Raw genomic sequence first — 57,671 nt, forward strand, 5'->3', positions numbered from 1 at the left:
ATAAGGAGGTTTCTATGACAGTTACCATTAAGGATGTGGCCAAGAAAGCGGGAGTATCTCCCTCCACGGTATCCCGGGTATTGTCCAATCACCCCAGAATCAGCCTGGAAACTTCCCGCAAGGTCAAAGCTATTATGGAAGATATGGGCTATACACCTAACATGATGGCTAAGAGTCTAGTGTCGAAAACTACAAATAGCATATGCTTCAGTCTTCCTAAACCAGCTGAAGAGCTGTTCTCAAATCTATTTTTTATGGAATTAATCCGAGGGATCGTTACACAAGCTAGCCGTTCCGGCTACGACGTGTTAATTAGCTCCGGAGCAAACGAGAAGGAAGAATTGGAAGCCGTTTCAAGACTTCTAAAGGGTCGTCGAGTAGATGGTGTTATTCTGCTTTACTCTCGAACAGATGATGCTGTTATTGATTTTCTAGAGAGTAACGATTATCCATTCGTACTGGTAGGCCGAAGTGATCGATATGAGAATATTTTATCTGTCGATAACGATAATGTGATGGCAGCATATGATGCTACAAACCACCTTATTTCAATGGGTCATGAACGTATTGGTTTCGTAAGTGGGCCGCCTAATCTAATTGTTTCTCGCGATCGTCTCGCAGGATACCGTAAGGCATTGCTGAATAGCGGTCTTGAAATGCGTGATGAATGGATTGTAGAAGGTGAATTTCTACAGGATAGCGGATATAGAGCGATGTCTTTTTTCATGAATTTGCCTAACCGGCCTACTGCTCTAGTTGCAGTGGATGATATGGTATCGTTCGGAATTTTACGCGGATTGAATGAACTGAAATACAAAGTGCCTGACGATCTCGCTATTGTAAGCTTTAACAATATTCCATTATCTGAATTATCCAGCCCTCCGATCAGTAGTATTGATATTGGAATTTATCATCTTGGCTACACTGCATCTCAGGTACTTATCCAGAATATCAAGAGACCGAACCACGATGCTGGTTATACAAATCGATTTGTTATTCCACATCGCCTGATCGTGAGAGAGTCTTCTATGTACTCTCATGCTAAGAACAAAACCGAATGAATAAGTGAAGCGATCAACGCTTCATTTATTTTTTGAAAATCTGTACAAACGTTTGCGCTAAATTACTAAAACTTCTTGATCCTGTTCTTTTCAGGGTGAATATTCGAATCTGAGGTTAAGATAAACTTAACATCTTTAGCAAAGCTTATACGAATTGAGAGCAAATTCAGATACGATCACCCAATGGATCAAGATACTGTCACAAATTTTAGGAGGTACTACAATGACGGAAATTAAAGCCTGCTTGTTCGATTTGGATGGTGTTATCGTTGATACTGCCAAATACCATTATATCGCATGGAAAGAGCTTGCAGATGGATTAGGGTTTCTCTTCACAGAACAGGATAATGAACGCCTTAAAGGAGTCAGCAGAACTGCCTCGCTAAATATTTTGCTGGAAATCGGCGGACTAACTATCGATGAAGAAGAGAAAGCTAAGCTTGCGGAACAGAAGAATAATCGATATGTCGAATATATTGCAAAAATGGACAGCTCAGAGATTTTGCCAGGTGCGCTTGATTTTCTGAAAGAGTGCCGTGAGAATGGCATCAAAGTTGCCCTCGGTTCTGCTAGTAAGAACGCAATGACGATATTAAATAATACCGGATTGACCCCTTACTTTGATGCAATCATCGATGGCACACACACAAGTGCTGCTAAACCTGATCCGGAAGTTTTTCTTTTAGGAGCTAAAGCACTTGGCGCTGATCCTAAACACTGTGTTGTCTTCGAAGATGCAGAAGCAGGAATCGAAGCTGCGTCGCGTGCTGGAATGTTCAGCGTTGGTATCGGTTCACCGGAAACGCTCAATGCGGCGAACATCGTCGTTCCATCGCTCGCTCATATGAGTGTGTCACAACTCAAAAAATCTTTTGCTTAAAGTCTAACGAACATTAATCAACTGAAAGTGTTAATGGGATTCGCCCTGCTGCATCTAACCTACAATTAAATGAACTAAGTATTAATCATTAGATTTCTGGTGATGAGGTGACGGAGAGGAATTTTGGAACTGTAGAAGCGTAGCGTTCGCCTTTATAATCAGATTTCATCCGCAAAACGCGGCTAAAATATAGAAATCTGATTATAACAGCGATCGAAAGTCCAAAGATTCCTCGCAGTCGCACTTATACCACCGGAATTTTAATGGAAGAATGATTTGTTCATTATATATCCCCACAACATATTTAAAGGAGCCGGTTATCGTGAAACAATATTTAACAATTGATGAATGGTCCATTATTGAAGAATCCTTTGATCCACAGACACAAGAAATCTCTGAAAGTGTATTTAGCCTTGGCAACGGATTTATGGGTGGTCGAGCTAATTTTGAAGAGCAATATAGTGGAAGTAGCCTACAAGGCAGCTACATGGCTGGCGTGTACTATCCCGACAAAACACGGGTCGGCTGGTGGAAGAACGGCTATCCTGAATATTTTGCTAAAGTACTGAACAGCACGAACTGGATCGGTATTAACATCGACATTGAAGGAACTCCTTTAGACCTGGCAAAATGTACGGTTTCCGATTTCCGTCGTGTTCTTAACATGAAGGAAGGTACGCTTTCCCGTTGTTTCACTGCCACACTCGAAGATGGTAAGGAAGTTAAGGTTGAGAGTATCCGATTCGTCAGCATGACTCGTCAAGAAATCGGTGCTATTCGTTACTCCATCATTCCTGTGAATTTCTCAGGCAAGATTACGATCACTCCTTATCTCGATGGTGACGTGAAGAACAAGGATTCCAACTACGACGAGAAATTCTGGAATGAAGTTGAGAAGCAAGCTGGCACTGAAGGTGGACACCTCACCCTTAAGACTAAAAAGCTCGATTTCCACGTAACCTCTGCTATGGCTTTTGATATCCTTGTCAACGGTGAGAAAGTCAACGCTGATGCTGAAGCCATTGAACAAGAGAAATATGTAGCCAGCAAAATGAATGTATCCGTACAATCTGGCGATCAAGTCGTCATTTATAAATATGTTGCTAACGTAACCTCGCGTAATCACGGTCTTGGACAATTGGTCGATGCCGCTCAAACTGCTTTGCAAGCTGCTAAGGAAGCTGGTTTTGTAACCCTTCTGACAGAACAAATAGAAGCTTGGAGAGAGAAATGGAAAGAAAGCGACATCATTATTGAAGGTGACGTTTCGGCACAACAAGCGATTCGCTTCAATATTTTCCAGCTAAACCAAACCTACAATGGTGAAGATGACCGTCTGAACATTGGACCTAAAGGCTTTACAGGTGAAAAATACGGCGGCAGCACTTACTGGGATACAGAGGCGTATTGCGTTCCCTTCTATCTCAGTACAGCAGACTCCTCTATTGCTCGCAACCTGTTGATTTACCGTTACAAGCATTTGGAGAAGGCTAAGGAAAATGCTCGTAAGCTTGGTTTCGCAAAAGGCGCATTGTACCCAATGGTTACAATGAATGGCGAAGAGTGCCACAATGAGTGGGAAATTACATTTGAAGAAATTCACCGTAACGGTGCTATTGCTTATGCGATTTACAACTATGTGAACTACACAGGAGACAAAGCTTATCTTGGTCAATATGGCCTTGAAGTTCTGGTGGAAATCTCCCGCTTCTGGGAAGAACGTGTTCACTATGCAAATCGTAAAGACAAATACGTGATGCTTGGCGTAACGGGACCTAATGAATATGAAAATAACGTAAATAATAACTGGTACACTAACCGGATGGCTTCCTGGACGATGGAATATACCTTAGAAGCTCTGGATTATCTGAAAAAGAACGAATCCACACGCTATGCAGAACTAGTTGACAAACTAGGACTCCAAGAGAGCGAAACCGCAAAATGGAATGATATCATTGCCAAAATGTATTATCCTGCGGATGAAGAACTGGGTATCTTCTTGCAACAAGATGGCTTCCTTGATAAAGAGATTATTCAAGTCAAGGATCTGGCAGCTGAGAACCTGCCACTAAACCAAAAATGGTCTTGGGATCGTATCCTTCGCTCTTGCTTCATTAAACAAGCGGACGTTCTGCAGGGATTATATTTCCTAGGGGACCGTTACGATCTGGATACCAAAAAACGGAATTTCGACTTTTACGAGCCGATCACTGTTCATGAGTCCTCCCTATCCCCTTGTATCCACTCTATTCTAGCCAGCGAACTAGGATATAAGGATAAGGCTTATGAAATGTACTTGCGTACTTCAAGACTGGATCTTGATAACTATAACAATGATACCGAAGACGGCTTACACAGCACTAGTATGGCCGGTACTTGGATGTCAATCGTACATGGCTTTGGCGGATTACGTGTACATGATGGCAGACTGACCCTGAGCCCATCGAACCCAGGTCACTGGACAGCATACTCTTTCAAAATCATGTTCCGCGGCTCCCGTCTAAAAGTAAGCGTTTCGGACGCACAGGTTACGGTTACGAATGAAACAGACATCCCAGCTTCTATTACTATCTATGACAAAGAATATACCGTGAACGGACTAAGCAGCATCACTGCTGACAGCAATTCCGTCACAGTATAAACCGACACCACAAGAGACCCTTGAAGCTAATAGCTTTTTAGGGTCTCTTTATTTTTATCCTAAATGGATATCCTATATAAGGAGTGATTATTAATGAAAAGAACCTTTTGGAAGGAAGCTGTCGTCTATCAAATCTATCCACGCAGCTTTCAAGATAGTAATGGTGACGGTATTGGAGATCTGCAAGGCATCATTTCACGTTTGGATTATTTGCAGAAGCTCGGTGTCGATGTAGTGTGGTTGTCACCAGTATATAAATCGCCAAATGATGATAATGGTTATGACATCAGCGATTATGAAGATATTATGGATGAGTTTGGCACGCTAAAAGACTGGGAAGAACTACTGACTGGACTGCATGATCGTGGCATTAAGCTAATGATGGACCTTGTCATCAACCACTCTTCAGATGAACATCAATGGTTCGTAGAGTCCCGTTCGTCAAAGGATAATCCGTACCGTGATTACTACATTTGGCGTCCAGGTGGACCGAATGGCGAACGCCCAAACAATTGGAGCTCCATATTCAGCGGTCCGGCTTGGGAACTAGATGAAACAACCGGTGAATATTATCTGCATCTATTCTCACGCAAGCAACCGGATCTCAACTGGGACAATCCAAAGCTGCGCGAGGAATTATACAAGATGATTACCTTCTGGCTCGACAAGGGTGTGGATGGATTACGGATGGACGTCATTAATTTGATTTCTAAAGCGGAAGGACTACCTTCCTTTCAAATCGAGGGCGAGGCGCCAGAGGAACTTGCTTGGGGTGGCGATTACTTTATGAATGGCCCCCGGGTCCATGAGTTTTTACATGAAATGAACCAAAAGGTTCTTTCGGGCTATGACATAATGACCGTTGGGGAAACACCAGGGGCTTCGGTAGAGGATGCCGTTCTTTACACAGACGAAGATCGTGAAGAGCTTCAAATGGTATTCCAATTCGAGCATATGGACGTAGATTCCGGCCCAGGAGGGAAATGGGATGTAGCCGCATGGACACTAACTAAGCTGCGCGACATACTTCATAAATGGCAGGTCGGTCTGGCTGACAAGGGTTGGAATAGTCTGTACTTAAACAATCATGACCAGCCACGTATGGTGTCACGATTTGGTGATGATGGGAAGTATCGCGTAATATCTGCCAAAATGCTTGCTACCTTACTACATACACTTAAAGGTACCCCTTATATTTACCAAGGTGAAGAAATTGGGATGACGAATGTAAAGTTCACAACGCTGGAAGATTATAAAGACATCGAAATTCTGAATATGTACCGTGAAAAAGTAACTGAGGGTGGCGCAGATCATGATACGATTCTGAACGCTATTCATGTCAAAGGCCGAGACAACGCCCGTACCCCAATGCAATGGGATGCATCTGCTAATGCTGGATTTTCTGAGGGAGAACCATGGCTCAAAGTAAATCCGATTTACAAGGAAATTAATGTGGAGCAAGCATTGGCGGATTCTGATTCAATCTTCTACTACTACCAGAAACTAATTGCTTTACGCAAAGAGAATCCGATTATGGTATATGGAGAATATAAGCTACTGTTGCCTGACCATGAGAACATTTATGCTTATACCAGAACTTTAGAGGATGAACAATGGCTGATTCTGCTGAACTTCAACGAGGCTTCTCAAACCGTAGATCTCTCCGCTGAGCTGAGCAACGTTACTGATTTAATCATTGGAAATTACCCGGATGAATCACCAACACAAGAAATTCTGCGTCCTTACGAAGCAAGAGTGTACAGATTACAAAGCTAACTCTCTCCACCTTCCTGAGTTATACTATATAGGATGATTTTGTTAAGATCATTCTTCCATCAACAACCTGTCATTAGAGAGCAAGGAATAACAGGATTTGCAAATGGTGGCATGATAGTATGAACTCAAAGGGAGATGGCAGGCTTGGAATGGCTTATCCGCATGAAAGAAGCTTTAGATTATATGGAGAGTAAAATGGAGGAACCCTTTAATATAGAAGATATAGCAAAGGTTGCTTATTCCTCCCCTTTTCACTTCCAGCGTATGTTCTACATGCTTACCGGAGTATCAGTCAAAGACTATATCCGTAAACGGAGACTAACTCTGGCGGCACAGGAACTCGCTATTTCTAAAGTTAAGGTGCTAGATGTCTCATTAAAATACGGATATGACTCTCCCGAGTCGTTTGCCAAAGCATTCCGCAAAGCACATGGAATTACTCCTTCTGCTGCGCGGGAGTCAGGGGTACAGCTCAAAGCCTTCCCTAGACTCTCCTTCCATCTATCACTGAAGGGAGATAAAGAAATGGACTACAGAATTGAGAAAAAAGACGCTTTTAATGTTATCGGACTAGTAGAGGAAATGACAACGAAAGATGGGGAGAATTTACGCCGTATTCCCCAGCTGTGGATTGAAGCTAACGAAAATGGTACGTCGGATAAGCTGATAGAGATCGGTGTTGATAAGGACATCCTTGGTATTTGTAAAGATTTCAATCATGAAAAAGAAATCTTCTCCTATTGGATTGCTGTCGAAGCCTCTCCAGAGACGGATGCTCAGGGCTTTGCTTCTACGACGATTCCAGCAGCGAGTTGGGCTGTGTTTACCTCGGTAGGACCGATGCCGGATGCTATTCAACAAACATGGTCACGGATCTTTCAAGAATGGTTCCCTGCAACAGGCTACGAGCATACAGGAGGACCCGAGTTTGAGTTATACCTTCCGGGAAGACCTGATGCAGAGGATTATCGCTGCGAGATCTGGATACCGGTTATGAAAAAAAATTAATGCTTACTAAGACTATTCGGAATTCCGGATAGTCTTTTTTTCTTTCAAAATTTCTACTATTTCATTTTGAGAATCGGCTCAATCTTGGTATAATAAATAGATTATGTGATTCAATAATGACTATTGTCGTCCGATTATCGGTGAAGGAGAAATTCATGTCTACTGTAAAAATATTTTCAGACAGCACTTCCGATTTGCCTCAAGGCTGGAAGGATACTTTTAATATCGGCATCGTTCCCCTTTACGTAGTATTTGAAGAAGGAACCTACAAAGATGGTGAAGATATCACACCAGAAGAAGTGTATCGCCGTGTCGCAGCAAGCGGAGTATTGCCAAAGACGGCCGCGCCTTCGCCAGCTGACTTTATCGCCGCTTTTCATCCGGTAATTAGCCGTGGAGATGATATTGTATATATCAGTCTCTCCTCATCACTATCCTCTACATATCAGAATGCGCTTTTGGCCGCTGGGGAATTTCCTGAGGGGCGTGTACAGGTTATTGATTCACAGACTTTATGTGGAGGCATTGCTCTTCTCGTTATGAAAGCTGTCAGAGCCGCTGAAAAAGGTCACAGTGCCATTGAGATTGCAGCTATGCTGAAGCAGAGTCGTAATCTTGTAGAAACAGAATTCGTGGTAGATACGCTAGATTACTTATATATGGGTGGACGCTGTTCAGGCATGCAGAATTTCATCGGTAGTCTGCTAAAAATTCGTCCTGTCCTTAGACTTGTAGACGGCAGCATCGTACCTACTAGTAAAATTCGTGGCAAAAAAGAAAAAGCCGTGGAACAAATGCTCCAGAATGCCTTGGTTAACGTCGATCGGATGGATAAAGAGCTGCTCATCGTTGTTCATACCTTAGCGGAAGAAGATGCCCGCTATCTAGAGACAGCGATACGAGAGAAGACTCAAGTGAATGAGATCGCTATCCTCAACGCAGGTTGTGTTATTGGTAGCCATTGTGGCCCACATACTGTAGGTCTCATGTATATGCTTCAAAATTAATAATCTAACGCAAATCTCCGGCATTGCTTCGTAAGTCAATGGACCGGGGATTTGTGCGTTTACCCCTCTTGATTTGAAGTTGAATTTAACTCAACCTCTTTTTTTATGAAGGGTAACATAAACCGGAACGTTGAACCTTTATTCTCTTCACTTTCTACAAAGATTGTCCCACCCATCAGCTCAACCAGCTGCTTACAAATCGCGAGTCCCAAACCTGTACCGCCATATTTACGATTGATGGTCGGGTGCAGCTGTGAGAAGGATTGAAATAATAAATTGAGTTTATTATCGGCAATCCCAACACCTGTATCGCGGACAGAGAATTCCAATAAATATTCTTTTGAATCCGAAAGTGGAATGTTCTTAACCGATAGTGTAACGCTCCCATGTTCTGTGAATTTCAGAGCATTGCCTACCAGATTGACAATAATTTGTCGCAAACGGATCGGATCAGCCAGTAACGTTGTTGGAACACTCGTATCCGCCCACCACCGCAAGGCCAGCTTCTTCTCTTCGGCTTTAGGCGTAAATAAATCAATGATGTCCGATATCATCTCTCGAAGTTCAAACGATTCGGATTGTAGTGGCATTTTGCCCGCTTCCATCTTGCTGAAATCAAGAATGTCATTCAAGATCTGTAAAAGCGTGTAACTACTGCTTCGTAAAATCTCGACATACCCCCGCTGTTCTTCTCCAAGATCAGTTTCAAGTAAAAGATCTGACATCCCTATCATTCCATTCATCGGTGTCCGAATTTCATGACTCATCATCGCTAAGAAATCAGATTTGGCTTGCGCCGCCTGTTCTGCAGATTCTTTAGCGCGAATGATTTCTTTCGCATTCGTAATATCACTAAAAGCAATAACTGCTCCTGAGATCATCCCCCCATCCATAAGAGGCGAGACCCGATAATTGACAAAAAAGCTGGTTCCATCCTTACGCCAGAAGATCTCATCGTCTTTCCTGCGGATAATTCCATCTGCAATTGTAAGACTGATCTGACAAACAGGGGTTGAATAACGTGAGCCATCACCTTGGATTTGATGAATATATTCCATCAGCTTCAGGCCAACCAATTCTGTAGGCTGGTAACCTAACATATCTGCTCCCTCACGGTTAATAAAGAGCGTTCGCCCTATATTATCTAGTACGAATATTCCAGCTGAGACGGAGTTCAGAATAAGGTTCGCTCGTTTATCTTCAACTTCAGCAGCAAAAGTAGATTTGAAGTTTGACTCTAGTTCTACCTTATCCGATAATTTAGCATGAAAATAATCTGCTAATGCGTTTAGCCAGTCATGTAACCCTTCCAAATAATGATGATAGTTGCTGTTATCCACTTGTATGATCGCGAATACCCCGACAATTCCCTCGTCTATCGTTATAGGAACAAAGTTTCCCTTCACAACGTCCGCTTTGGGATTGTTCAGATCTTGCAATTCAAAGCTAGAGGGATTCCCTTGCAGGGCAGCCTCAAAACTAGCTCCATCAACAAGGTATATTCTTTTAAGTGCTGTCAGACCTATATCTTGGAACGATGCTTCTGCAATGGATTCTAGATAGAACGTACGATTCGTTCCTACGCAGCGACCTTGCCGATCCAACACAAATATCAAATTAGGATGATGGTCATATAACGATTTATAAGCGCTCTCTTCCGAAAGCAATCGTGTTAGAATGGACGTCCAGTCTTTATCCACAATTCATTTCACCTCAGGCTCTCTCATCCATTATCATTACCCTAAAATGAGCAGAAATCATCTCAAATTTTAAATTATTCTATTTTGATCATTATAGCAAATATACTTTAATCGGTCGCAGATAAACACTAAATCCCCCTTTAGAACCCAACCACGATGACTTACACATCGTACTGAGATTCTTAAGAGGGATTTCTATAAATATTTTAGGCTATATCTTTATGGTCAATATTGCGAATCGCCATATAGGCAATACCTGCTCCTATCAAGCCAAGCGAGATCGACACCGCCGCTAAATTACCTAAGCGTGCTTGATCAAATCCACCAGAAATTAGGGAGGTAACTAACACCGCCGAGACGATGGTGGCAGGGACTGATTTTTTCTTCATTCCAAAGTACAAAGGAATCAAAGCAATACCCGCTGCGTAAAATGCGTTTGCGCCTAACTTGATCAGCTCTGAAGTGATCATGGGAAGGTTTAACTCACCCGGAATAAGCCCTACAAAAGAATTGAATCCTATTAGGATAGCGCCAACCACAATGTCTGACACGATGATGGCAACAAATGTGAAGGCGAACACTATCAATATTTTCGCAGTCATTAGCTTTTTACGTGAGATAGGGTACATGAAGAGAAGAGTAATGGTGTTGTTCTTATACTCATCAATCACCAGCTTGCTAATAATAACGGAAGCGAAAATAATATAAGCAGCCTTAACAAAAACGAACACACCCTCAAACATATCTGCGTAAGAAGCGAACGACGGTTCATTCTCATTTCGATCAACGAATAAAACCATAATCATAAACCCAAGAATAGCGAGATTGACGATTGCTGCCCCTGTAAGAAGAGTTTTTAGCTTATTCTTCTGAATTTCCAAAGATATTAATTTAAGCAACGCCCTCACCCCCAATCAATTGTAAAAAATAATCTTCCAGCGTATGTTGTTTCTTGCTGATGCTTTCAATTTCCACATCTGCTAGTACTAACGCCTTATTCAGATCACGTTGTGAGATTCCACCGTCATAGATTCTTACTGTAATATGATCTAGTACTTTGAAGTTATTGAGGCCAAGCTTGTGCTCCAACACGTACACTGCTTTGTTAATCTCATTCGTAACCACTTCGATATATTCTGTATTTTGACCGCGAATGGAATCCATCGCCACCTCTTCTACCAGAGCACCCTGCCGGATCACACCGATAGTATCAGCAATCTGCTCGATTTCCCCCAGAATATGACTAGATACAAGTAACGTCATTCCGTATTCACGGCTAAGCATCCGGAACACTTCACGCATCTCTTTGATTCCCACAGGGTCTAGTCCATTAATCGGCTCATCCAGAATGAGTAGCTCCGGTTTCGTCATAAAGGCTCTGGCAATACCAAGGCGTTGCTTCATCCCAAGCGAAAATTGCTTCACCGGCTTTTTATCGATACCCGTAAGCTTTACCAGCTCCAGCGCTTCACCAATCGCTTGCGGATCATAATAGCCCATATATTCTCCATGCAGGATCAGGTTTTCCTTGGCTGTGAGTTTATCATAGAACACTGGATATTCAATGATGCAGCCCATCCGTTTGAGCATTTCATACGAATGATTTGTCATTTTTTCATTAAAAAACTCAATCTCACCACTCGTCGGTTTAACGAGGTTCGTGATCATTTTCATGACCGTTGTTTTGCCGGCACCGTTCGGTCCAAGAAAGCCATAAATTTCACCTTGTTTAATATTCATATTCACATTGCTAACGGCTTCTTTGCCTTGGTAGGTTTTCGTTAAATTTCTTGTTCGAAGTATCGTAGTCATTTCCGTGCTCCCCTTTGTTTTCGTCTCGTCTTCCTTAGTTCTTATTGTACACAGCAGAATTTTCTTTTTTATTACTCGATTCTTACAAAAATCTTAAGCTGTACACAATTTCATTCTTTAGAAGCTTAATCTACGAAAAGAAAGGGTAAATACTGTTCTCACAAACGGTTGACTAACCAGTGTAATGGTACCATTCATCTGCTCCGTTAATCTTTTGGTGATCGTCAGACCCAGACCACTCCCTTGATATGATCGATTTCTCGAATCCTCCAGTGTATAGAGCCGTTCGAATACTTTATCCTGGTGAACTTCACTAATGCCTTTTCCCCTGTCCCAAACATCTATGTATACTTTGTTCTTATCACTATAGAGCTTCAAACCTAATACGCCTCCGGCATCCCCGTAAGCAATCGCATTCGATAACAAATTGGTCAATATCCGGTCAAGCGCCTCTTCGTTTCCCATGAAATAAAGCGAGTCATCAGGGATTTCTATCTCCACCTCACTGCCCTTGGCGCTAAGGATATCATAGAAAGAGAGAATATTACGTCTGCACACCTCGCCTGCCTCAACACGTGTAAGATTGATTTCCCGATCCCCCGATTCCAGCTTGGCCAAATCAAAGAACTTGTTCATCAGATGGATCACTTCATTCGCTTTTTGGTGAATTGTGTTCATCATACGTTCCCGTTCCTCGGCTGGCATATGTTCATCCTGCAGAATCGTCTCAATATAACCGAGTACTACCGTTAGCGGAGTCTTAAGATCGTGGGAAATGTTCGACAGCATATTACGCATCGACTTCTCCAGCTTCACGCGCTCAATGCTTCCTTTATGATTAATGTCGAGCAGCCGATTTAGATCAATCAGCACACTTTGCAGCTCCACATTACTACTGAATAACAGCAGTCTTTCGTGTGAACCTTCAGCCATGATGCTACTTAGCTTGTCATGAATATATTTCAGGTCTCTGGAAGCTTTACGCGAATGCTGATATTGCCATCCAATGACGACGAGCAGGAGTACAATGACCACACTAAGCGCCATGCTCATTATAGCTGCTCTCCCAGCTTATATCCGATCCCCCACAGCGTCTTGATGAACTCTGGATGGGAGGGATCATCTTCTATTTTTTCGCGTAATCTTCTCATATGTACATTAATAACGTTCTCATCCCCGAAATAATCATCTGCCCACACGCTAGCATAAATCTGCGCTTTGGTGAAGACCCTGCCCGGATGTGTAACGAACAGCTTAAGAATATGAAATTCCTTAGACGTTAACTTCACTTCTTCCCCGTTCTTTAGCGCAGAGAAATTATCCAAATCCACAGTCAGGCCACCAATGGAAATCTTTTGCTTCGCAGGAATTGGAGCTTCCGGTTGGATAGTGGGGGTAGCATAACCCGCTCTTCGAATCGCAGCCTTCACTCTTGCAGCTAATTCGATCATTGAAAATGGCTTGGTAATATAATCATCCGCCCCAAAGCCAAGTCCAAGCGCTTTATCCACATCGCTGTCCTTGGCTGACATGATCAATACAGGAACTAGACTTGTCGCACGGATCGTCTGGAGAATATCAGTACCGCTGCGCTTGGGCAGCATGAGATCTAATAATACAAGATCAAAAGGATTACTAGTACGGAATGTCCTTTCCGCTACTTCACCATCAAACGCCATTTCCACTTCATAGCCCTCTTTTACTAAATAGGACCTAACCATTTCACTAATTGCTTCGTCATCTTCAATTAATAATATACGGTGCATGAATGCTGCCTCCAATGATTTGAGAATAAATATGAATGCTAGATTATTCGTAATGCCCCTTAACCTCAGGCAGTTGCTTATAAATGCTTCCAGCCTGCACGATTTTAATGATCGCTTGGGCTAGTTCGGTCATCTGACCGTCATCCTCAGTATTCTGGCATTCCGTCCACTGATAATGACGCTCTCCACTATTAATCTGAACCGATAAATCGTAACTTACAGCAGGTTTTCGATTACACTCAGTAGATAATTCTTTTTCACCTAAGTAATTCGCTAGTACCATTTCTTTATAGATTTGTCCTCGTTCCTGTTCAGAAAGCTCAAAATCGCTAACCTCGACTACTTCCCCATTCTGGAGATCTTTTACTAGCTTCATATCAATGGTGTTGATCTCATTCTTTAAGTTCACGCCATACTTTAAAACAAACTCAAACTTATCTTGTTTCGTGACGTCAAAAGGAATCTGTAGCAGCTCGATCTTTGCTTGTTTGCCCTCGCAGCCCGTTAAGGTATACGACAAGAGATTATCCGTTTCGTTTCTAACAAGGTTCTGACAAGTGTATGTGGTTACTTGGGGACTACCAAACTTATCTTCGGAATTATCATGCCGCATTTCAATCCCTTGGTCAGTATATTTCAAGTCATTAAAGATCGGATCACCTTCAATTGTGTAATGAACCACACGCTGCGTACCCGCTTTATTTTGGATAAAAGCATCCAGCTTCTTAAGATTCTTAACAATCATTCCATGGCTGTTTATCACATCTTCTTGTTCATTAATGGTAGTAGTGAATTTTTCTTCTCCATTGGATGGCAGATTAAAGCAACCGGTTACTATAAGTGTTATTAATAGAAGAAGAATTCCGCTCGATCTCATCGATCATAACCTCCTTAAACACTCCATATGTAGATTCATTTGTTAAAGTATACCAATAATAACGGGGGCTGGGTATCCCTTCAGAGGGATATCTGATGATAGAGGAATTGATATAAAATTAGACAGCAAAGAAAAAAAGCCGATTGGATATCCAATCAGCCCTAGTTATTGTTCAGTTTCAATTGAATCCAAGAGATCAGTCAAACAATCTTGAAATTCCGATAAGCGTGTGTTCGAACACATTTTCTGAAGTAAATATACTAATAGATGAATCAGCCAATCCCTTCTGGAGGGCAGGGCTAAATAAATCGATGCTTTTAGCAATCTGTCCGCCGATAACGATGCGGTTTGGCTGATAGTCTATAACATAGGACTTTAGCATCCTAGCCAATCGTGTACCGAATTCTTCAAACACCTTGCAGCACAAGCTATTCCCGTTTCTTGCTTGTTCTGCGAGTTCCTTCACGTCCATTCCTTTTTCTAGAGCTCCCATCTGCTCAGCCAGACAAAGAATTCCGCGTCGTGAGAAGGCATCGTCTATGGAGTGCTCTAGGAAAGGTTTATCAAAAAGCCAACCGTCCTTGGGAATGCCTGGTCCTTCGTTCAGGATCGATGCACGATCAATAAATGCGGAGCCTAACCCTGTCCCTATCGTTAACGAAATATATCGTTCATTTGGAAATAACCTGCTTACACCTAAGGCAAACAGCTTCGCATCATTCTCAAAGCGAATATCTGCCTGCAGCAGGTGCTTCGCCCATTCCGTATGTTGTAAAGCATTGAACCGGGTATATAATACTTCTCGTATATTCTCACCATACAACGCCTCATATTTACTAAGCCCCTGAATATAACAGATACCCTGCTGGTAATCAAAGGGTCCAGGAAAAGCGAGACCGATATTCCAAGTACAGTCTGCCGATTTCCCTAGTGTAACGGTATAGAACTGATATTGATCTTCGAATATAGAAATAAACTGCTCTATAATCACATCGGCATCTTGATCAGCAAGGGCAGGATGCTGCTTGCAGCTAGCCTGCAGCAATTCTCCATCCACGACCAAACCAGACTTAATAAAGGTTCCTCCCACGTCTAAAGCGATCACGACTTTAGGCTTCAAAGGAGACTCACATCCCAGACCTTGGATACGCCAGCTTTCACTAGCTTACATGGCTTGTTTCCGATATTTATTATTTTGTAGGCACCGAACACGGCTGGGAGGATATATGATTCCGCGTATTGTAACTCGATATATATAGATTCATCTGAACAGGATACTATACGGACCTTTTCTCCCTCAACCAAGTTATACATTACCATTTCGTTATTTGTATGGTCCTCCCATGTATCATGTAAGTGCACACGATGAACATAAAACAGTAGATCTTCACGCTGCCCAAGAACATACTCCTCGTTAATCCCCTGCTTTTGCAGCAAGCTTGGCTTAGGAATCAAATTGTCCTCTACCCATGCCGTTCTTTTATCGAAATCAATATTGTCAAAGGCATGATCAATATTAATAGGACGTGGCTTGCCATCCATTCCTTTACGAAGGAAATCGTAGATTTTGAACGTAAACCACCATGTCGTAGAGGATATTTCGAGTACTAAGTTATTCTTTCCAGAGGCATGAACGGTCCCTGTAGGAATTAAGAATAAATCCCCCTTATTCGCTTCATATTGATTAACAAAGTCAGTGATTTGAATGGGTTCACCAGTTTCTTGTGCATGGTGTACCGCGTTAAAGAATTCCTCCTTCGTACATTGTTCGGTCAGTCCCAAGAACACAGATGTATTCTCTAAATTCTCCATGATATAGTACGATTCTTGCTGTGCCATAAATTCATTAAATGTCTCACGAATATACTCCTGCTTCGGATGTACCTGACACGACAAGCTATCTCCGTCGATGGTATCAAGGTAGTCGAAGCGAATCGGAAAATAATCACCAAACAGCCCGACAATACGATTCCCGAGAATGGCCGGATGCTCATAATGCATGACTATGAGGAAGGGTACCTCGATTATTTCGTCATTATACTTCAGCAAAATAGAGTTCTCCGGTGCAATCGGCTCAAAGCTCCAAGCGCAGTTGGCCCATTCCTTCGGAAGCTCCGCGAATTTTTTCAAATACTGACCACCCCATATCCCTGGCGCGAAGAACGGCTTCACACGCATAGGGGACTTGGCGATGTCTGCAATCATCTGGCGTAGGGTGAAGACCGTCGTTAGCTTGGGACACTCGGGCTCATTCATATCCACGTAATAGTGGATCGAATCCAATACTTCTTTTCGGTAAGTTTCCAGCACTGGCCATTCCACAAATAGACAGATTTTATACTTCTCCACCACATCTCGGTTCCAACTAAAGCCGAAATTTAATAAATGTGCTTTATGTTCCAATTGCTGGTACTCACGAGATACATCCAAGAAGTAGGTAATGTCGTAGTTGCCGTTTCCAAGCCAATAGGCCCCTGGTCCGAACGTGATAATGAAGGTTGTTTGGTCGACAGGTAATTGAATCTGTTTTTTGAAGTTGTCTATCTTATCTTGTGCTTCTGGAATGAAATAATCTGTAATCTTAGCATCCGAAAAATAACCAAATGCACGATTATCTGTAATATTCGCTTCAAAGAACGTGCGCAGCTCTTCACTTGTCTTCATAAAGCTATTGCTTCCGATGAGAACTGTCTTATGCCCCTCTTGTTCCAATACATCTATGATCCTTGCCAGGATGTGTTGATATTGGGCACCATGCGTTCCGTCAATAGCTACATTAATAATACTATTGGAATTCATCGCAGCTTGTTGTAGGAGCGGGGACAGTATTGCCTCAAAACCTCGCTGGACTCCGGATTTTGCATATGGCGTAACTGTATCTGGCTTCATTTGTTGAGTGTACCGAATAGGGTTAATAGGTCTTTTCTCGAACATAGTTGTCACTCCTATACAGTTAGTGAGCTCTATCCCGCTCATAGTGATATATTTTAGGGCAATATGCCTGATTCCAATGCCTTCCACACAAGCTGTGCGAACTGGCTGTTCGACCAAGCGAACCACTCACGCGTAAAGTTCGTTGGATCATGGACATCAAATCCCTCATGCATAAATCCAGTACCAGCATCTGTCGACTCACAGATTTCAATCATCTCGAGCATTTCTTGAGGATCAACTGCGGTTAATCCCTGCATCGTATAAGCAAGATGCCATACGAATCCCGTGCTAGTATGCGGACTGCCAATGCCGCTGAGCTTCTCTCCTTTGAAGAAATAGGGATTATCCTCACTCAGAGCAAATTTGCGGGTATTCAAATATATCGGATCGTCTGGCGCACAGTAACCTAGATAGGGCGCTGACATTAAGCTCGGAGTACCTGCATCGTCCATCAATAAATGGTTACCGAAACCATCCGTTTCGAACGCATACATCTTGCCGTATTTGGAATGGTCAATGATTCCATAAAGCTCAATGGCATGCCGGATTTCTTCTTCCATTGCCGACATTCGAGCTACGAGCTTTGAATCTCTATATACATATTGAGCAATTTCCTGCAATTGTCGAAGCGTTACAGCGGCGAACATATTCGATGGAATATTGAAATGAAAGTCACACGCATCGTCACTGGGGCGGAAGCCTGACCAGATCAGTCCAACATTATTTACCGGCATCCCCAAGCCGTTCTTACGTAATGTATCTATCATGATGCCGTTGTGACGTTGAAAGCGGTAGGTTGACTGCTCCTTGTGCTCCTGCTCAATCTGCCATACGTTCAACATCTTCAGTAGTGAGGTTCGGAAAACTTCATCAAAGATCCCGGTGCGTCCAGTTTCTTTCCAATATAGATAGGCCAAGCGGAATGAGAAGCACATGGAATCAAGCTCAAATTTACGCTCCCATACCCAAGGTGAGCTGTCTGTCTCATCCGTTGCATTCCAGTGCCAATCATTTGCTGACTCGTTAAAGGCATTCGCATAAGGATCAATTTGAATATAAAACATATGACGGCGTATTAAGCCTTCTAGAATCCGCCCAAGCTCAGCATCTTCCTTGGCAAAAGGAACATAATGAATAACCTGCTCAACAGAGTCACGCAGCCACATCGCCGGAATATCGCCAGTTAACACAAATGTTGTTCCGTCATCCAACAGCTTAGTAGTAGTTTCTAATGTATTTGGAAAACAATTCTGGAATAATTGACGCAGCTTCGGACGATGAGCCAGACGTTCACTAGCGTCCTTCATAACTTGCTGAACCGCCTGAGGCAGAGGGAACTTATTAACTTCAATAGTAGGTAAACGATGCTCTTTCATAATTTGGTAACCCTCCCGTGATTACGATCTCAAGTTACGAGGAACAACCTCTAAGCTTGTTGAAATGGTATTGCCTACGTTCGATCCAATCATGATCTCAAATTTGCCGGGCTCAACCGTCCACTTCAAATCAGAACCGACAAACTGCAGCTCCCGCGAAGTAATATGAAATTGAATGGTACGCATCTCACCAGGCTCCATATAAATCTTCTGAAAGCCTTTTAATTCTCGTTCCGGGCGTGTAATTGTGCTAGTGCAATCTTTTATATATAGTTGAACAACCTCATGTCCAGCTACATCGCCAATATTCGTAACCTCCACGGATACAGTACAAGAATCATCCAGCTCTATTTGTGTCTGATCCAAGCGAATATGCTCGTATTGATAGCTTGTATAGCTTAGACCATAACCAAACACATATTGCGGATGAAAGTCCACCTCGAGATAGCGATGACCTCTGGAGCGTTTCTTATTGTAATAAATCGGTAATTGCCCTTGATGCTTTGGAATGGATAGTGTAAGCCGGCCGGATGGATTATAGTCTCCGAACAAAATATCCGCAATCGCATGCCCGCCCTGCTGTCCCGGGTACCAAGCCTCCAGAATGGCATCCGCATGCTCATCTACCCAAGGCTCGACAATGGGACGACCATTGATATAAACAACAATCAGTTTTTTGTTCAAGCTGTGCAGCTTCTGCAGCAGATCAAGCTGCACACCGCACAAGTTCAGCTCTGCACGATCGAAGCCTTCTCCACATTCCATATCACTAAGACTAAATTGATCCGTAATGACGGCAGCCCCTGTCTTCAAATCAATCGTACCTTCACCGAAATCACGTGCACTTGATCCCCCAACAACTGCAATAATGGTGTCCGCTGCTGACGCCACCTCCATTGCCATATCAAAGCCTGCTTTCGATGGATCTTTCACGCGGCAGCCCGGAGCATACAGCACTTCGCTGAGTCCTGCACATTTAGCACGAACCCCGTCCAAAACGGTAATGATGTGATGACGCTCCTGTGGTGAAGTATAGTCACCCAATTGATTATAAATATTGTTGGCATTCGGCCCAATAACAGCAATTTTACCAAGTGACGGGGAGAGCGGCAGAGCCTCATCATGATTCTTCAAAAGAATGATACCTTCGCGTGCAGCTTGTCGCGCCATCTCCAAATGCAACTGTTGTCCAACGACACGCTGTGCTGTAGCCGGATCAACAAAGGGACGTTCAAACAATCCCAATTCAAACTTCGCACGCAGAATTCGTTCGACTGCGAGATCAATATCGGAAATGTCAATCAACTGCAGCTGTAATGCGTTCATTAGATATCTGCCAAATGTTTCACCAGACATCTCCATATCGACACCAGCTTTAAGTGCAAGAGTCGCCGCCTCTTCTTCTGTCTCACAAATCTGGTGACCATGTTTAAGCTGGCTGATCGCACCACAATCCGTAATGACGAAGCCGTCAAAGCCCCATTGCTCACGAAGCACCTCTGTTAATAACTCCTTACTCGAAGTACACGGAACACCATCGATCTCATTGTAAGCTGTCATAACAGATTTAGCCCCAGCTTCAATTGCCTTCTGGAAGGGTAGCAAATCCTTCTCCATTAACTCGCGTTTTCCCATCCGCACGGTGTCAGCATTACGACCACCATCCGAGCTGCCATACGCGACGAAATGCTTTAATGTTGCCAGGATCGTATGGTCTGTATTTAATGAATCGCCTTGTAAGCCCCTCACAGCAGCTACTGCCATTTCACTATTTAAAAATGGATCTTCCCCAAAGCATTCCTCTGTTCGCCCCCAGCGCGGATCACGTACAATATCTAGTACTGGGGAGTAGGTTGCTGCCCCTCCTTGAGCGCGAGTCTCAACAGCCACTGTTTGGCAGATCTGCCGGAATAATTCCACATTCCATGTACTTCCGATGGCAAGCGGTACGGGAAATACGGTGTTGCCAATCGCCATATGACCATGGGAGCATTCCTCGCCCAGCAGAATCGGAATACCCAGACGTGTATGCTCAATCGCATATTGCTGGATCAGATTCGTTACTTCTGCGCCTTCCAAAGGAGACAACCCGGTTTCCAGCGTTACCTCTGTCCAAGGATCTGCACGCAGCACACCATACAAAGAACCCACGCCACCGTTAGCAATTTCTTCCTTAAATACTTCTGTCAGTTGAATCTTGCCTTCCGATTTCTCATACGCCTTCCAGCCAAAGGGCTGGAGGAGCTGCCCGATCTTCTCCTCCAACGTCATTTGAGCCAATAAATCTATAGCACGCTCATGAATCGGCAAAGATGAATCTTTATATCTCATAGCTTACAATTCCTCCCGTTCACATGAACTAGAATTGTCTCCACGCCAGGATTCCTGCATTCATCCCCCGACACATATCGAACGATACTTCAGGATTGTTAAACTTCTCACCCCATGTAATGTAATAGCGGAATTCATAGAAGCCGCCAAGCGTAGCTGCAAAGTTGGTTTCCCAATAGTTATTCATCACCCAGGCGTACAAGTGCGCAGGGTCCTGTTCCAGTCTGGCATCGCCATTAAGTAGACGATATTTATGCTCCAAGGAGCCCAGTTGAATCAACGGAGTGTCTGGCATCGCAATCACAATTCCCTGCTCCTTCGAAATATAAGCAGCACCTTCACCAACAGCCGTATAATCAGCCAAGCTGCCTGGTAATTGATCCTTACGCAGTCGAGTTAGTGCATCCATCTTATCCACCCACAGATCCTGCGCTGAAGTTGTCAATGCGCCGCCAAACGGAAGTGAAATATACAAATTCTCAGGTTTCCACACACTTTCCTTATGCATGCGTACCGCCACGTCCACACGCGGACGATCCGCATAAACGGTTAAGAACAAGGAATAATGCTCGCAACCAGAGACTTCATAGGTCAATTGAATCATGCTATAAAGCTCTCCCTGTCCTACAATTTCTGCACTTGTCAACACACCTGTAGATACAATCGCATTCGGCCCTTTCCGATTACGGCCCATAAGACGACGAACCTCCGTCATCTCGACCACCTTTGTGGCTGGCGTAACATCATACACCGGTGTGAATGCATGATGATTCCGGTCCGCACGCAGTAGCTCCTGTCCAGTCTGCTTATCCTTCCAAGAGGTAATTCCTTCACCCTTCTTCCATTCAATGCGTACAAATGGGGTTTCAGCATATGTGGATGTCACGTGGAAGTCCTTTACTTCATGAGTAACATCCAAATCCAATACACGATCCGACGCCACATAATCGTTCATATATGCGGTTTTGTTTGCTGGCTTAACCGCTACGATATGAAGCACTTTTTCTTCCTGGGGCTCCAGAATGACCGGAATGGTTACAATAACCCCGCGATGCGCAAGGCGCAGTTGAGATGGGAGCACCTCACCTGTATTGAAATCACGCACCTCAAACCCTTCTTTTATCTGCTCATAATACCAGCCCTCAAGAATAAGGTGGGCATGTTCCTCTTGAACAAAGCTGTAAGGATTACAAATTTTGAATTTCATCGGCCGCCCCGGTGCAAGCAATGCATCTCCCTTGGCTTCAAGGATTTCGTACAACGCACGATGTGCAGCGGTGCTCGCATTTGCAGCAAAAGCCTCCTTACGCAAGCCCAATTCTTGAACAAACGGGTTCCAAGGCTCTGAAATCGAAGAATGATAGCCCCATGTGTGCTCAGCGAACATCGTTAATTGATATTCCATTTCTTTAATAGCTTCCGGGGATATGATGTCATAATTAGGATCCAGTCTTCTTACCTTTTGATACACTCGCTGCGCCTCACGGAATACTTGTACATGCTTTGGTGTCGACCCAACCCCATCCGTCCACCAATCGGGCCAATCTCCTCGATAGACAGGAATATCTTCCGGGTGCTGTGCTGCATGGGCACGGACCTCTGCAAAGAAGTCATCTAACGTAGCCATTTGAATCACAATACGCTCCCCATGCTTCTCGTTCCATTGCTGGATAAACTCTATGGCCGCCGCATTTGGCGGATTATTATCCGTAGGCAAGCCTGAGAACATCGCCGGAAAGAAATCGAATGCATAGCCGTCCTGTACCAGACGATCGATATAACGCTCGATCCGATGTTCAGCAATTTCAAAATCCGCGCCCTTGCTCATATCAAATTCATCTTTAATCGTATATTTACCACCCATGCCAGGTACAAGCCCCAGATCATTTCCGAACACATAATGCTCTCCGCTCCACGTCAACAGGCGATCCCCTGAAGGCATCTCCCACCAGAACGGCTGCTGCTTCTTCCAGCAAGGGAACATTCCGTGATGCGTATGAATACAGGTGGACAGATTCTGGATCCCAGCATCCAGCAATACCTGACCATACCCCCAGCTGAAACCGTTAATATCTGCTGTCATTGCCGATGTTACAGGAATTTGTATGGACTGTCCGTAATCACACACTCGCGCAATCATCGATTGGAACAGCTCCTTACCAATTAATTCTGTCATATTTAGATAAGTCCCCGACAACCCGATATCTCCCTGTCTCACACCTTCAGCGAACTCTATCTTCTCTTGCTCTGTAGCTTGCTTCAAGAAGGTCTCTATCGGCCAGAATGTTTCACAGACCCACTTAAAGCCTTGCCATTCCGGACGACGACCCGATTTGCTTTCACGTAAAATATGCAGGACCTGGCGAATAAAATTGACATGATACTGCTGAATTTTCTCCTGACGCTCTGTATACCCGATATCTGTATGAGAATGATGGATTGCGTATATTTTCCAAGGCCGTTTAACGGACATCTCGATCTCTCCCTATAGTTATTCTAACTAGCCATGACCTTCGCTTTCTCTACTAATTCTCTAGCGGATACTTATCCATATAGTCGAACAACTCATCTACAGTTGTGAACGCAACCCCTGTTACGGTATCAGCACAGCCATAGTAAATTGCAATTCGGCCTGTATCGCCATCGGAAAGTGCTGCGCAAGGGAAGGTGACATTCGGCACATCTCCTACACACTCATACAATGTCTCTGGTCCAAGAATATAATTCCGTGAACGTGCTAACACCTTCCATGGCTCATGCAAATCTAGTAAAGCAACACCCATACGGTATACGAACCCGTTACACGTATTTATTACACCATGATAGATCAACAACCATCCGCGATCTGTTTCAATTGGAATCGGCCCTGGACCAATTTTCTTCGATTGCCATGCAGAAGCGTCCGAATTGATCGTACCCATCACGTAACGATGCTTTCCCCAATACGTCAGGTCAGGGCTCTCACTAAAAAAGATATCTCCAAATGGTGTATGCCCCGTATCACTTGGACGGCTTAACATCGCATATTTGCCATTTATTTTGCGCGGAAATAATACACCATTCCGGTTGTATGGCAGGAAAGCGTTTTCTAATTGGTGAAAGGCTTTGAAATCATACGTATATGCGAGACCAATTGTAGGACCATGGTATCCATTACACCAAGAAACATAATATTTATCCTCGATTTTGCAGACGCGTGGATCGTAGCGATACTCCCGCTTTGTTACATATTCGTCGCCTTCAAATTGGATCGGATTCTCATTAATCTCCCATTGAAGCCCGTCCTGACTGAAGCCAGCGAATATGTCCATACTTACAGATCTGGAGTCACAACGGAATACCCCTGCATATCCCTCTTCAAAAGGAATAACCGCGGAATTAAAAATACTGTTTGAGTTTAACTGTGCATCTCGCTGAATAATCGGATTATGGGTATATCGCCACACTGGAGCGTTATAGCCACTCGGCTTATCTTGCCAAGGAATATTTGATAGTGCTTCACCAATAATTTTGCTCATTTCATAAACTCCTTCCATGTATACAATTGTGATCTGCAACAACGTTTTTAGTATGTCTAACCCTTCTTGCACCCCTACTTTAAATCATAATAAAGCGCATTAAAAGGGAATTTATCCTGAATCTAACGTTTGTTGACTGAAGTATCATGTTTCTTAACTAATTGAACAGTTAGCATCACTTCGAACCCTCATATAAGCCTGCATACAGTGCATCAAGCAATGTGTGTGTCCTATCACAGCTATATTCCCAGAACATGGCACCCGCAAGTTTTTCACGTTTGACATACTCACATTTATGCGCGATCGAATCCACGTCATCATAGGAAATAAACGTGTCTCCATTAAATAAATATGGTGCTTTAGCCTCATCGTCCCAATGCCGTACGTAGCCATTCTGATTGATGTAATTAGCAAACAGCTCTGTATATTCTGGGCCATAGCCACCGGTTGTGCCCGCCATTTGTAGAAATCCATGATTCTTATCCGGCACCTGCTTCCACATTCGGGAATAGAACGCCACGCCAATGACGATTTTCTCTCGGGGGACACCTGCCTGAATGAACATATTCACCGATGCCTCTGTACTGATACGATACAAATCTCCTGTCGTATGAAATAAATTCGTATGATGTCCCGTTAGAATCTGGAATCCGCCACGCATATCGTAGGTCATCAGCTGTATAAAATCCAAATATTGCTGTACTTGATCCATCTCGGTGCCATCTATGTAATACTGATCAGCACCTGCCGCAATTGTAAGCAAGTAATGCCTGCCATCCGCTGTACCTTTCACATCTAGTGCATCTCGAATCGTCTTTAATAGCAGTGTAAAATTGCATTTATCATCCGGCGACGATTCAATATCCGCTTCACTGTAACAAGGATATTCCCAATCCAAATCAATTCCATCGAACGGGAAATCTGTTACTACTTGCACAGCCGATGCTGCGAATTTCAGACGTCCTTCTTCGGTAGAAGCAGCCTCAGAGAAGCCCCCATTCCCCCATCCACCAATGGAGAGCATCAGCGTCAGATTCGGATACATCGCTTTTATCTCTTGTAGCTGGTTCGTGCATTTCAAATGTGCTGTTGTAATCTGATCATCTTTCACATAACCAAATGCAACGTTGAGATGCGTTAACTTCATCAAGTGGTCACGCGTTAACTCAGATAGTTTGGAATCACTCACGTAGCCTGCTACAATCATTTGTTGATCCATCCTTTCACACTCTTGTTAAGATTTGAATCGCTTCCTTGCTCGCTGCAATCTTATATCCTGATGACATGTAACGAATCTGATCTTCACGGTCCACAATGATAAGATGCGGGAATCCCGCTTCACTCGCTTGGGACGATGAAAATAATTCGGGCAATAGATTATACGTTGAATCACGTACAAACACTGCATTTGCAGGAAGATCTGGATAGTCCTCTGGATGAAACGAAGCTGCCCATTGCTTGTCACCAACAATAAGAATGATGGGAGCACCTAGCGCATTGAACTCATGCTTCAACTCAGAGAGTTCACGAAGTAAATGCTTTGAAGGCTCTCGTTCCGGCTCCAGCCAAGCGACATAGGCGCCTTGTCTGCCAAGAAGATCTGCGAAAGTCTGCTCCACTCCTGTCCATGAGGTCAGCTGCTCAAGTCGTTCCATCTTGCCGTACACTGGAATTTCCAATGTAGATTGACGATATTTCATGACCAGCTTCGTCTCTTCCCCTTCTGCAATATGAAAATAAGTGAACTTTACAAGCACGGTGCCATCCTTTAATCGTACGCCTGTCGTCAGACGATATGCTCCCTGCTCAACCTCAAGTGGAGTATCATGTAGGTCATTTGCGCCATGCGGGAAACATAAGGTTTTATAAAAACCGTTCTCCAGGCGAGCTAATGAAAAATTCTCATAGTATGAAGCCGTTGGTTGGACTGTCTCTGCACCCTGATCACGAATAAGAGTAAGGGTAAGGGTACCGTTCACTAATTCTTTCCCACCCTCAACAACGCCTTTGGTAAATTGAGCATCCACGAAAATATTATCCACCATAAATTGCGGCTTGGATTCAATGGGATGAATTCGCGCTGGGATTCCTAAACTACGACAAATGGATACGAACATGATATCCAGGGAACTGCGATCGCCTACGCGCAATTCAAAGGTGCCCACTGCGGTTCCCTTCCCTTTCAGATTCGGAAGGTCTGTCCATATATCCCACGTTTCATCTATGAATTGAACCAGCTTCGTTGGTTCCTGACGGAACAACGCCACTTCATCCGAAGTGAAAGCTTGTTGGAAAAATGTACGATACGGTGTAATCATCTCGTAGTGAACACGAGGACGCAAAATGAAGGGCACGAATACTTCCTCTGTGAGCTCACCACGTACAGCAAGCGCACCAGCCACATGATCTGTAAGGGTAGGAATAAATGTGTCAATTAAATCCTTTTCATTAATACATTCCAATAACCGTAAAGCCCATTCTCCATACGCTGATGTGGCTGCCTCCAGAAATGCGGCTATCTCTACACTGTTACCACGTGCCTTCTGAAGCACTGTCCATACACGATCTTCCGGGAGACCCAGTGTTTCCCCGAGCTTCCTCGCTGCTTCTTCTGTCACAAAAGTCGCTTCATATTTCGTACGAACCGAGATCCCTTCCTCCAAACGTTCATTATGTCGCTGAATATGAAACTCAGACAGTTCCTCTACTACCTCACCTTCACACGCTGGAGGAGGAACCATATCATAATCGACCATCGTTCCTGCAGCGGGCTGATTTTCTTGATTCAGTACAAGCTCAACGCATTCACTGTCCGCCACTGAAATTTTCACTTCCCCCCAAGTACCACCCTTTGCCGCACGAATCATGAGGTCACCGAGACCTGTTTTGAAAGTTGCTTCTCCTTGAGCATTCGTAGGAAGGATCGCAATCGGGAAAAATTCCGCCATGTTATACACTTGGAACTGTACTTCTGCATCCTGCACAGACTGTCCGAATTCATCTTTCACATGAATCGTAATCGCCCGCGTGAATGCGTAATTTTCCAATACATTAATTTCAGTGAACCACTCATCTGCAAGCGTAATCTCTTCTGGACCTTGATAATTAGCGAAAATACGTGTGTTAATTAACATCGCTCTACGCGCTGGAGGTCCAAACCACCCTTGATTAGGACGGGCTTCCGGTTCACAAGCCCCGATAAAATACCATTCACCGTCTGCCCATGCCTCCACCCATGCATGGTTATCATCACAATGTGCCCAACGTGGCGTATACACTTGACGTGCAGGTATGCCTATACTGCGAAGGGCTGCCACAGCTAGTGTGGATTCTTCACCGCAACGACCGCGTGCATTTCGAATCATCGATAATGGTGAAATCGTCCGCAAATCACTCCCAATATACGTTGCCACCTCATGACACCAGTAATTTGTCTCCAGAATGGCTTCCGTCATGGACAACTTGCTAGTTCGCTCTGCTAATTGTTCATGAAGAATTTGGCGGTGTTCTTCAATATTTTCGGTATTAACACGGTAGGGCAGTACGAAATGTAAAAATATATGATCCGGGACTTGCCATGGCATATCTCGGCGAATCTTTAGTGTCGTTCGCACATGATTCAAGAAAAGCTCACCATTGTAATCCGCCAAATCATTCACTGGCATATACGCATAGAGATACTTAAGTGCAATTATTTCTTCTTCTGTCAAGTCCTGTTCAAAGATTTGAAATAACTGCGTTGCACGTGCCTTGGCCAAACTCTTTTTCTCCTGAAACTTACGTTCAATCTGTTCCATATCTGATTACTCCTTCCAAAGAAACCCGTCCTCGCGAATGTAAAGACGGGACGTCTCATCTGATGTTGATGCAGATATAATAAAAGTTTTAGTCGTCGTTTCAATGTTTGGTTCTATCGTCCATGTATCTTCTTCACACAATGCATTAAAATGGGCTGTGAACATGCCGTGTGTTTCGTAATAGTTCCGCTCACGATAATAGAGCTTCCGTAATTCCCATTTGATATGTTCATCCCGAGGGATGTCGAAGTGATATGAACCCGCTTCATTCACGAATACAACATAACCCCACAGCTCTGGATAATGCATATTAATGACTCCTTGTGGTGACCACACCCAATTATCCTCAGGATAAGGTTTCCCTGTGTCGGGGTTAAGAAGCTTACGATACTTGCCATCGACAACCTCAGTCCGCCATTCAACACGTGAAAAATTAACACGCCAAAATTCCCCAGCGTAAGGTGATCGTCTATCCGTGGCACATTCTTTTAAACTATTCCATGGTATTGCAACTTCAACCGTCCATTTCCGATTGTCAGCGTGCGGGTTATTTAACTCACCTTCGATATGAACAGCCGTCTTCAAGCCTTGGATATCCCAACCGTTAATTGGAGGACCTCCGTCACGATAAGGTTTCACAAGAAGTAAGTCCCATACCGTGTTCAAGGCGTTAATCTCAAACTCGTAATATTGATGGGAATCTCCCGTTGGATCTATAAAAATCTCAAAATCATTATCGTAAAAAATAACGGAATCACGTTCTGTCAGCGTTCCCCAGATCTGATCTTCCATCAGCTCTGCACCAAAGTAAAAATACTCATCATCCCATAGCATTTTTACCCTCGTATCCTTTCCTGGCATCGGCCGCAAATCCCCTTCAATATCAACAAACTTTTCTGTCCATGCTGCATGCTGCCAAAAAGGCTTATCTAGCTTCCCATCCAAGACAAGCGACTCCGTCGCTCGTCTGCACAGATAATGCTTGGGGGCGTATGAAACAATGTGTGGCTCTGGTACTCCACTTCGATTTACCATGCGAATGCTCCTTTATCCGTTAATGTACTTTAGTTGTGCGTTACAACTGCACCTGAACCGCCGTACATCTCAATTTCTTCATCGAATTCCAATTTAAGTACTGTCACTTGTTCATGCATATCTTCAGGTGTTATCTGAATCCAAGTTGTACCTGGTATATGAAACCATGGCACACCACCGTGAATTTCATGGTTGAGCTCCTTGCCTGAGTGAAGCACCGTAATCTTTGTAATGGGATTACACAGCCCTTTGAGGCAAATGTTCTCCTTCGGCGTATCGTAAACGAAGAGATACAAGTTCTTCTTATCCGGAGACAATGTACTGCCACCTAGATAGTAACGTGTCATAATACCCTCTTGTGTTCCATAGATGGCTTCTTCATGTGTACGTATCCAATCACCTAATCCGAGCATGATCGCTTCCTGCCTAGGATCAATCGTTCCATCCTCCATGGGCCCAATATCTAACAGCATATTGCCGCCCATGCTGATACAATCACAGAACATTCGTATTATTTGATTCAATGATTTATAATTGTGATCTGTATGCACATAACCCCAGGACGTATTTATCGTCGTGCAGAATTCCCACGGGCCGTCCGGACGCGTAATGGGAAGACCTTGCTCGGGAGTCTTATAATCCCCATACCCTTGCAAGCGTGAGTTTATAATAAGATCAGGATTAAATGATTTTAAATACTCTTTGAATGCTGGCAATCCCCACTGCTCTGCGCTTCGCTCCCAATCTCCATCGAACCATAACAGATCAGCCTGACCATAGTTCGATAACACTTCTCCTAGTTGATTACGGTTAAATGCCAGAAATCTCTCCCATCGCTCTGGATCTTGAACACCATCCATCGGACTTGAATAACAATTTACCTGGCTCAAGTCATCTGGCACGGTACCATTCTCATAGACTGAAGGATAATCAGGATGAGACCAGTCAATGAGGGAGTAATACATCCCTACGCGAAGACCCTGCTCTCGAATCGCCTCAGACCACTCCTTAATAATATCTCTCTTGGCAGGTGTCGCCTTCATAACGCTCAAATCACTGAACTTCGTATCAAATAATGCTACCCCGTCATGATGCTTCGTCGTTAGAACAGAATACTTGGCTCCTGACTTCGCAATCAGCTCTGCCCAATACTTCGCATCAAATTTAGAGGCCGTAAAACCATCCAATTGCTTCATGTAGTCCTCATAAGACATTCTCCCGTTATAGAAAGACCATGATTCTGCAACACCTTGTACCGCATAAATCCCATAGTGAATGAAAATTCCTAGCTTTGCATCAGCGAACCATTGTTGCATCTGCTCTTCCTCCCATAGTTCAACTCGTTATTTTTATGCGAAATACATGTGCGATCGGGGCAATTCCCGTAAGCTCGCTCTCTGGTAAATGAACGATCAATCCAGTTGTTGTTCGTTCGAATGTTAGATTCTCTTGTCCGCCAACAAGATCTATTTGCGTCACAGCCTGCTCGAGTGAAATACAAATCTCACTGATCACGAGTTCCTGCTCTTTTGAGTACAGATGGATAGCATAGATGACATCGCCTTTTTTCGTGAAATGTGTATTTTCAACGGAGTATGGCGCACATATGCGTGTTCCATAAATCGCCTCACCATGGACTTTGAGCCAACTGCCCATTCCTTTCATCCGATCCATCGCTGTTGGTGACAAGCGGCCGTCTGGTTGTGGTGCGACATTAAGTGCCAGGTTACCACCTTTGGCTACAACTTCAACGAGCAAATGAATTAATTGACGTGTCGTCTTGTAATGATCCTCATACCGATAAGAGAACGCAGTCCCCATCGTAATACAGCTTTCCCATGGGATATGCAGGGGACGCGCGGGCAACGTTTGCTCTGGTGTAACGACATTCTCATAAGGTCCGCCAACTGTACGGTCTGCACTTAGTAGCCATGGCTGATGCTGACGTGCCTTCTCCACCACTTCATCCAACCGAATATCCTGTGGATTATTCTTATTCTGTGGACACACCCACCCCGCATCCAACCAGAGCATTTCAATCCGTCCATATTTCGTCATCAATTCCATGATCTGATCATGTGTGTACTGTACGAATTGCTCCCATAGCCAAGGATAATCTTGTGTTGGATACGAAGGACCTCGATTCATGAACGTCCCCGTCTCCATACCTGGAGCCCAGTATGTTGGTGTGTGCCAATCCGCTTTGGAGAAATAGGCAGAGATCCCAAGTCCCTTGGCCCGAAAAGCATCAAATACGTTCTTACAAATATCCGCGTACTTATGTGCATGGAAAGGACAATCCTTACCCGTGATGCGATAATCTGTTGTCTGCGTATCCCACATACAGAAGCCATCGTGATGCTTCGTTGTGAAATTTAAATATTTGAAGCCACCTTCTGCAGCAACCTCTGCCCACTTCTCAGGCTCAAAACGGAGCGGATTAAAGGTTTTATTCAGCCCGAAGTATTGCCGCTTCAGCTCCGTCGAATCAACCCCCCAATCAATATCGTCCCGTGACCAATCTCCATCTTTATCACTAAGCGCCCACGATTCAACAAGTCCAAGCTGCGAATAAGGTCCCCAGTGCATCATCAAGCCCAGCTTCTGATCCTTGAACCATTCCAGCTGATCTAATAGCTGCGAATCCTCCGGCTTAACGTAATCCTCCTCTGTGCTGTAATTATGAACTCCTTCAACAACAATTTGCTCCTCGACAACATTAGCGTCATTCATTTGCACGACCTCCATGCAGCTCTTCTGAGGCTGCGATTCTATTGATTTAGTATGATATATTTTCAAAAAACATTTGACATAAAAATAAATATCCGCTATAAACATCCTATTATTGAATATAAATAAGTATTCAAGCGCCGATCTATATCATGCTGTATTCATAGCTTGATAGGAACATCTCCATGTATACTCCATAAAAAGGGGGAAAACAATTTGAACTATAACTATTTCAAATCGAAATTGTTTCTGAAATTCACCGGTTCGTATCTACTTATCCTTCTTATTCCGCTTATATTTGTAATCGTTTTCATTTACCGAAATGCTACCGATAATTTACAAAAGGAGATTGAAAATGCTCACTTTAATCAGCTCACCCAAATTAAAACGGTGGTGGATGGACGCATGAATGATTTAAGAGATATGGCGTCACGGATGTCATACGACGCTCGTCTCGCTCATTATCGCATACTGGATCCTTATGAAAGTCGTGACGCGATAGCGGCACTGGATAGCTACAAATCTTCCAATTCCATTGTGGAGGATATATTTCTGTACTATCATCATGACCCTAATATTTATTCCAACCATGGCATGTATAGCCTGGATGTATTTCGTAGCTCCTATCAGTTTGGAAGCTGGAAGAATGATGAACTTGTGACTACTTTAAACTCGTCCAAATTTCCATCCATTCGACTTACGAACATGCTGAATCAAAATTCACCACTCGAGCAATCTGTATTAACCTATATCCTGCCGATCATTCCCAACACCTCAGATCCATATGCTTCTGTCATGTACCTCATTAAAGAGAAAGAGTTGGCATATCTGATCGATTCCGTTCTCGGTAACTATCGAGGATTAACGTATATTTTTGATAATCATGGACGTGTTTTATCCTATAGTGGCCATGGAGATACAGCTAGCCAACAGGATATAAAGCGGTTATCAGAGCTTCCACCCGGTATACATAATCTATCGATAAACAACGAAGATCATTCGGTTATTTCCGTCACATCGGATGTCAATGGCTGGTCATATGTGACTTTAATGGCGAGTAATCAATTTTTCAGTAGCGTGCTTAATGTTCGGAGCTTCATCATTATTTTATTCATTGTGATCGCCATTGTAGGAACGGCCCTCGCTCTATTATTCGCTCGGATGCAATATCTTCCGATTGCTGAGCTCGTTCGCTTCACGAACAAAAAAACAGATACACCGGCCTCCGGAAATGAGCTCGAGTATATACGAACAACATTACAGCAGTATAGCTCCAAGGTTGATCTCCAAGAGCCCTATGCACGCAACCATGTTCTCTCCATGCTATTAAAGCATGGACATGCACAAATGATGACGCATGGAATATTCGATACCTTTCATCTGCACTTCGACCAAAGTCATCATTTTGTCATGATGATGGGCTGGGATGACTTAGAACAGCAGCATCTTCAGGCGCGACAAGAAGTACATCGCAAGCTTGCGTATATTGAATTTCCAGCGCTTGCTGCACAAGTATACGGTGTAGAGCTCCCGCAATTGGATCAGCTTGCACTCATTGTGAGCTTACAGCTCGAAGATGATGAGGCACTCGCTGCACAAATCGTTCACATCGTGGATGCGATCCGTGAATATACGTTAGGCATAATGGATATCCACCCTATGATCGGTGTAGGCAAATGTTATGAGAGTCCTCAGCAGCTTAATCAATCCTTTGTTGAGGCTTGCTCCGCCTTCGAATTGCGTAAATCAACCGAGCATGGAACCACCGTGTATTTTGAAAAGCTATCCAGTGCCCATGATCAAACGGTGTTACTCCCTAGTAACGAGCTATTAAAGCTTGCACAAAGCTTGAAGCAGGGCAACTACGAAGTCGCCAAACAAATTATTCACACAGCCATCCATGGGCTTGATAATAAACAACGATCTACCCTGCTGATGCGGTGCGTATTGTTCGACCTGCTGAATACCATGCTCAAAACTGCAGTTGAGCTAAAGATGGATAACATGATGCAGTCTGCTTCTCCCCATTTCATGAATGGTCCCGTCCATCTTATAGAGCAGAATTTCTACCGTTTAGCCACTCAGATTTGTAAACAGGTAGAGCAGACGCATAAAAAAGAAGAACATTCACTCATGGATCATATCGTTGCTTTTATCGACCAGCACTATGTTGATCATTCACTTAGCCTTGAATCTGTTTCTGCTGCGTTTACGATTTCACCTTCCCATCTCAGTCGTTCATTCAAGGATAAGGTCGGCATCAACTTCGTCCAATATATTTGGCAAAAACGATTAGATAAGGTCAAGGAACAACTCGTAATAACAAGTGATCCGTTAAAAGATATTATCCAGCGCGTCGGCTACCTCGACACACCAAACTTTATTCGAAAATTCAAAAAGGAAACCGGTTATACCCCGGGCCAGTATCGACAGATGAATAGTAATCATCCCAATTCTGAGCCTAACGATACCGTTTAATCCTTCCTCGCTTAGGGTTCATCATAACTTCTCGGTCATGCCTAGCATGACCGAGAAGTTTTTCAAATATGAGAATGTATAAGCTTCACAAATTATTTGCTAGCAGCCCATGTATCGTATGCTTGTTGATACGTTGATTCGAGCTTCTCATACCCCATTTTTTTCATTTGAGCGATATATTTGTCCCAATTGGATAATGGCTCTGCGCCTGTAACGAATTTCGCTTCCATTTCCTTCACGTATTTATCCAAATCGGAACGGAGTGTTTTGATTTCCGTCTGTTGGTCTACCGTCAGGAATACCGATGGGAAGGGAGCTTTTGCAATAGGTGTAAGCTTTGTAGCTGTTTCTTTGTCAATCCACTCATCAAAGCTAGTACGAAGACCTAAAACATAGCTGTTCTCATAGGAACCTGGTGTATTAATCCCGTAGTTTGGCGTGATTGTACCGCGGTATTCTTCACGATCCGTACCATCTGGAACTGGTAGCCATTCTTTCTCGCCTGTTGCTTTATCTTTGTATTTAAATAACGTACCTTCAGGTCCATACGCCCAGAAGGAATACCCTTCTTCGCTAAATTGGTAATCAATCCAGCGCATACTTGCTTCCGGGTTCGGGTTCGTGTTTGAAATCGCGAAACCCCCAATGGTGTTAATACCAGGATGCTTACCATATACAGGTGTTCCAGCAATATCACTAGATACAGGCTGCATCATCGGGTTATCTTCACTCGGTTCACCACCAAGCGTGAAGTATGGGAAATAATCGGAGAATAAGGCCACTTGATTGTTTTTCCCTTTTGCTTTCTTCTGCTCATCGGTTTGAGAGAATGTTTCATGATCCAGCAAATTCTCGTTCCATAAGCGATTCAAGAAGGTTAAATATTCTTTGTAGGCTGGTTCAGCTTGTGGAAAGTGTACTTTGTTCTCTTTATCTACGTAGATATCCTCGTTATACATCCCCCAGAATCCGAGGAAGAACATCCGTAAATCATCTAATTTCACAGAGGATAGAGGAACCTCATCGTCTTTACCGTTTCCGTTCGCATCTTCCTCTTTAACCTTCTTCAAATAGTTGTATAGCTCTTCTGTTGTCTGCGGTAATTTGTTCTCCATGCCGAACTTCTTCAAGAACTTCCCGTTATACCACATCGGTCCACGATACCATACCGCAGATGGCTGAATATTGCGTAGTGCATAGATATGTCCATCTGGTGTTGTCATTGATTTGCGAATATCCGGATTTGCATCGAGAATTTTTTTTAAATTAGGTGCGTAGCCCTCATCAATGTATTTTTCTAAAGGCAGCAACAATCCTTGACTTCCGTAGGTAACTTGATCCGATCCTTTTAGATCCGCCGCATAGAAAATATCGGGAAGCGTACCGCTTGCAAATACCAAATTCTTTTTCGTCTCAAAGCTGTCTTGTGGGGCGTTTTGAATCTTTAACTTAATATTCGTCATCTTCTCGTATTCCTGAATAACAGGCATCTTGTTCCAATCCTGACGCCCTACATCCGGTGCCATAATAGAAAGCTCAATCGGATTATCAACGATAGGAAAGCCCGTCTTATGAACCTCTGCGGCTGTGTCTGAGCTTTCTGTGCTTGCCGTCCCCTTATCGCTACTCGATCCACATGCAGTAAAAATAGAAATTGACATGGAAAGACATAACAACATGAGTCCAGTTTTACGATAATTTGTCATACAAAAACCTCCCCTTTTTTACTTGTATCTTAAGATCAACCCTTAACAGAGCCAATCATGACACCTTGCACAAAATAACGTTGCAAGAATGGATAGACAGCAATAATCGGAAGCGTAGATACGATAATGACCCCATACTTCACAAGTGAAGCAATTTCTGCCTTGTTGTTCTGGGCTGCTGCAGCTGTCGCATCGATAATGCCACCTACTTGAGATTGCATTTCCTGAAGAACGAGAATCTGACGAAGCACAAGCTGCAATGGATATTTCGCATCATCATTCAGGTAGATCATGGCGCCGAAATAGCTGTTCCAATGCCCTACCCCGTAGAATAAGGCCATAACTGCGATGATTGGCATCGATAACGGGAGAACAATCCGCAGGAATAATCGAATATTCGTCGCGCCATCGATTTGAGCCGCATCTTGAAGCTCAGCTGGGATGGAGTTCGCGAAGAAGGTACGAGAGACGATAATATTCCAGATTGACGCTGCGCCAGGAATTACCAGTGCCCACATCGTGTTGACCATGCCTAGCCCTTTTACCAACATGTATGTAGGGACGAGACCCCCTCCAATGAACATCGTTACCATGAACATCCCCATGAAAAACCCACGGCCTACAAAGTCCTTACGACTGAGTGCATATGCCGCTGGCATCGTAACGACCAAGTTAATCGTTGTGCCTAGCAATGTATACAAAATCGTATTTCTATACCCCGTCCAAATCTTCGAGTTCTGAAATACAATCTCATACCCCTTAAAGGTAATTCCTTTTGGAAAGAGCCACATTTCACCGGAAGCAACCATCTTCGGATCACTGATGGATGCGCTAATAATATATAAGATGGGATATGCGACTAACAGCAATGCAATTGCCACATACGTATAGATGCAAATTAGGAATATTCGGTCTCGCTTAGATAGCTTTAAACCTGATACCATAAATTCCAACCTCCTTCTACCATAGACTGTTCTCGCTCGTACGGCGGACAATCTGATTCACCGTAATGAGCAGGATGCAATTGACAATGGAGTTAAATAAACCAACAGCTGTTGAGAAGCTATATTGCGCATCGACAAGACCAGATCGATAGACAAAGGTTGAAATCACATCAGAGCTTGACATATTTAACGAATTTTGCAGAAGTAATATTTTCTCAAAACCTACACTTAACAAGCCACCCATATTCAGAATTAATAGAATGGTCATGGTCGGTATAAGCGCTGGTATATTGATGTGGCGAACACGTTGGAAGCGAGAGGCCCCGTCAATGATTGCCGCTTCATGTAAGCCTGGGTCTACACCCGAGAGTGCCGCCAAATAAATAATCGTCCCCCAACCCGCACTCTGCCACACGCCTGAGAATACATACATCGTCTTAAACCAACCAGGACTTGTCAGAAACTGCGGTGCACTAAAGCCTAAACCTTCAATGGCATGAATAATCATACCGTTCGATGGAGACAAGAAGGTAATAATCATCCCCGCCATAACCACGACAGAAATGAAATGAGGTGCATACGTAACGGTCTGAACAAGTCGCTTGAAGAAGCCATCCTTCACTTCGTTAAACGCAAGCGCCAGAATAATTGGGATTGGGAATCCAATGGCTAATTCATACAAGCTAATACTGAGCGTGTTCCACAGCAAATCCCAGAAATAGTACGAGTTAAAAAATCGAATGAAATGATCAAAGCCTACCCATTCACTGCTAAAATAGCCTTTTGACGGAATGTAGTTCTTAAAAGCAATCTGAATCCCATACATCGGTCCATAGCTGAAAATGAGGAAGTAAAAGAATGCGGGTGCGATAAAAATGTAAAGCTCCCAATTCTGACAAATCTTCTTCCATGTCTCGTTTCTGCCCTTACGCTTTTCTTTCGGTGCTGAATTCACAGTTCGCATATGTACGCTTCCTGTTTCATGCATCGCGACATCCCCTCCTTATAGGTAATGATGAGAACATTCTGATCATCCTGTGAGCATCATTATCTATCGAATTGTTATAAATCGCATTAATGCTAGCGCTTACATTTACACTATATAGAATCGAGCAAATCGTAAATATGTCATTCTCGCTTATCAAGAATTTCGTGTTCTACTGCGGGATGATATACGTTTCACCGCTATGTTGATGTTCCAGAAGTGTGTCATTCTTGCGCTTTTCGCCCATAATTCCGTTGTATTACAATGCCAAAGCTGCTCACAGAGGCAATGTGTATAAATCTCCATAGCACATGTTTTTTTTGCGCATTTAAAGGGAATTCACCCTAAATCTAACGTTTGTTGACTGAAGAATCATGTTTCTTAACTGGATGCACCGCACACTACTTTAATAAAATTAATTCAGGGAAAGCGGTTACAAAGGACAGCAGGTATGAAACACATGAAGGAGCGGATGACATGAGCACGAAACTTGAACAGCGCAAAATTAGAAAGCGCATACACTGGCGAAAGCAAGATACCGAGTTAACTCTGCTCGCCTTGCCGACATTGATCTGGTATATCTTGTTTTCTTTCCTACCTATGTTCGGTATGATTATCGCTTTTAAAAATTTCAAAATCAGCGGCAACTTTATTAGCAACGTACTAGATAGTCCGTGGGTCGGCCTCAAGAACTTTGAATTCCTATTCAAGTCAAATGATGCCTGGATCATTCTTCGCAACACGATAGGATATAACATTATTTTCATTATTCTTGGCATCGTGTTGCCAGTAATGTTCGCGATTATGATCAGCTTGCTGCATAGCCGCAAAGCAGGCAAGGTTTATCAGACTATGATGTTTCTGCCCTACTTCCTTTCCTGGGTAGTTGTCTCTGCTGTAGGCTGGGCATTCTTCAGCTTCGATAAAGGAATTCTCAATCAATTTCTTGTGGGTATCGGACAAGAGCCTATGAATTGGTATATGGAACCCCAGTATTGGCCTTATATTCTTATCTTTTTAAACATCTGGAAGAGTATTGGTTATGGCATGATCATCTACCTGGCAACCATCACGGGGATCGACAGTACCTATTATGAGGCTGCAGTAATTGACGGAGCTTCCATCTGGCAGCAGACACGCTTCATTACCTTGCCCATGTTAAAGCTAGTCATTGTCATGATGTTCATTCTGGCAGTAGGCCGCATATTCTACACAGATTTCGGACTATTCTATCAGGTCACACGCGACTCAAACTCCTTGTACAATGTGACCACTACTATAGACGTGTTGGTATTTAAACAACTAAAAACTGCCACTGTAGGAATGGCATCCGCTGCCGCTTTCGTCCAATCCGTTCTAGGCTGTATTACAATTCTGAGTGCTAACTGGATCGTTAAAAAAATCGATTCCGATAGTGCAATGATTTAGGAGGTGAGACTATGGCAAAGAGAACCTATCAATCAGGCTTAGAAAAATTCAACCGCACAAGTACAAGCGTAAATGCTTTGTTTACCCTAATTTTCACGCTGCTGGCAATTGCCTGCGTCGTGCCTGTAATCGTTGTGTTATCCATATCGCTTACCGATGAATCCTATATTCGTGAAACCGGATACAGCATTCTCCCAACCGCTCTATCCGCAGATGCATACGCTTATATCGCCAAACAAGGAACGATGATCTTACGCGCTCTAGGTGTATCCATACTTGTAACTGTTGTAGGTACTGTACTTGGTGTACTGCTCACCACAACGATGGGATATGTCATTTCACGTCCAGCTTACAAGCTCAAGAACTTTCTCACTTGGGTCGTATTTATCCCGATGGTATTTAACGGAGGTCTTGTATCCAGTTACTTCATCAACACAAATTTCTTGGGGTTGAAGAATACCATTTGGGCGCTCATCCTGCCGCTCGCAGTATCGTCCTTTAACGTTATTATTTGTAAAACCTTTTTCAAGAGCACGATCCCTGATGGCCTGATCGAATCTGCTGAAATTGATGGGGCTAGTCAGTTACGTACCTTTACCTCAATTATCCTGCCAATCTCATTGCCCGTTCTAGCTACGATTGGACTGTTCCTCTGCTTCGGTTATTGGAACGACTGGTTTCAATCGATGCTGTATATCGATAACCAGAATCTCTATTCATTACAAGCGCTGCTTAACAGCTTAATGACCAATGCAGATGCGCTTGCCCGAAACTCAATAAGCATGGGTGTAAGCTTTGCAGAGCTTGTTGCAACAATGCCCAAAGAATCTGCCCGTATGGCTGTTGCTATTCTTATCGTTTTGCCTGTTGCCTGCGCATATCCCTTCTTCCAGAGATACTTTATCAGCGGCCTTACCATTGGCGCAGTCAAAGGCTAGTTCCGAAGTAAGTCAAGCAAAGCTTGGTTTATGATATATAACCGTACTTTTGATACGGTTCAATCCATCATTCCACACTAGGAGGAGTTAAAGTGAAGAACACCCTCAAGTTTGCCTCAACAATGTGTATTCTCGCATTAATGCTGTCTCTACTCGCTGCATGTGGCAGCTCGAAGCCAGCGTCCACAGCAACCAATGGAAACGAGAGTAGCACAACTGCTACTGATGCACCAACCACCAAGGAAATTCCTACATTGGTATGGTGGCAGATCGGCGGACAGGTTCCTGAGAACTTTAGTAAAGCGGTTGAACAAATGAACGAATACACCGCTGAGAAAATTGGTGTCAAAGTAGATATCAAGGTGGCTAGCTGGGGCGAGTGGGATACAAAAATCAACACGATCGTGAATACAGGTGAACCCTTTGATATGATGTTTACCAACAACACAAAGTATAGTAAGCAAGTTACTATGGGAGCGTTCGCTGACATTACAGATCTGGTACAAAGCGAAGCCCCTGAACTTTACAAGCTCATCCCCACCAAAGTATGGGATGGTGTAAAAATAGGTGGCAAAACTTTCGCGGTTCCAACGTATAAGGATTCTTCATTAACTCAATATTGGGTATTCGACGACAAGCTTGTCCAAAAATATAATATCGATTATCAAAACATTAAAACGATGCAGGATTTAGATAAGCCATTTCATGATATGAAAGCTGGGGAGGGCAAAAGCTTCTACCCGTTGTCATTGATCCAAAGCGAAGGCTTCTTAGGACTTTTAAACAACTATGATGATATGACATTAGGTTTCCATCCTATTGGCGTAAAAGTTGATGATGCTTCCCGTAAAGTAGTTTCAGTGTTTGAACAACCGGAAGTTATGACCGACTTAAAGCTGCTGCATCAGTGGTACAAAGATGGTATTGTCAACCCGGATGCACCAACCAAAACTGAAGGCGATAAATACAGAGCATTCTTCTCTGCACAAGCCTTCCCTGGTGCAGAAGCCGGCTGGCAAATTACCGCAGGGATTGACAAGTACGACATGACTCAAGTTTTTGGCCCGCTCTATACCACAAGTACAATTCAAGGCTCGATGAATGTAATCTCAGCAAATTCCAAATACAAAGCGGAAGCTTTGAAATATCTGCAACTAGTGAATACAGATCCCAAATTACGTAATATGCTTGCATTTGGTGAATTAGGAGTTGACTATAAGAACCTTGACGGAGAGAAATCAGTCGAACGTATCAGCGATACATGGCCTTTAGCAGCGTACTCACAAGGTACTTTCTTCAATCTCGCGGTCACGAACGGAGCTCCTCTAGATCAGTGGGAACAAGTGAAGAAATTGAACGAACAAGCGGCGTCCTCCAGCGTATTGGGCTTCGCACTTGATATTAGCGAACTGCAGACAGAGGTTGCTAACTGCCAGGCTGTATATGATAAGTATAGATATGAATTGCTCACAGGCGCTTCTGATCCTGAGAAGGTAATCCCTAAATTGCTGTCTGAGCTAAAAAATGCCGGAATGGACAAAATCATGCAAGTAGCTCAAGAACAAATCAACAATTACTTTAAATAAACCTTATTTCACATGGTATGTCAGCGCTGATATACCATGTGTTTCCCTTTAATCCACTAAAATTTATTTGAACTAATGTTATACTTCATATATATTTACAGTGAATTATAAGCGCTCTCAACCATAGCAACGAGAGACTTATTCCTCTATATTAAGTGTCTGACCTTAGGGGGCATTACGAATGAAGTTTTGGAGGAGTTCTTTTTTTCACATTAAAATATATCGCAATAAATTTTGGGCTTACCTTATCTTCATTCTAGCCATTGGGTTAACACTGGGCACTATGACCAGCGCGATCCTTGTTAATCAATGGATTGGTAACGCGCGGATTGAAGGTGCGAATGCCTTTTCCCGCATTGAAAACAACTTTCAGAATGATGCCGATCGGATTGAAGCTTACATGCAAAGATTGTATTTCAATCATGATCTGATGAAAGACGTCCGTTATTTCATGAGCCCTTCCGTTGAAGGGTATCTGACTAAAAGACTGGAGAATAGTCCCTATTCATCACAATCACTTCTCTCTTTTCCTGAGGATATTAAAACTTATCTATACAGCTGGGCACAGGGAGACATTACTCAGATCAGCGTTCATTCCAAGGATTACGGAAATGTTATCCATTTTAATAGTTTTGGCATTCCTAGCTTCCAGTTTGGTGTTCCAAATACTGACGAAATCTTCGATGAAAGTATACAGAAGGGCTTCGTCTCTCGCAAAAAACTAAATCAAAGCGCTACGGAAGCAGGGGAAATCCGCTTTCAGATCAGCAGCAAGCGAATATTCAGTATCGCAAATAATTATCAACTCGGTAATGCGGCTGTAATCAACCCCTCTACCGGGGAGATATTCAATATTGGTAACAATAAATCCATGACGAAAGAAATCACCCAACAAGCGGTTGCAAATAATAATAATCATGGCTTTATCGTATATAAAGGATATATTCCCATTTTCTTTGTTACCTTTACATCTACCAAATACAATTATCGATTTATTAGTACAGTAGACTTGGCTGCACTAATAAGTCAGCATAGCACGGTGTTGCTCAATATATTTATGATCGTCTTTACCGCTATGATCTGTGTACTACTGCTCGTAGTCTACAACCTTCGTGATGATTCGCGATTTCTGCACCGTATTATACAGTCAATCAAACGTGCGAAAACTGCTGACTTCACCCCCAATAAACCTGCACGTTATCGTATGAATGAATATGGTATGATTGCTCGAGAAGTCGACGATATGATACACCAATTAGACAAATATATTCGAAATGAATACTTACTTAAGTTAAAACAGCAGGAAGCAGAAATGAAAGCGCTTCAACATCAAATCAACCCACATTTTCTTTATAATACCTTGGAGGTTATTCGATCTACTGCATTGGTTCATCAGAATGAGCCTACCGCAGATGCGATTGCAACCTTAGGAGCGTTGTATCGAGAAATTGTTAAGAAAGAAAATATTATTTCAATAGGTAGTGAACTAGAGCTGTTACGAAAATACCTGCAAATTATGGAGTTTAAATATCCTGAGCACTTTTTTTACCAAATTGATGTTGAAGATACTATTCTTGCTCTTTCTACTGTGAAGTTCTGGATGCAGCCCTTGGCAGAAAACTTCTTTGTCCATGGGTTTGATATAAATAAGGAATTTAATTTATTTATCGTGTCTGGTTGGGAAGATGAAGACTTCTATAGACTGGATTTCATTGACAATGGCGTACGAATTGATGAAGAACGGTTAACTGCCATCAGACGAATCCTCTCGAGTAATCATGACCATGCCACCAAAAGCATTGGATTATATAATGTCTATGCCCGGCTTAATTTTTTCTATCAAGACGATTTCTCGATTAGTATTGAGAACAACGATGAAGCTGGTGTCAAAATCTCTGTACAGATTTCTAAGAGAGGTGATTAGATTTGTACAAACTTTTGATTGTGGATGATGAACCTCAGATTTTGGAAGGTATGAAACGTATTCTGGATTGGGAGCATTACGGGTTTAAACAAATAGAAACCAGTGATTCCACTGAAGATGCCGTATTTAAAGCTGTAGATTTAGTGCCTGATATCGCTATTATCGATGTATGTATTGGCAAGAATCTAGGGTATGATGCTATCCAAAAGCTAAATGAAGTGAACCTTCCAACCAAATATATTATTATAAGCGGCTATAGTGACTTTCAATATGCCCAACAGGCCATTCGTTGCGGAGTAAAGGATTACCTATTAAAGCCTGTGGATCGAATCAAGCTGCAGGAGGTCATTGAAAAAATAATAATCGAAGATTTACATGGCACGATTAAAGATGTGAATGCTGACTCCATGAGTATTGATCCAGTATTGGGAATACATTACGATGCCTTCTCAAAGCTGGTCAATCGTATTTTAATTATGATTAAAACAGAATTTGCTCATAATATTTCATTAAAATCCGTCGCAGACCGGTTTCAAATGAACAGCACCTATCTTGGACAAATCTTCATTAAAGAAACAAATATGAAGTTCTCAGAGTATTTAATGAGCTATCGCATGCATCGTGCACAAGAGCTCATCCAAACGACTAATGAGAAAATACACTGGATTGCCCTTTCTGTTGGATATAACAACCTGAACTATTTTTATACACAATTTCAAAATCATTTTGGTACCTCTCCCTCAAGTTTACGGATGAAAAGTTAAGGCTGGATCTATATTGCAAAGTGATTTAGGGGGGCCGTGTCATGAATAGATATAGCTGCTTCATCTGTAGCATTATTCTGCTGTTCATTACATTGTTAACTGGCTGCACCAAGCAGAATTTGAACGCTGCAAACTTTAATGCAGAACCCACTGTAAATCTGATTTATTATACAATTGGTGATCCTGATAAGGATCTTGCCCTTGTTAACGACAAAATTAACGAGATATTGATGAGAAAAATTGGAATTACCATAACCTACAATAAAATTGGTTGGCAGGAATATGATGATCGCATGAATACAATGATCTCCTCTGACAGCCCTTTTGATATTGCGTTTGCTCCGGATTATGCCAAATACGCAAATCGTGGAGTATGGCTTAAATTAGATAACTATTTCACGAATCTAGCCAAAGAAATGTACCTTGCGATTGACCCCATCTTTTGGAAAGGGGCCAAGATGGATGACGGGTTTATCTATGGTGTCCCCACCAACAAAGAATTGGCTGTGCGTGAGCATTGGATGTATCCTGATTCTCTGGTAAAAAAGTACAATATTGAAGTTAACCAATATAACACACTGGAATCGCTTGAACCGCTGCTTCGCATGATACAAAAAAATGAACCCGATTATTTACCCATGGAGCTTGATCGAGACTCACACAATTTTTTTGCTATGTACGGCTACGAATATATAGGGGACAACAGACTCCCATTAATGATCCAATCTCTGGATCCTACAGCTCCCGTGGTCAATATCTTCGAAACCCGTGAAGCCAAGCATATATTAGATACGCTAAGACGTTATTACCAATTAGGGTTCATTAATCAAGATGCCGCCTTGAGAGAACCAGGAAGTTTGAAACGTGGTCTAAAGGTATTTTGGGAATCCGGTAGTGGCGGTCCACTCTCTGAGAGCGTCTGGAGTGAAGATCTGGGATATAAAATTGTAACCAATCCAGTAACACCCGAGGTGGCAACTACGGAAGCCGTACGCGGAGGGATGATGGTTGTGAATGCAAATACGAAGCATCCTGTGGAGAGCATCAAATTTCTAAACCTATTGAATACCGATCCTGAACTACGTAACTTATTTCAATACGGCATTGAAGGCGTTCATTATACGCTGGATCAGAATGACCAGGTTATCCTAATTTCGACAAAAGACAGTCAAGGAAATCCGCTTCCTAAGGCGAACGGCGGCTACACTGGCATACAATACACTCAGGGAAACTGGTTTATCTTAAATACATTAGGTGGAAGCTACCCTGACCCACTAAACAAATGGGAACAATTCCGCATCTACAACTCCCAGGTTGTGGAGTCTGAAGTACTGGGCTTTACTCCCGATCTGTCAGAGGTCGATGAACAAATTGACAACATTGAGATTGTCTGGCGCAAATATTATCCAAGTCTTATGACTGGCAGTGTCGATGTCGATACCATACTTCCCAAATTCAACCATGAACTTCATGAAGCAGGTATTGATAAAGTACGTACGAAAATCCAGAAGCAATTGGATCGTTGGCGGGAATAGGAAAGTACTATAAAAAAAGGCCCCTTCAAGAGAGACACTTAAGATAAAGTGACCTTCTTGGGGGGCTTTTATAAGATTAGTGACCCATCATCATCGCTGGATCTACCTCTTCACTGATTTTTTCAATTTGCTGCATCTTCGGCTTGCGAAGGATTAGCGACATAACAATACCAACACTTACGATACAAGCGGTCAGAAGAAAGGTATCTCCAAAGCCAGCTACTAAAGCGGTCTGCGGATTTCCTGTCTTTCCGATTGTAGCCATGTGAGTATTTGTATGAGAAGTCAGATAAGCTGTAAGACCTGTTACTGCAAACGATACGACAACCTGTTGAGCTGCTGAGGTCAACGGCGTCACACGGCTAACCAAATCACGTGGAGCTGAGTTTAATACATGTGTATTGAGTGGCATCATGGTTGACCCCATACCTAACCCCATCACACACACCGCGACAATAACCATCCAAATCGGTGTATCCACATTTACCGTAGAGAGTATAAACATCGCTGTGGCGATAACACTCAACCCACAAAATGCTAATGGACGCGCTCCAATTTTATCAAACAGCCTACCACTAATCGGCATCATAAGACCCGCGCACAACGCTTGCGGCATCACGATCCAACCGGTATGAAGTGCGGTATAACCTTTAATATTCTGTAAATACAAAGGAATCATCAGTGTAGCTCCGAACAATGCCATCTGTACGATCCAAGTAAGAATAATACCACGTGTGAAATCAGATGATTTAAACACCTTCAGTTCGAGCAATGGATACTTCTGTCTAAGCTCCACTATAATGAACAAGATTAATGCGATACCACCGATGGTTAAGCCTGTAATCGCACCTGTTGAAGACCAATCTGTTCCCCCTTCGCTCACACCATAAGCAAGCATAGCGAACGCGATCGGCGCAAGACACATCCCGAGAATATCAAGATGTGTTGACTTCTGCGGCTCAGTCTTCGGTAAATATTTCTTACCCAGAACAAAGGCCAAGATGCCAATTGGCAAATTGATAATGAAGATCCAGTGCCAGCTCACATAATCGACAAGATAACCGGAAATTACAGGACCAAAAGCCGGTGCCATCAACATCGGAATCCCGAGAACACCCATAATAGAGCCGCGACGTTCAGGCGGAGCTAATTTGAATACCATGGCCATCCCGATCGGAGCAACCATACCGCCGCCTAGACCTTGAATAATACGGAATAAAATCAGTTGCTCGGGTGATTGTGCTAAGCCGCATAGAAGTGACCCTAAAGTGAACATGACAATCGTTATAAGGAAAATTCGCTTTGCGCCAAATTTATCTGTCATCCACCCGGCAAGTGGAATGACTGCGGATAGTGCTAATGTGTACCCCGTTATTGCCCATTGAATCGTCTTTAGATCTGTATTGAAATATTCCACTAATTTTGGAATTGCATTATTAACAACTGTACTATCGAGAATAACCATAATCATACCAACGATAATCGCAAGCAGAGGTGGCAGAATAGCTTTCAGGGAGAATGTGTCGCCTTCCTGCGTGAGGGGTTTTGTTGCAGCATTTGATGTCATTGTGATACCTCTGCTTTCTAAATTTTGACTGAATATTTGTGAAAATAATGCTCGAAAAACAAGTCGATGCTCTCCTCAATCGATAAAGGGATATCGAGTAGAGACGATTGAATGCGATCGTTCGGCTGACATTTAGCAGCAGGATTAACTTTGGTGAACGGTGACATAATGGCAGCAAACATATGCTGTGTCATCAACAATAAAGTCTTTGGATCTGTTATACCTGTCACTTCTGTCATGACTGCCCTTAATTTTTCGAACCCTTGTTGCTTCATAAAATGTACATATTCGGCCACCGATTCAAACAATGGGTCATGGCCAAGAATTCGCTTAAGCAAATCAGGATAGTCTTGAAGAAATGAAGCGTATGTCAAAATGAATTGTTTCAACCGTTCGATTGGCGGATGCTCCACCACATCAAATATGTCAAACGCTGAGCGGAATGTTTCTAGAATCATCTTCATTGCTTCATGAATAAGCTTTTCTTTCGACCCGAAATAATAATTAATCAGCGCTACATTAGTGCCCGCTTCACTAGCAATTTTCCGAATGGTGACACTATCAATCCCTTCAGACTTTATCAATTGCAATGTGGCGTCCAAAATCTTCTCCTTCGTCATATAACTCTCCTCAACTCTACATTCATTTAAACAGTGTTTAAAACAATGATTAATATACCTTGAAAACTTAATACGCGTCAATGGAAATTTCAGAAAATACCCCTACTGTTTTCAACAAAGACGGAAACATGCGATGCAGGGCTTAAATTTGAAGAGCAAAAATAACCGGCCGAGAATATATCTCGCCGGCTGATTGTGTTTGTTATAGGGTGAATAACGTGTTCAATCTCTTAATACCGCTTGTAATGACGCTATTGCCTTATTCATTAAGTAGGGCTCCGTTATCCATCGTCTAGGATGTGATAAGCGTCCTTTGTTATCAACGGCGCATACTCGTCGATGCTTTATATTTTCTGACCAATCTATAACCTGCTCCATCTTTTTGTCAAATACCCTGTCTACAAATCCCATAATTACAAAGCTCGATCTGTTACATTCATCCAGAAATGCCTCTCGAGAATGTGTTATAGGATCCTCCAGCAAGTAAAGTCTCTCATTGGGAAGGACTTTCTTAGCTAGTTCATGATATTCCTCTGCCTTCCCGCCATTAGGTTGACGGACATTCGAAAGATTATAAACACGCATTATCCCACTCGGTTCAGGACGTCCTTCATAACCGCTCCTTATAGCTTTTATAATATTACGCATGGTTAAGTCAGGAGTACTAGCAGCTTTAAATTCATCTTCTGGATCTTTCCCATTTTTAAACGCATTCCATCCTGAATTTCTATTAAATTCAAAACTACCTGGGTTAGTCATAACTACCATACCAAGCAGTTCCTTAGAGTCCCCAAATTGTATTTCTGTAGAATGACGTATTAACAAGACTTCATTAACATGGATCACACGAATCATAGAAGCCGTAACTCGTTCCGGATATTTTCTTGTCATATCGCAATCACCTTCCACTATTCGTTTGCCATAACAACTCCTGACAACAAGTCTTCTATGGCTTTGGAAAGTATATTCTCTACGATAATAAATATGATGGTATTTTAATAACTGTATAAACAGAAGGCTAGAATGGCTATAGGCACTTGATGGCCGTAATATTGTGTATTTCCCTCTGGTACAAAGCGACATCCACCAGAACTCCCCCCATAATAAATGAGTAACTCTTCTACACGAGCTTAGAAAAACCTTCACATTTCCCTTGTCGTCATAATGCCCTTCTCCTATCCATATACATAATATGAACTACATTGATCGACCCATCTATTTGAAGCCAAACCCCATTTCGTGAGGGTTTATTCAGGTTGGATCTACAGAATTATAGGAAGGAGCAACAGAATCATGCCAAGCGAAGAAATTAATGCGTTGGAACGGGCAATTGCGGAAATTACAGAGATCGCCACCGGCTTTGGTTTGGATTTTTATCCCATGCGTTATGAAATATGCCCCGCAGATATTATTTATACATTCGGCGCTTATGGAATGCCGACTCGATTTGGTCATTGGAGCTTCGGAAAGACGTTTCACAAAATGAAATCCCAATACGATTTCGGGCTGAGTAAAATATACGAGCTTGTCATTAACTCCAACCCTTGTTATGCCTTCCTGCTCGACGGAAACTCGCTGATTCAGAACAAACTGATCGTAGCTCACGTGCTGGCGCACTGCGATTTTTTCAAAAATAATATGCGATTCTCCATGTCCAACCGGGATATGGTCGAGAGTATGTCAGCTACTGCGGACCGAATCGCCGGCTATTCAGTAACCTACGGTACCGATGCTGTGGAGAAATTCATTGATTCGGTGCTGGCCATTCAAGAGCATATAGATCCCAGCCTGATTCAGCCGCGCAAGCTAGGTAAGACCCATCTACTGGAAGCCAAAATGAAGGAACTCAAGGATGCCCCTCCGGGTGGCTCCAAACCTGCTAATCCGTACGACGAGTTATGGAATCTAGACAAGAGCAATTCTGGACCACAGGAAGCATCATCCGGAAATCGTGCGTTCCCACCTGAGCCGGAAAAAGATATTGTCTGGTTCATCCAGCAATATTCCACCGTCTTGGAGGATTGGCAGCGCGACATTATGACGATGCTTCATGATGAAATGCTCTACTTCTGGCCACAAATGGAGACGAAGATCATGAACGAAGGCTGGGCTTCGTACTGGCATCAGCGCATCGTCCGTGAACTGGATCTGACCGAAGAAGAAACCGTAGAATACGCTAAACTAAATTCCTCCGTCGTGCAGCCTTCACGGCAAAGCCTGAATCCATACTATCTTGGTCTAAAAATCTTCGAAGACATCGAACGCCGCTGGGACCGCGAGAAAATATTTGAGGTTCGCGAGTTGGAGTCTGATACTTCTTTTATCCGCAGTTATCTGTCCAAGGAACTGGTGAACGACCTCGATCTTTATGTTTTTGAGAAAAAAGGTCCGGAATGGAAAATCACCGACAAAGCATGGGAAAATGTACGGGATCAACTAGTGCTCGCTCGAGTCAATGGCGGGTCACCTTACTTGGTCATAGAGGATGCCGACTTTGAGAAGAATGGCGAGTTATTTATCACCCACCGCTATGAAAGTATCGAGCTGGATCTAAAGTATCTGGAGCGCACACTCCCGCATATCTACTCATTATGGGGGCGCACTGTTCATCTGCAGACCGTCGTGGAGGATAAAAAGGCTCGGTTTTCGTATGATGGCAAGAAGGTGCAGCGGAAGTTTATTTAAAGAGAATAAGGCTCTATAACTTGAAAAACAAAGCGGCAGAACTGGACGCGTAGTGCGTCCCGGGTCTGCCGCTCTTTATTTGGTCTGTTGATTATTCGGATTCATTTAACATCTTTGAGAAATATTTCGGAGCCTCAGTAAATCCTTGTCGGGCATAAAATCTATGCGCATCTGTTCTTCTAGAGTGGCAATGAACTTGAATTCGGTCACAGTTTCTTTTTCTAGCTAAATTAGTGCAATATTCCTCAAGCATCCGTCCAATACCCTTGCTCCTAATGGCATTACTTACCACAAGATAGCTTATAATTGCAGTATCCCCTGTGAGCCCTAATTGAGGTATGTAATGCATGGAAATGCAAGCGACTACTTTATGATCTTCCTCGAAAACTAATAATTCCTCATCCGGATGCAGGACTAGCTTTTCTATTTTTTCTTGCATGAATGCTTCTGTCTCTGGATAACCCAACTGCTCTAATAATTCGGATATGTCTTTCCAGTCCTCTACTTTTGCTTCTCTAATCATCTGTTTCATCCCCCAATATTATCAAATTACACGTCTATTTAATCTATTAGACTACGGGAGGGGATAAGCGTCAATCAACCTACAATAAATGAGAAAGCCCGCAGCGTATAACCCGCTGCGGACCTTCTTGCGTCGACACCCCGTATCGACTGAATAATTGAACTTTGCAAATGCTGCTGAGGTAAAAGTAACGTAGGGGAAGTTTGGAACTGTAGGAGCGTAGCGTTCGCCTTTGTATCTGGATTTAATCCGCTAAGGAATAATCAATAAATCCAGAGACAACAGCGACCGAAAGTCCAAACATTCCCCGAAGTTACGATCATCACCGAGCAGCATTTGCCCTTACACATCATTCGGTCGATTTTTTCACAGGAACATAAATCTCCATCACCGTATCCGGCCGCGAGTGGCAGCGTTCATCATAGAATTCGAAATCCAGCTTACTATCATCATAATCATAGCCACTATCCTTAAACCATTCTTCGAAGATGTACTTCCATGTGCTTTTTATAACCTGTGCAAACTGTATTTGCTCTGTATCGGTTGATGTATCCACTGGCGGCGTTGTGAACACAGCATATTCGGCTTCTGGCACATCCATCGTCAACATATCATCTTCCACCTTGGAGTAGTCCTCTACAATAACACCTAGAAGATAAGTCGCATTACCATTATCTGAGGAAGGAATACATAAGCCGACTTCTCCGTGTTTAGGCGGGTTTAGTATTTTATACATTTTGGACTCCAGATTCTCACCCTCATAATGACTCCAAAAAGATGCAATATCCTTGGTGTACATACTTCCAGCAACATTAGTTTGGATCCCATACCCAGCGACCTTAAATGCAGGCTTGCGAACAATAACAGGGTTCATTATAAAACCTCCGATTTCAAATAGTGTTGTTCCTTTAGTAAATCCGTCCATCCGTGCGGCATACTGTGTCGGGCTATAGCCAAAAGCCTTACGAAAGGCCTTAGTGAAACCACTTTGTGTCTCAAAACCATAGTCCAGTGCGATATCAATGATTCTTCTACCGGCAAACAATTCAATGGACGCTAAAGATAATTTCCGGCTCCGCACATATTCCATCACGGACATTTCCTTGCATAAGCTGAACACTCGGCAAAAATGATACACCGAATATCCAACCTCAGCGGCTATTTCTTCCACTGTTATATTTTCTTTGATATGAGCTTCAATATATTCAACACATTTTTCTATATCTTTACTGTAATTCAAGTGCAGCACCAGCCTTCCCCCGTACGGTGATTTCATTATATCAACTGCAAGCGAGGAGGATTGTTCCTGTTTTGCTGAGCTGTGTTCACCCCCTATTCATTCTCTTTAATAAGCGCAAAAAAAAGGGATGAAGCGGCGGACTACCTTCAATACTCCATACCAAGCGCAGATCTTGTAATCCATTATCTTCATTTGATGGGGTGAATTGAATTTCATACTTATTCGGTTCAGTTCCGATATCCAAAGCTTTAGTCGTTATTAACTTAGCCCCACTACTACTATAGACACTCAGATTCCCCTGTGTAGCTGAGGATCCGTGCAGCTGATGCGTCGTCTTATCATCTAACCCATCCTCCTTATTTCTCCAAAAATAAATCCGCCCTTATTACCGAAATTCCACAATACTTATAATGGTCATCAACCTCAAAGCCTTCATTCTTCAGCACCTCACAGGCTAGTTCAGCTACGTAGCCCTCCTTCCCTTTGCTTCAAAGTTAGTGGATATTCAACATCAAGTGTAGCGAATGATTTAAAAGCCTCGCGTGCGAAAATAGAGTGTACTTAGTAGGAAAAAGTGAAGTAAATAATAGAAATGAATCTCAACGCTCAATGGTAGACGATCAATTTCAGTGTGACATTCAACAAAAAAGCAACCTTGCTCTCTATTGAGAACACGGTTGCTTTGATTCAACTGAATAATGTATGCAATTTACCCTATCGATTCAGTAAGCTTCCCATATACTTCATCCGGTGTCTTGGAAAGAGTAGACGAATGCCTGTTTCACTTTTAACAATTCGATTGAATATTCCTAACCTAAATACGTTAATAATCTGCTGATCATGACTGCAGCTTCCGCACGAGTCAAATTACTCTTCGGATTGAGTTTATGATCCGGGGTCCCTTGGATTAGACCCAATTCGATGCAAGTAGCCAATGCCTGCTTAGACCATATACCTGCCTGATCCGCATCTATATACGTAGCTAGTACAGCTTGCGTAGCATCTGATACTTTAGGTGATTTTCCCTTCAATTCAAGCACTCTTGCCATAATAACTGCCATTTCCTGACGGCTTAGAGGCTTCATCGGATCAAACAAATTACCTACATACCCTTTAAGCAACCCAGCATCTGCTGTAGCAATAACACTATCGCTGTACCATTTATCTTGCGGCACATCCTTAAATGACGTTAATCCTTTTACTTCAAGACCTAGAGCTCGTGCCAGTATCGCTGCGATTTCAGAACGGTTAATCGTCTTGTCCGGAGCAAAATTCTGATCTGTTATACCCCTCAAGATACCTTTACTCACCAAAGCCTCAATATCCTTATTTGCCCAGTGACCCACGGTATCAACAAAGAATTTAAGTTTGGTTTCTGATCCTTGATCTGAGCCCGTTCCTGAATTTGGAGTAGTCTCCGGTTTCGCACCTGAACTTGGGTTAGAAACATTACCAGAATCTGTCCCTGATTGATTACTTTCCTTTGCTTTGACCGTTACAAACGCTATTGCTTTCATATCAGTCCCAGCAACCGTGCCTTTCACTTGGAAACTCCCCGCTTGCGCATAACTCGAAGAATGAATCGCATCCCATACAACCAACATTTTCTGTGTTGTATGATTGGTCATGCTCACAGTTACTTCCGTAGGCAGTTTCGGCGCCAAGCCAACTTCTGTTTCAATCTTTACATCCTCTATAGCTACAATGCTAAGAGCGAATACAAGACTTTTTATTGCATTTTCAAGCTCTACTCGCATTTCATCTAGTAAAGTAATCGTAGCGCTAGGGTCCTTCAGAATCTTCTCCGCTTTATCCAGAGCAGTCGCAACTATTGCCCAGGTTTCAGATGAATAATCTGAACTCTTTAATGCTGCTGCCTCGGTAATCGTTTGTTGAAGAAGATCTTTAGAGATGTCTAGATTACTTCCCTTAATATAAAAATCATCTAGAATAAAAGCAAAATCAGATGTAGCTTTTCCCGAACCTTTGGTAATCATTTTGAAAATTACTTGATAATCATCCTGATTACCGGTTGTAAAGCTTTGCTTGAATCGGATATAACCGCCATTTTCTCCAGCTTTATTGCCTGGATTGGTTAAATTACCTAGCGTTTCCTTTAATACAATCTCTTTTGAAGAACGTGATTGTACCGACACTTCATAACCAACATTCGTTTCTGAAGTATAGATAAATCCTAACTCATATTCTTTATTTGGCTTCAATTTCACGCTAGATTCGTTTGTTTTAATGAGTTTACCCACATCTGTTTCATTCATTTTTAGTGAGTTTTCACCATTCAGAACCCAAGTCATCACAGGACCAACTTTGTTCTCAGCTGCCTGAACGATAGGATTGTTATCGTGTGGATTACTTTGGTCAGTTGCAATATGAATTTGTCTAGACCCACCACCATACTCAAATGGACCCCAACCTTCATACACATTCTCGAAATCCTCATACACAACATAATTTTTATTCGTAGGATCCTTCTCCACTGACGTATGCTTCCAAATACGAACATCATCAAATTGTACTGTACCAACTCCTGAATCAGCTAGCAACTTCACTGTTGCAGTAGTAACACCTTCAGGAACCTTAAATTCAACATTCATTCTCTGCCAATTTGTATCGACATACTTGAAGGATGAGTTATGGATACCGTCCTGCCCTGTCACATGATTAGAATAGGTTTTACCGTTAATTGTAACCTGCAGAGAAGATATTCTTCCTTTCTCCGTCTGAGTCCACACCCCGACAGTATAATCCTCACCAGGCTGTAGTCCATTAATTTCCTGAGACAAGATACCCGCTTTGTTTCCAACCTCAGCGTATTTATTCCAATTCGATTTGTTCATTTCTTTGCTGGTATCGTATTCGCGATCACCTTGCACTGTCTTGATTGTAATATTACTTAGATCATCAGCTGTCCAGGAACCTGGAACATTCAATTGCTCAGAATTAAAGGCGAAATCCTTAATAAGACTGCCTTCACCCCAATTTGTTGCAGCAGGGACCAATACTAGAGCATCCGCTGATGTAGGATAAAGCACATAAGGTGTATTCTTCTTAGCCTTATTTATCGTGAGAGATCCATCATGAGCAACAACTGTATCGACTAACACTTTGCCTTGTTGTGTCAGCTCATACATATTGAATTGGCTCACATCTTTAAATTCATTCGTCAACTGCCAAGTTGTCGCGTTGCCTGTTGTATTCCAGTGATATAGTCTTGCACCTTCGTTTACACCCAAGATCTTATTGGTCTTCATATCCCAAACCCAAGGAATTAACGAATTCGCTTCACCAGTATGACGCTCTGATTCATCTGTTGTCGTCCCCGTATCTTTCCAAGAAGATATGAGCTTGCCATTTTTAGATAACTCAATCATATTCGTTAATTTATTTCTCTTAGAGATCACTTCATTATCAAACGTAATTTGATCCTCTTCATATTTCATAACACCAAAATGTTGCATGAACTTCGTAGGTAATACTTCATTGAAGAATACGGTTACACCTTGCTGCACATCCGGTTTGGAATCTCCCCATGTTGTCACACCTGGTATTTTTTGTCCTTTGAATAAGGCATTTCCAACGAAAATATCTAGATTATTCTTCACTATTCTTGATAGAATGCTAGAATTCCCCTTATTCGGATATCCTAAATCCGGACCCCAGTGAACAAAATCCACACCGGGCTCTAATGGACCAGCAAATTCCGTTCCTACCTTTAGTCCAAGGTTATTAGCGTATTGCAGCAATTTATAGGCATTGTAATCATTGCCTGTATACACATCAATATAGAAGAAGTCTAATGTAGGATCATTCGGGTTGGAAGAATCCTTGGTCAGATTATATAAATTTTTGAAACGTGACTCTAGATTGCCACTCAAGACATCCTTCGTCTGATCAACATAATAAGACGTATCAATCCAATCCCAACCTCCGGAGAGACGATCTACTGTTGGTCCTTTTGATGATGCACCATTTAAATTGGAATAATTCAGCTCGTTAGCATCAAGTTGATACTCTGTTGCATTGAGATGAACACCCACGTTAAGATTATACTTATCGCCCTCATTGATGAGATAGTTTAATTCATCCAATCCACCCTGCCTCACACCAATGTTGGAATAGGATGGAATATCATCATCATGGCCCTCTGCCTGATACCCCTTATGAAGAATCATCTGCCCAAAGCCATCTGTATAATTGTACAGAATTTTACCCGTATCCAACGAATTCAAGAAAGGATCATTTGCCTGGCTAGCAAAGTTGAATGCGATGTACATCATATTGTTCTGCATATCTCGAGCACCAAATGGCTCCTTATAAATATTCGTCCGATAAGCAACAGCTGCATCCTGCCAATCTGTTTTACCGTCATTATTACGATCATTCGTCACAACTACCTCATACCAAGGCAGTTCTTCCGTTTCATTACTTTGAAGATGGCGATACGTCCAAGTACCCGGCTTCACTGTCACTTTATTGACAAG

The 57,671-nt window shown here is 42.9% G+C and carries 40 protein-coding genes (1 of these 40 running past the window's edge); 14 read left to right on the forward strand and 26 right to left on the reverse strand.

Annotation, left to right across the window (positions count from 1 at the left end):
• Window positions 1-14 precede the first annotated feature (14 nt).
• The 6 genes from ACWNM1_RS05245 (at window position 15) to ACWNM1_RS05270 (ending at window position 8,373) form a co-directional block, all read left to right on the forward strand.
• Complete coding sequence (locus ACWNM1_RS05245) at window positions 15-1,061, forward strand: LacI family DNA-binding transcriptional regulator (RefSeq protein ID WP_449600178.1); 1,047 nt, start codon at window positions 15-17, stop codon at window positions 1,059-1,061.
• A gap of 223 nt (window positions 1,062-1,284) precedes the next feature.
• On the forward strand, window positions 1,285-1,941 hold the full coding sequence (pgmB, locus tag ACWNM1_RS05250; RefSeq protein ID WP_042186321.1) for a beta-phosphoglucomutase: 657 nt from the start codon (window positions 1,285-1,287) through the stop codon (window positions 1,939-1,941).
• 322 nt (window positions 1,942-2,263) lie between these two features.
• A complete protein-coding gene (locus tag ACWNM1_RS05255) occupies window positions 2,264-4,582 on the forward strand; it encodes a glycoside hydrolase family 65 protein (protein ID WP_449600179.1) in 2,319 nt (772 codons plus the stop codon).
• 93 nt (window positions 4,583-4,675) lie between these two features.
• On the forward strand, window positions 4,676-6,358 hold the full coding sequence (locus tag ACWNM1_RS05260; RefSeq protein WP_449600180.1) for a glycoside hydrolase family 13 protein: 1,683 nt from the start codon (window positions 4,676-4,678) through the stop codon (window positions 6,356-6,358).
• A gap of 144 nt (window positions 6,359-6,502) precedes the next feature.
• Window positions 6,503-7,366, forward strand: coding sequence for an AraC family transcriptional regulator (locus ACWNM1_RS05265; RefSeq protein ID WP_449600181.1), 864 nt, complete (start codon window positions 6,503-6,505; stop codon window positions 7,364-7,366).
• Window positions 7,367-7,521: 155 nt separating this feature from the next.
• A complete protein-coding gene (locus tag ACWNM1_RS05270) occupies window positions 7,522-8,373 on the forward strand; it encodes a DegV family protein (RefSeq protein WP_449600182.1) in 852 nt (283 codons plus the stop codon).
• Between the two features lie 59 nt (window positions 8,374-8,432).
• On the opposite strand, the gene ACWNM1_RS05275 is transcribed toward ACWNM1_RS05270, so the two are convergent.
• The 17 genes from ACWNM1_RS05275 to ACWNM1_RS05355 form a co-directional block, all read right to left on the reverse strand.
• On the reverse strand, window positions 8,433-10,073 hold the full coding sequence (locus ACWNM1_RS05275; RefSeq protein WP_449600183.1) for a PAS domain-containing sensor histidine kinase: 1,641 nt from the start codon (window positions 10,071-10,073) through the stop codon (window positions 8,433-8,435).
• Window positions 10,074-10,279: 206 nt separating this feature from the next.
• Window positions 10,280-10,972, reverse strand: coding sequence for an ABC transporter permease (locus ACWNM1_RS05280; RefSeq protein WP_449600184.1), 693 nt, complete (start codon window positions 10,970-10,972; stop codon window positions 10,280-10,282).
• Complete coding sequence (locus tag ACWNM1_RS05285; RefSeq protein ID WP_042186309.1) at window positions 10,965-11,885, reverse strand: ABC transporter ATP-binding protein; 921 nt, start codon at window positions 11,883-11,885, stop codon at window positions 10,965-10,967. The genes ACWNM1_RS05280 and ACWNM1_RS05285 overlap by 8 nt, the downstream gene beginning before the upstream one ends.
• Window positions 11,886-12,002: 117 nt before the next feature.
• A complete protein-coding gene (locus ACWNM1_RS05290) occupies window positions 12,003-12,938 on the reverse strand; it encodes a sensor histidine kinase (protein WP_449600185.1) in 936 nt (311 codons plus the stop codon).
• Window positions 12,938-13,651: a response regulator transcription factor gene (locus ACWNM1_RS05295; RefSeq protein WP_449600186.1), complete on the reverse strand. Its 714-nt coding sequence runs from the start codon at window positions 13,649-13,651 to the stop codon at window positions 12,938-12,940. Before ACWNM1_RS05295 ends, ACWNM1_RS05290 begins: the two co-directional genes overlap by 1 nt.
• 43 nt (window positions 13,652-13,694) lie before the next feature.
• Window positions 13,695-14,528 carry a DUF4362 domain-containing protein gene (locus ACWNM1_RS05300; RefSeq protein ID WP_449600187.1) on the reverse strand — a complete coding sequence of 278 codons (834 nt, stop codon included), beginning with the start codon at window positions 14,526-14,528 and terminating at the stop codon, window positions 13,695-13,697.
• Between the two features lie 196 nt (window positions 14,529-14,724).
• Complete coding sequence (locus ACWNM1_RS05305; protein WP_449600188.1) at window positions 14,725-15,648, reverse strand: ROK family protein; 924 nt, start codon at window positions 15,646-15,648, stop codon at window positions 14,725-14,727.
• Entirely contained in the window at window positions 15,645-17,462 is a 1,818-nt protein-coding gene (locus ACWNM1_RS05310) for a class I mannose-6-phosphate isomerase (protein WP_449600189.1), read from the reverse strand. The genes ACWNM1_RS05305 and ACWNM1_RS05310 overlap by 4 nt, the downstream gene beginning before the upstream one ends.
• 53 nt (window positions 17,463-17,515) lie before the next feature.
• Window positions 17,516-18,838: a glycoside hydrolase family 125 protein gene (locus ACWNM1_RS05315; protein WP_449600190.1), complete on the reverse strand. Its 1,323-nt coding sequence runs from the start codon at window positions 18,836-18,838 to the stop codon at window positions 17,516-17,518.
• Window positions 18,839-18,859: 21 nt separating this feature from the next.
• Window positions 18,860-21,169, reverse strand: a complete 2,310-nt coding sequence (locus ACWNM1_RS05320; protein ID WP_449600191.1) for a glycoside hydrolase family 3 N-terminal domain-containing protein — start codon at window positions 21,167-21,169, stop codon at window positions 18,860-18,862.
• Between the two features lie 28 nt (window positions 21,170-21,197).
• Complete coding sequence (locus ACWNM1_RS05325) at window positions 21,198-23,642, reverse strand: glycoside hydrolase family 38 N-terminal domain-containing protein (RefSeq protein WP_449600192.1); 2,445 nt, start codon at window positions 23,640-23,642, stop codon at window positions 21,198-21,200.
• 52 nt (window positions 23,643-23,694) lie between these two features.
• On the reverse strand, window positions 23,695-24,687 hold the full coding sequence (locus tag ACWNM1_RS05330; protein WP_449600193.1) for a glycoside hydrolase family 130 protein: 993 nt from the start codon (window positions 24,685-24,687) through the stop codon (window positions 23,695-23,697).
• A gap of 175 nt (window positions 24,688-24,862) precedes the next feature.
• Complete coding sequence (locus ACWNM1_RS05335; RefSeq protein WP_449600194.1) at window positions 24,863-25,906, reverse strand: glycoside hydrolase family 18 protein; 1,044 nt, start codon at window positions 25,904-25,906, stop codon at window positions 24,863-24,865.
• A gap of 4 nt (window positions 25,907-25,910) precedes the next feature.
• Complete coding sequence (locus tag ACWNM1_RS05340) at window positions 25,911-28,484, reverse strand: transglutaminase domain-containing protein (RefSeq protein WP_449600195.1); 2,574 nt, start codon at window positions 28,482-28,484, stop codon at window positions 25,911-25,913.
• Between the two features lie 6 nt (window positions 28,485-28,490).
• Window positions 28,491-29,519 carry a carbohydrate-binding family 9-like protein gene (locus ACWNM1_RS05345; RefSeq protein WP_449600196.1) on the reverse strand — a complete coding sequence of 343 codons (1,029 nt, stop codon included), beginning with the start codon at window positions 29,517-29,519 and terminating at the stop codon, window positions 28,491-28,493.
• A gap of 29 nt (window positions 29,520-29,548) precedes the next feature.
• Window positions 29,549-30,835: an alpha-L-fucosidase gene (locus tag ACWNM1_RS05350; RefSeq protein ID WP_449600197.1), complete on the reverse strand. Its 1,287-nt coding sequence runs from the start codon at window positions 30,833-30,835 to the stop codon at window positions 29,549-29,551.
• A 19-nt stretch (window positions 30,836-30,854) separates the two neighbouring features.
• On the reverse strand, window positions 30,855-32,252 hold the full coding sequence (locus ACWNM1_RS05355; protein WP_449600198.1) for an alpha-L-fucosidase: 1,398 nt from the start codon (window positions 32,250-32,252) through the stop codon (window positions 30,855-30,857).
• 213 nt (window positions 32,253-32,465) lie between these two features.
• Between ACWNM1_RS05355 and ACWNM1_RS05360 the strand changes: the two genes are divergently transcribed.
• On the forward strand, window positions 32,466-34,727 hold the full coding sequence (locus ACWNM1_RS05360; protein ID WP_449600199.1) for a helix-turn-helix domain-containing protein: 2,262 nt from the start codon (window positions 32,466-32,468) through the stop codon (window positions 34,725-34,727).
• A 92-nt stretch (window positions 34,728-34,819) separates the two neighbouring features.
• Here ACWNM1_RS05360 and ACWNM1_RS05365 read toward each other — a convergent pair whose 3' ends face one another.
• Genes ACWNM1_RS05365 through ACWNM1_RS05375 form a run of 3 tightly spaced genes read right to left on the reverse strand, consistent with a single transcriptional unit; the run spans window position 34,820 to window position 38,341 of the window.
• Window positions 34,820-36,433, reverse strand: coding sequence for an extracellular solute-binding protein (locus tag ACWNM1_RS05365; protein WP_449600200.1), 1,614 nt, complete (start codon window positions 36,431-36,433; stop codon window positions 34,820-34,822).
• Between the two features lie 35 nt (window positions 36,434-36,468).
• On the reverse strand, window positions 36,469-37,377 hold the full coding sequence (locus ACWNM1_RS05370) for a carbohydrate ABC transporter permease (RefSeq protein ID WP_449600201.1): 909 nt from the start codon (window positions 37,375-37,377) through the stop codon (window positions 36,469-36,471).
• Window positions 37,378-37,393: 16 nt separating this feature from the next.
• Window positions 37,394-38,341: an ABC transporter permease gene (locus tag ACWNM1_RS05375; RefSeq protein ID WP_449600249.1), complete on the reverse strand. Its 948-nt coding sequence runs from the start codon at window positions 38,339-38,341 to the stop codon at window positions 37,394-37,396.
• A 498-nt stretch (window positions 38,342-38,839) separates the two neighbouring features.
• Here ACWNM1_RS05375 and ACWNM1_RS05380 point away from each other — a divergent pair, with 498 nt between their 5' ends.
• The 6 genes from ACWNM1_RS05380 (at window position 38,840) to ACWNM1_RS05405 (ending at window position 46,537) form a co-directional block, all read left to right on the forward strand.
• A complete protein-coding gene (locus tag ACWNM1_RS05380; protein ID WP_449600202.1) occupies window positions 38,840-39,790 on the forward strand; it encodes an ABC transporter permease in 951 nt (316 codons plus the stop codon).
• 11 nt (window positions 39,791-39,801) lie between these two features.
• A complete protein-coding gene (locus ACWNM1_RS05385; RefSeq protein WP_449600203.1) occupies window positions 39,802-40,728 on the forward strand; it encodes a carbohydrate ABC transporter permease in 927 nt (308 codons plus the stop codon).
• Between the two features lie 92 nt (window positions 40,729-40,820).
• Entirely contained in the window at window positions 40,821-42,314 is a 1,494-nt protein-coding gene (locus ACWNM1_RS05390; protein WP_449600204.1) for an ABC transporter substrate-binding protein, read from the forward strand.
• Between the two features lie 181 nt (window positions 42,315-42,495).
• Window positions 42,496-44,238, forward strand: coding sequence for a sensor histidine kinase (locus tag ACWNM1_RS05395; RefSeq protein WP_449600205.1), 1,743 nt, complete (start codon window positions 42,496-42,498; stop codon window positions 44,236-44,238).
• A 2-nt stretch (window positions 44,239-44,240) separates the two neighbouring features.
• The gene (locus tag ACWNM1_RS05400; protein WP_449600206.1) at window positions 44,241-45,002 is read left to right on the forward strand and encodes a response regulator transcription factor; all 762 of its coding nucleotides are present in this window, start codon (window positions 44,241-44,243) and stop codon (window positions 45,000-45,002) included.
• A gap of 41 nt (window positions 45,003-45,043) precedes the next feature.
• Window positions 45,044-46,537 (forward strand): ABC transporter substrate-binding protein, encoded by a 1,494-nt coding sequence (locus ACWNM1_RS05405; protein ID WP_449600207.1) that lies wholly within the window; start codon window positions 45,044-45,046, stop codon window positions 46,535-46,537.
• Between the two features lie 76 nt (window positions 46,538-46,613).
• Here the strand turns inward: ACWNM1_RS05405 and ACWNM1_RS05410 are convergent, their stop codons facing one another.
• From ACWNM1_RS05410 to ACWNM1_RS05420, 3 genes are all read right to left on the reverse strand, one after another.
• Window positions 46,614-48,104 carry an MDR family MFS transporter gene (locus tag ACWNM1_RS05410; RefSeq protein WP_449600208.1) on the reverse strand — a complete coding sequence of 497 codons (1,491 nt, stop codon included), beginning with the start codon at window positions 48,102-48,104 and terminating at the stop codon, window positions 46,614-46,616.
• Between the two features lie 17 nt (window positions 48,105-48,121).
• Window positions 48,122-48,724, reverse strand: a complete 603-nt coding sequence (locus ACWNM1_RS05415) for a TetR/AcrR family transcriptional regulator (protein WP_094870421.1) — start codon at window positions 48,722-48,724, stop codon at window positions 48,122-48,124.
• Window positions 48,725-48,946: 222 nt separating this feature from the next.
• Window positions 48,947-49,615 (reverse strand): hypothetical protein, encoded by a 669-nt coding sequence (locus tag ACWNM1_RS05420; RefSeq protein ID WP_449600209.1) that lies wholly within the window; start codon window positions 49,613-49,615, stop codon window positions 48,947-48,949.
• Window positions 49,616-50,017: 402 nt separating this feature from the next.
• Between ACWNM1_RS05420 and ACWNM1_RS05425 the strand changes: the two genes are divergently transcribed.
• Window positions 50,018-51,409: a SpoVR family protein gene (locus tag ACWNM1_RS05425; protein ID WP_379422594.1), complete on the forward strand. Its 1,392-nt coding sequence runs from the start codon at window positions 50,018-50,020 to the stop codon at window positions 51,407-51,409.
• 91 nt (window positions 51,410-51,500) lie between these two features.
• Here ACWNM1_RS05425 and ACWNM1_RS05430 read toward each other — a convergent pair whose 3' ends face one another.
• From ACWNM1_RS05430 to ACWNM1_RS05440, 3 genes are all read right to left on the reverse strand, one after another.
• Window positions 51,501-51,932, reverse strand: a complete 432-nt coding sequence (locus tag ACWNM1_RS05430; RefSeq protein ID WP_449600210.1) for a GNAT family N-acetyltransferase — start codon at window positions 51,930-51,932, stop codon at window positions 51,501-51,503.
• A gap of 349 nt (window positions 51,933-52,281) precedes the next feature.
• Window positions 52,282-53,208, reverse strand: a complete 927-nt coding sequence (locus ACWNM1_RS05435) for an AraC family transcriptional regulator (RefSeq protein WP_449600211.1) — start codon at window positions 53,206-53,208, stop codon at window positions 52,282-52,284.
• A gap of 773 nt (window positions 53,209-53,981) precedes the next feature.
• Window positions 53,982-57,671, reverse strand: partial view of an endo-alpha-N-acetylgalactosaminidase family protein gene (locus tag ACWNM1_RS05440; RefSeq protein ID WP_449600212.1) — the 3' portion only. The gene runs 3,690 nt beyond the window's last position; only the last 3,690 of its 7,380 coding nucleotides appear in the window; its start codon lies off the right edge, out of view; the stop codon is at window positions 53,982-53,984.

The organism is Paenibacillus sp. Marseille-Q9583, from assembly GCF_976954365.1.

Coding starts and splice junctions, on each gene's coding strand:
- ACWNM1_RS05245 (WP_449600178.1), top strand. CDS start 15: ATGACAGTTACCATTAAGGATGTGGCCAAGAAAGCGGGAGTATCTCCC.
- pgmB (WP_042186321.1), top strand. CDS start 1,285: ATGACGGAAATTAAAGCCTGCTTGTTCGATTTGGATGGTGTTATCGTT.
- ACWNM1_RS05260 (WP_449600180.1), top strand. CDS start 4,676: ATGAAAAGAACCTTTTGGAAGGAAGCTGTCGTCTATCAAATCTATCCA.
- ACWNM1_RS05270 (WP_449600182.1), top strand. CDS start 7,522: ATGTCTACTGTAAAAATATTTTCAGACAGCACTTCCGATTTGCCTCAA.
- ACWNM1_RS05285 (WP_042186309.1), bottom strand. CDS start 11,885: ATGACTACGATACTTCGAACAAGAAATTTAACGAAAACCTACCAAGGC.
- ACWNM1_RS05290 (WP_449600185.1), bottom strand. CDS start 12,938: ATGAGCATGGCGCTTAGTGTGGTCATTGTACTCCTGCTCGTCGTCATT.
- ACWNM1_RS05295 (WP_449600186.1), bottom strand. CDS start 13,651: ATGCACCGTATATTATTAATTGAAGATGACGAAGCAATTAGTGAAATG.
- ACWNM1_RS05300 (WP_449600187.1), bottom strand. CDS start 14,528: ATGAGATCGAGCGGAATTCTTCTTCTATTAATAACACTTATAGTAACC.
- ACWNM1_RS05310 (WP_449600189.1), bottom strand. CDS start 17,462: ATGTTCGAGAAAAGACCTATTAACCCTATTCGGTACACTCAACAAATG.
- ACWNM1_RS05315 (WP_449600190.1), bottom strand. CDS start 18,838: ATGAAAGAGCATCGTTTACCTACTATTGAAGTTAATAAGTTCCCTCTG.
- ACWNM1_RS05320 (WP_449600191.1), bottom strand. CDS start 21,169: ATGAGATATAAAGATTCATCTTTGCCGATTCATGAGCGTGCTATAGAT.
- ACWNM1_RS05325 (WP_449600192.1), bottom strand. CDS start 23,642: ATGTCCGTTAAACGGCCTTGGAAAATATACGCAATCCATCATTCTCAT.
- ACWNM1_RS05330 (WP_449600193.1), bottom strand. CDS start 24,687: ATGAGCAAAATTATTGGTGAAGCACTATCAAATATTCCTTGGCAAGAT.
- ACWNM1_RS05335 (WP_449600194.1), bottom strand. CDS start 25,906: ATGGATCAACAAATGATTGTAGCAGGCTACGTGAGTGATTCCAAACTA.
- ACWNM1_RS05340 (WP_449600195.1), bottom strand. CDS start 28,484: ATGGAACAGATTGAACGTAAGTTTCAGGAGAAAAAGAGTTTGGCCAAG.
- ACWNM1_RS05345 (WP_449600196.1), bottom strand. CDS start 29,519: ATGGTAAATCGAAGTGGAGTACCAGAGCCACACATTGTTTCATACGCC.
- ACWNM1_RS05350 (WP_449600197.1), bottom strand. CDS start 30,835: ATGCAACAATGGTTCGCTGATGCAAAGCTAGGAATTTTCATTCACTAT.
- ACWNM1_RS05355 (WP_449600198.1), bottom strand. CDS start 32,252: ATGAATGACGCTAATGTTGTCGAGGAGCAAATTGTTGTTGAAGGAGTT.
- ACWNM1_RS05365 (WP_449600200.1), bottom strand. CDS start 36,433: ATGACAAATTATCGTAAAACTGGACTCATGTTGTTATGTCTTTCCATG.
- ACWNM1_RS05370 (WP_449600201.1), bottom strand. CDS start 37,377: ATGGTATCAGGTTTAAAGCTATCTAAGCGAGACCGAATATTCCTAATT.
- ACWNM1_RS05375 (WP_449600249.1), bottom strand. CDS start 38,341: ATGCGAACTGTGAATTCAGCACCGAAAGAAAAGCGTAAGGGCAGAAAC.
- ACWNM1_RS05380 (WP_449600202.1), top strand. CDS start 38,840: ATGAGCACGAAACTTGAACAGCGCAAAATTAGAAAGCGCATACACTGG.
- ACWNM1_RS05385 (WP_449600203.1), top strand. CDS start 39,802: ATGGCAAAGAGAACCTATCAATCAGGCTTAGAAAAATTCAACCGCACA.
- ACWNM1_RS05395 (WP_449600205.1), top strand. CDS start 42,496: ATGAAGTTTTGGAGGAGTTCTTTTTTTCACATTAAAATATATCGCAAT.
- ACWNM1_RS05405 (WP_449600207.1), top strand. CDS start 45,044: ATGAATAGATATAGCTGCTTCATCTGTAGCATTATTCTGCTGTTCATT.
- ACWNM1_RS05410 (WP_449600208.1), bottom strand. CDS start 48,104: ATGACATCAAATGCTGCAACAAAACCCCTCACGCAGGAAGGCGACACA.
- ACWNM1_RS05415 (WP_094870421.1), bottom strand. CDS start 48,724: ATGACGAAGGAGAAGATTTTGGACGCCACATTGCAATTGATAAAGTCT.
- ACWNM1_RS05420 (WP_449600209.1), bottom strand. CDS start 49,615: ATGACAAGAAAATATCCGGAACGAGTTACGGCTTCTATGATTCGTGTG.
- ACWNM1_RS05425 (WP_379422594.1), top strand. CDS start 50,018: ATGCCAAGCGAAGAAATTAATGCGTTGGAACGGGCAATTGCGGAAATT.
- ACWNM1_RS05430 (WP_449600210.1), bottom strand. CDS start 51,932: ATGATTAGAGAAGCAAAAGTAGAGGACTGGAAAGACATATCCGAATTA.
- ACWNM1_RS05435 (WP_449600211.1), bottom strand. CDS start 53,208: ATGAAATCACCGTACGGGGGAAGGCTGGTGCTGCACTTGAATTACAGT.